General features: G+C 63.6%; 50 protein-coding genes (2 of these 50 running past the window's edge). 21 read left to right on the top strand and 29 right to left on the bottom strand.

From position 1 onward, the window contains the following. The 5 genes from GGD61_RS31590 to GGD61_RS31570 all read right to left on the bottom strand — a co-directional run. Positions 1-579: the 5' portion of a class I SAM-dependent methyltransferase gene (locus GGD61_RS31590; RefSeq protein WP_183231834.1), read on the bottom strand. 234 nt of this gene lie to the left of the window's left edge; 579 of the gene's 813 nt are visible here — the first part of the coding sequence; it begins with the start codon at positions 577-579; its stop codon lies beyond the left edge, outside the window. An 82-nt stretch (positions 580-661) separates the two neighbouring features. Continuing rightward, positions 662-1,201 (bottom strand): VOC family protein, encoded by a 540-nt coding sequence (locus tag GGD61_RS31585; protein ID WP_092253863.1) that lies wholly within the window; start codon positions 1,199-1,201, stop codon positions 662-664. A gap of 25 nt (positions 1,202-1,226) precedes the next feature. After that, a complete protein-coding gene (locus tag GGD61_RS31580; protein ID WP_092253861.1) occupies positions 1,227-2,195 on the bottom strand; it encodes a tripartite tricarboxylate transporter substrate binding protein in 969 nt (322 codons plus the stop codon). Between the two features lie 11 nt (positions 2,196-2,206). Beyond that, on the bottom strand, positions 2,207-3,100 hold the full coding sequence (locus GGD61_RS31575; RefSeq protein WP_092253859.1) for an MBL fold metallo-hydrolase: 894 nt from the start codon (positions 3,098-3,100) through the stop codon (positions 2,207-2,209). Between the two features lie 3 nt (positions 3,101-3,103). Beyond that, a complete protein-coding gene (locus tag GGD61_RS31570) occupies positions 3,104-4,306 on the bottom strand; it encodes an ABC transporter substrate-binding protein (protein WP_092253857.1) in 1,203 nt (400 codons plus the stop codon). A 168-nt stretch (positions 4,307-4,474) separates the two neighbouring features. Between GGD61_RS31570 and GGD61_RS31565 the strand changes: the two genes are divergently transcribed. The 3 genes from GGD61_RS31565 to GGD61_RS31555 are packed head-to-tail and all read left to right on the top strand — an operon-like array spanning position 4,475 to position 6,558. Next, entirely contained in the window at positions 4,475-5,173 is a 699-nt protein-coding gene (locus GGD61_RS31565) for a TetR/AcrR family transcriptional regulator (RefSeq protein WP_092253855.1), read from the top strand. Further along, positions 5,151-5,711: a carboxymuconolactone decarboxylase family protein gene (locus tag GGD61_RS31560; RefSeq protein WP_177236988.1), complete on the top strand. Its 561-nt coding sequence runs from the start codon at positions 5,151-5,153 to the stop codon at positions 5,709-5,711. Before GGD61_RS31565 ends, GGD61_RS31560 begins: the two co-directional genes overlap by 23 nt. Before the next feature lies 1 nt (position 5,712). After that, positions 5,713-6,558: an SDR family NAD(P)-dependent oxidoreductase gene (locus GGD61_RS31555; RefSeq protein ID WP_177236987.1), complete on the top strand. Its 846-nt coding sequence runs from the start codon at positions 5,713-5,715 to the stop codon at positions 6,556-6,558. Positions 6,559-6,606: 48 nt separating this feature from the next. Here GGD61_RS31555 and GGD61_RS31550 read toward each other — a convergent pair whose 3' ends face one another. From GGD61_RS31550 to GGD61_RS31535, 4 genes are read right to left on the bottom strand one after another with little or no spacing between them, the layout of a single operon-like run. After that, positions 6,607-7,143: a DoxX family protein gene (locus tag GGD61_RS31550; RefSeq protein ID WP_092253849.1), complete on the bottom strand. Its 537-nt coding sequence runs from the start codon at positions 7,141-7,143 to the stop codon at positions 6,607-6,609. Beyond that, positions 7,140-7,922: a DNA-binding domain-containing protein gene (locus GGD61_RS31545; protein WP_092253847.1), complete on the bottom strand. Its 783-nt coding sequence runs from the start codon at positions 7,920-7,922 to the stop codon at positions 7,140-7,142. Before GGD61_RS31545 ends, GGD61_RS31550 begins: the two co-directional genes overlap by 4 nt. Further along, positions 7,912-8,829 carry a DUF692 domain-containing protein gene (locus tag GGD61_RS31540; protein WP_092253845.1) on the bottom strand — a complete coding sequence of 306 codons (918 nt, stop codon included), beginning with the start codon at positions 8,827-8,829 and terminating at the stop codon, positions 7,912-7,914. The genes GGD61_RS31545 and GGD61_RS31540 overlap by 11 nt, the downstream gene beginning before the upstream one ends. A 43-nt stretch (positions 8,830-8,872) precedes the next feature. Further along, entirely contained in the window at positions 8,873-9,178 is a 306-nt protein-coding gene (locus tag GGD61_RS31535; protein ID WP_092253843.1) for a DUF2282 domain-containing protein, read from the bottom strand. 308 nt (positions 9,179-9,486) lie between these two features. Here GGD61_RS31535 and GGD61_RS31530 point away from each other — a divergent pair, with 308 nt between their 5' ends. From GGD61_RS31530 to GGD61_RS31515, 4 genes are all read left to right on the top strand, one after another. Continuing rightward, a complete protein-coding gene (locus GGD61_RS31530; protein WP_092253841.1) occupies positions 9,487-11,583 on the top strand; it encodes an adenylate/guanylate cyclase domain-containing protein in 2,097 nt (698 codons plus the stop codon). A 244-nt stretch (positions 11,584-11,827) separates the two neighbouring features. Continuing rightward, on the top strand, positions 11,828-12,397 hold the full coding sequence (locus tag GGD61_RS31525; protein ID WP_092253839.1) for a DUF2087 domain-containing protein: 570 nt from the start codon (positions 11,828-11,830) through the stop codon (positions 12,395-12,397). Positions 12,398-12,470: 73 nt separating this feature from the next. Next, positions 12,471-13,055: a HutD family protein gene (locus tag GGD61_RS31520; protein WP_092253837.1), complete on the top strand. Its 585-nt coding sequence runs from the start codon at positions 12,471-12,473 to the stop codon at positions 13,053-13,055. Positions 13,056-13,168: 113 nt separating this feature from the next. After that, positions 13,169-14,356 carry an adenylate/guanylate cyclase domain-containing protein gene (locus GGD61_RS31515; protein ID WP_092253835.1) on the top strand — a complete coding sequence of 396 codons (1,188 nt, stop codon included), beginning with the start codon at positions 13,169-13,171 and terminating at the stop codon, positions 14,354-14,356. Positions 14,357-14,848: 492 nt separating this feature from the next. Here the strand turns inward: GGD61_RS31515 and GGD61_RS31510 are convergent, their stop codons facing one another. After that, positions 14,849-15,028, bottom strand: coding sequence for a hypothetical protein (locus GGD61_RS31510; protein WP_183231833.1), 180 nt, complete (start codon positions 15,026-15,028; stop codon positions 14,849-14,851). 239 nt (positions 15,029-15,267) lie between these two features. On the opposite strand from GGD61_RS31510, the gene GGD61_RS31505 reads away from it, so the two are divergent. Further along, the gene (locus tag GGD61_RS31505) at positions 15,268-16,062 is read left to right on the top strand and encodes an adenylate/guanylate cyclase domain-containing protein (RefSeq protein WP_018316988.1); all 795 of its coding nucleotides are present in this window, start codon (positions 15,268-15,270) and stop codon (positions 16,060-16,062) included. Between the two features lie 12 nt (positions 16,063-16,074). On the opposite strand, the gene GGD61_RS31500 is transcribed toward GGD61_RS31505, so the two are convergent. Next, a complete protein-coding gene (locus GGD61_RS31500) occupies positions 16,075-16,350 on the bottom strand; it encodes a hypothetical protein (RefSeq protein ID WP_092253831.1) in 276 nt (91 codons plus the stop codon). 437 nt (positions 16,351-16,787) lie between these two features. Here GGD61_RS31500 and GGD61_RS31495 point away from each other — a divergent pair, with 437 nt between their 5' ends. Then, entirely contained in the window at positions 16,788-17,000 is a 213-nt protein-coding gene (locus GGD61_RS31495) for a hypothetical protein (protein WP_018316991.1), read from the top strand. A gap of 135 nt (positions 17,001-17,135) precedes the next feature. Here the strand turns inward: GGD61_RS31495 and GGD61_RS31490 are convergent, their stop codons facing one another. The 3 genes from GGD61_RS31490 to GGD61_RS31480 form a co-directional block, all read right to left on the bottom strand. After that, positions 17,136-17,504: a rhodanese-like domain-containing protein gene (locus tag GGD61_RS31490; protein WP_091956283.1), complete on the bottom strand. Its 369-nt coding sequence runs from the start codon at positions 17,502-17,504 to the stop codon at positions 17,136-17,138. 95 nt (positions 17,505-17,599) lie between these two features. Beyond that, positions 17,600-18,451, bottom strand: a complete 852-nt coding sequence (locus GGD61_RS31485) for an alpha/beta fold hydrolase (RefSeq protein WP_092253829.1) — start codon at positions 18,449-18,451, stop codon at positions 17,600-17,602. A gap of 32 nt (positions 18,452-18,483) precedes the next feature. Beyond that, the gene (locus GGD61_RS31480) at positions 18,484-19,059 is read right to left on the bottom strand and encodes a TetR/AcrR family transcriptional regulator (protein WP_092254012.1); all 576 of its coding nucleotides are present in this window, start codon (positions 19,057-19,059) and stop codon (positions 18,484-18,486) included. Between the two features lie 192 nt (positions 19,060-19,251). Between GGD61_RS31480 and GGD61_RS31475 the strand changes: the two genes are divergently transcribed. Continuing rightward, positions 19,252-20,358 (top strand): efflux RND transporter periplasmic adaptor subunit, encoded by a 1,107-nt coding sequence (locus tag GGD61_RS31475; protein WP_092253827.1) that lies wholly within the window; start codon positions 19,252-19,254, stop codon positions 20,356-20,358. Then, positions 20,355-23,465: an efflux RND transporter permease subunit gene (locus GGD61_RS31470; protein ID WP_092253824.1), complete on the top strand. Its 3,111-nt coding sequence runs from the start codon at positions 20,355-20,357 to the stop codon at positions 23,463-23,465. Before GGD61_RS31475 ends, GGD61_RS31470 begins: the two co-directional genes overlap by 4 nt. A 221-nt stretch (positions 23,466-23,686) precedes the next feature. Here the strand turns inward: GGD61_RS31470 and GGD61_RS31465 are convergent, their stop codons facing one another. Continuing rightward, positions 23,687-24,625, bottom strand: coding sequence for a LysR family transcriptional regulator (locus GGD61_RS31465; protein ID WP_092253822.1), 939 nt, complete (start codon positions 24,623-24,625; stop codon positions 23,687-23,689). A gap of 212 nt (positions 24,626-24,837) precedes the next feature. Between GGD61_RS31465 and GGD61_RS31460 the strand changes: the two genes are divergently transcribed. The 6 genes from GGD61_RS31460 to GGD61_RS31435 all read left to right on the top strand — a co-directional run bounded on the left by GGD61_RS31460 (position 24,838) and on the right by GGD61_RS31435 (position 30,908). Continuing rightward, positions 24,838-25,917 (top strand): ABC transporter ATP-binding protein, encoded by a 1,080-nt coding sequence (locus GGD61_RS31460; RefSeq protein WP_183231832.1) that lies wholly within the window; start codon positions 24,838-24,840, stop codon positions 25,915-25,917. A 33-nt stretch (positions 25,918-25,950) separates the two neighbouring features. Beyond that, positions 25,951-26,667 carry an HAD family hydrolase gene (locus tag GGD61_RS31455; RefSeq protein ID WP_018316998.1) on the top strand — a complete coding sequence of 239 codons (717 nt, stop codon included), beginning with the start codon at positions 25,951-25,953 and terminating at the stop codon, positions 26,665-26,667. Between the two features lie 16 nt (positions 26,668-26,683). Then, positions 26,684-27,991: an FAD-binding oxidoreductase gene (locus GGD61_RS31450; RefSeq protein WP_177236986.1), complete on the top strand. Its 1,308-nt coding sequence runs from the start codon at positions 26,684-26,686 to the stop codon at positions 27,989-27,991. 22 nt (positions 27,992-28,013) lie between these two features. Further along, positions 28,014-29,060 (top strand): ABC transporter substrate-binding protein, encoded by a 1,047-nt coding sequence (locus tag GGD61_RS31445; protein ID WP_177236985.1) that lies wholly within the window; start codon positions 28,014-28,016, stop codon positions 29,058-29,060. 253 nt (positions 29,061-29,313) lie between these two features. Beyond that, positions 29,314-30,126 (top strand): ABC transporter permease, encoded by an 813-nt coding sequence (locus GGD61_RS31440; RefSeq protein ID WP_092253815.1) that lies wholly within the window; start codon positions 29,314-29,316, stop codon positions 30,124-30,126. Next, complete coding sequence (locus tag GGD61_RS31435; RefSeq protein WP_183231831.1) at positions 30,123-30,908, top strand: ABC transporter permease; 786 nt, start codon at positions 30,123-30,125, stop codon at positions 30,906-30,908. Before GGD61_RS31440 ends, GGD61_RS31435 begins: the two co-directional genes overlap by 4 nt. 630 nt (positions 30,909-31,538) lie before the next feature. Here GGD61_RS31435 and GGD61_RS31430 read toward each other — a convergent pair. Then, on the bottom strand, positions 31,539-31,709 hold the full coding sequence (locus tag GGD61_RS31430) for a hypothetical protein (RefSeq protein WP_183231830.1): 171 nt from the start codon (positions 31,707-31,709) through the stop codon (positions 31,539-31,541). 117 nt (positions 31,710-31,826) lie between these two features. Here GGD61_RS31430 and GGD61_RS41695 point away from each other — a divergent pair, with 117 nt between their 5' ends. Next, positions 31,827-32,093, top strand: coding sequence for a helix-turn-helix domain-containing protein (locus GGD61_RS41695; RefSeq protein WP_210311251.1), 267 nt, complete (start codon positions 31,827-31,829; stop codon positions 32,091-32,093). A gap of 54 nt (positions 32,094-32,147) precedes the next feature. Here GGD61_RS41695 and GGD61_RS41495 read toward each other — a convergent pair whose 3' ends face one another. The 3 genes from GGD61_RS41495 to GGD61_RS31410 are packed head-to-tail and all read right to left on the bottom strand — an operon-like array spanning position 32,148 to position 38,334. Beyond that, positions 32,148-35,315 (bottom strand): helicase-related protein, encoded by a 3,168-nt coding sequence (locus tag GGD61_RS41495; protein ID WP_183231829.1) that lies wholly within the window; start codon positions 35,313-35,315, stop codon positions 32,148-32,150. Next, the gene (locus tag GGD61_RS31415) at positions 35,312-37,165 is read right to left on the bottom strand and encodes a phospholipase D family protein (RefSeq protein ID WP_183231828.1); all 1,854 of its coding nucleotides are present in this window, start codon (positions 37,163-37,165) and stop codon (positions 35,312-35,314) included. Before GGD61_RS31415 ends, GGD61_RS41495 begins: the two co-directional genes overlap by 4 nt. Beyond that, positions 37,162-38,334: a DUF6361 family protein gene (locus tag GGD61_RS31410; protein ID WP_246786091.1), complete on the bottom strand. Its 1,173-nt coding sequence runs from the start codon at positions 38,332-38,334 to the stop codon at positions 37,162-37,164. The genes GGD61_RS31415 and GGD61_RS31410 overlap by 4 nt, the downstream gene beginning before the upstream one ends. A gap of 279 nt (positions 38,335-38,613) precedes the next feature. On the opposite strand from GGD61_RS31410, the gene GGD61_RS31400 reads away from it, so the two are divergent. Next, positions 38,614-39,468, top strand: a complete 855-nt coding sequence (locus tag GGD61_RS31400) for a type IV toxin-antitoxin system AbiEi family antitoxin (protein WP_246786090.1) — start codon at positions 38,614-38,616, stop codon at positions 39,466-39,468. Further along, positions 39,465-40,337, top strand: coding sequence for a nucleotidyl transferase AbiEii/AbiGii toxin family protein (locus GGD61_RS31395; RefSeq protein ID WP_183231826.1), 873 nt, complete (start codon positions 39,465-39,467; stop codon positions 40,335-40,337). Before GGD61_RS31400 ends, GGD61_RS31395 begins: the two co-directional genes overlap by 4 nt. Positions 40,338-40,346: 9 nt before the next feature. Here the strand turns inward: GGD61_RS31395 and GGD61_RS31390 are convergent, their stop codons facing one another. The 10 genes from GGD61_RS31390 to GGD61_RS31345 all read right to left on the bottom strand — a co-directional run bounded on the left by GGD61_RS31390 (position 40,347) and on the right by GGD61_RS31345 (position 53,806). Beyond that, positions 40,347-41,168, bottom strand: coding sequence for a hypothetical protein (locus tag GGD61_RS31390; RefSeq protein ID WP_183231825.1), 822 nt, complete (start codon positions 41,166-41,168; stop codon positions 40,347-40,349). A gap of 71 nt (positions 41,169-41,239) precedes the next feature. Then, positions 41,240-42,598 (bottom strand): thiamine biosynthesis protein ThiF, encoded by a 1,359-nt coding sequence (locus GGD61_RS31385; RefSeq protein ID WP_183231824.1) that lies wholly within the window; start codon positions 42,596-42,598, stop codon positions 41,240-41,242. A gap of 4 nt (positions 42,599-42,602) precedes the next feature. Next, complete coding sequence (locus tag GGD61_RS31380) at positions 42,603-43,037, bottom strand: Mov34/MPN/PAD-1 family protein (RefSeq protein ID WP_183231823.1); 435 nt, start codon at positions 43,035-43,037, stop codon at positions 42,603-42,605. Between the two features lie 40 nt (positions 43,038-43,077). Next, a complete protein-coding gene (locus tag GGD61_RS31375; RefSeq protein WP_183231822.1) occupies positions 43,078-43,563 on the bottom strand; it encodes a hypothetical protein in 486 nt (161 codons plus the stop codon). A gap of 5 nt (positions 43,564-43,568) precedes the next feature. Beyond that, on the bottom strand, positions 43,569-44,066 hold the full coding sequence (locus GGD61_RS31370; protein ID WP_183231821.1) for a hypothetical protein: 498 nt from the start codon (positions 44,064-44,066) through the stop codon (positions 43,569-43,571). Between the two features lie 79 nt (positions 44,067-44,145). After that, a complete protein-coding gene (locus tag GGD61_RS31365; protein WP_183231820.1) occupies positions 44,146-47,505 on the bottom strand; it encodes a UvrD-helicase domain-containing protein in 3,360 nt (1,119 codons plus the stop codon). A gap of 3 nt (positions 47,506-47,508) precedes the next feature. Continuing rightward, entirely contained in the window at positions 47,509-48,123 is a 615-nt protein-coding gene (locus tag GGD61_RS31360) for a hypothetical protein (RefSeq protein ID WP_183231819.1), read from the bottom strand. After that, positions 48,116-48,697 (bottom strand): RNA polymerase sigma factor, encoded by a 582-nt coding sequence (locus GGD61_RS31355; protein ID WP_183231818.1) that lies wholly within the window; start codon positions 48,695-48,697, stop codon positions 48,116-48,118. Before GGD61_RS31355 ends, GGD61_RS31360 begins: the two co-directional genes overlap by 8 nt. Positions 48,698-48,981: 284 nt before the next feature. Further along, positions 48,982-52,536, bottom strand: a complete 3,555-nt coding sequence (locus GGD61_RS31350) for a YhaN family protein (protein ID WP_183231817.1) — start codon at positions 52,534-52,536, stop codon at positions 48,982-48,984. Positions 52,537-52,540: 4 nt separating this feature from the next. Beyond that, a complete protein-coding gene (locus GGD61_RS31345; RefSeq protein ID WP_183231816.1) occupies positions 52,541-53,806 on the bottom strand; it encodes a DNA repair exonuclease in 1,266 nt (421 codons plus the stop codon). A 322-nt stretch (positions 53,807-54,128) separates the two neighbouring features. Here GGD61_RS31345 and GGD61_RS31340 point away from each other — a divergent pair, with 322 nt between their 5' ends. Beyond that, positions 54,129-57,450: the 5' portion of a helicase-related protein gene (locus tag GGD61_RS31340; RefSeq protein WP_183231815.1), read on the top strand. 215 nt of this gene lie beyond the right edge of the window; the window shows 3,322 of its 3,537 coding nt (coding positions 1-3,322); it begins with the start codon at positions 54,129-54,131; the stop codon falls past the right edge of the window.

Here is a 57,450-nt window from a genome sequence, read left to right as displayed (position 1 = left end):
GGCACGTTCGAGGTCGGCTCTGATGACGTCTCTGTCGTGATAGCCGTGGGGCGTGCGGACCATGAAGCGCGGCGGGTCGTCGGGAAACAGCTTTCCGAGCGCGACCGTCGCTTCATCCGTCAGCACATTGTCCTCGATCCGATCCCAGACGTTGAACACGAACGTGCCGTCCGGCTTCAGGACGCGCTTCACCTCCGCGTAAGCTTTGGTGCGGTCCGGAAAGAACATCGCGCCGAACTGGCAGCAGACCACGTCGAACTCGGCATCACCGAAGGGCAGGGCCATGCCGTCCGCCTGGCGCCAGCTGATGCGATCATCGTCCTTCTGACGCTGCGCGGCGACTGCGAGCATGGGCTCGTTGAGATCGGTGGCTACGTAACGGATGCCGCGCGGCAGCGCCGCCGCCACGGCGCGCGTCACTGCGCCGGTGCCCGCGGCGATCTCGAGCAGCACGGAAGGAGAGCGGGCGGCGATCCGTCTTGCGATGTCCTCCGCATAGACGGAGAAGATCATCGGGACGAGATACTCGTCGTAGATTTTCGGAATCGAGCCGGCGAAAACCTTGTCAGTGTCGGACATGCTTGCCTCGCTGAAGGGTCGGACACCTGGCTTATGTACCATGGTTTGTCCGCCAACGCGCCTGCCCAGCCGGCGAAAGCTCCTACGATTTCCCGCCACCGACCTCGCGGATCGGCCGGGTGCCGTCCCAGCTTATCGCGGCCTGCCGGACCTTCTCGAAGAACGGCCCCTTGGTGCCGCTGATGTCCGAAATCTCGATCACCGTGCCCGGATGGGCCTGGGTGTCGAAATAGGCAAAGCGCCCCTTCTCGCCGCCGATCTGGCCCTCATGGCCGATCCTGTAGCCGAGCCCGATCGCCTTGTCGTAGAGCGCCTGATAGTCGTGGCTCCAGTACGACATGTGCTGGAGGCCTTCGTGCCCGGCGTCGAGGAATTCCTTGTAGAGCGAGGGCGCGTCGTTGCGCTGCTGGATCAGCTCGATCTGGAGGTCGCCGGAATTTGCCAGCGCGATGCTCATCTCCACGGCGGAGTCCTCGCCGCGATGGCGAAACCAGTCGGTCTTGACCCGGTCCATGTAGTACCAGGGGCCGACCCCCATCACCTCGATCCAATGCTTCATCGCAGCGTGGATGTCCCGCACCACATATCCGTTCTGGCGCACCGCGCCGAAGATGCGGCTCATGCCCGCGCTCCTGTCCTTTGCCTATTCACTTGACCTCAATGCCTGCGTCCTTGGCAACCTGCTTCCAGGCCGCGATGTCGCGCGCGTTGAGATCGCGCTGCTCGTCGCCGGGGACGAAATGCGGGGTGATGCCGAGTGCCAGCAGCTTCTGCTTCACCACCTCGTCACCGAGCGCGTCCTTCAGGGCCGCCGAAAGCTTCTGTGCGATCGGCGGAGCGACGCCCGCCGGCGCATACATCGCCCAGGACAGACTGCGATCGAACGGCACCCCCTGCTCCCCGTAGCTGGCGACATCCGGCAGGCTCGGCGAACGCTCGCCGCAGGCGGCCAGCGCCTTGATCGAACCGTCCTTCACCAGCGGCGTTGCCGTCGCCACGTCGAGCGTTGCAAGGGAGATGTGGCCGCCGAGCAAATCGCCGGCGAGTTTTGCGATGCCGTTGAACGGCACGTGGTCCATCTTGATGCCGGCCTGCTGCATCAGGATCTCCGCGCAGAATTGGCCGGTCGAGCCGACGCCCCAGCTGCCGTACTGGATCGGCTCGCCCTTCTTGGCCAGCGCCACTAGGCCCTTGATGTCGTTGGCGGCAAAATTCCTGGTGGCGACCAGCATGATCGAGGAGGTGCCGACGCGGCCGATGGTCGTGAAATCCTCGATCGGATCGTAGGGCAGTTTTGGATAGATCGCGGGAGCCAGCACATGCGTGGTCATGCCGCCGACGGTGATGGTGTAGCCGTCATTCGCAGATGTCGCGACCATCTGCGTGCCGAGCGTGCCGGCCGCACCGGTGTGGTTCTCGATGTAGATGCTCTGTCCGAGCGTCTTGCCCATCCTGTCCGCAAGCAGCCGGCCGACCACGTCACCGCCGCCGCCGGCCGCGTAGGGCAGCAACATCCGGATCTTGCGGGTCGGGTAGGCGGCGGGATCTTCGGCTCGTGCCGGCAGGGCCGCCGACAGCAATGCTAGAAACGAAAGCGTGACCGTGCGCAGCTTCATGATGTTTCCCCCTAATCTTCGAAACGAAATCTGTAGGCATCGCCGTGCCTGACCACGCGTCCCGCGGTCGGCGCCGGAAAATGGCCGGTGAGCAGATAGCTCGGCGTATCCGCAAGCTCTTCCAGCAGCGCCATGCGCGTTGCGACCGCCGCAGCCGGATCGACGTCGGCGGCATTCGATAGCCACGGCGCCGCGCACTGGATCGGATGATGGATGACGTCGCCGGACATCACCGCGTGATCGTGGTCGCCGTTGAGGTGGATCTGCATGTTGCCGGCGGTGTGCCCAGGTGCCGGCGCAAAGCGCAAGGTCGCGTCGTGATCGCTAAATAGGTGATGATCGGTCTCGACGAATTCGGCAAGGCCGGCCGCCACTACCGGCAGCACGGAATCCTCAAACGAGCCGTGGTTCACTGGGCTCCTCGGCGCCGCATTGTGCGCGGCTTCGAAGTGGCGATATTCGGCGCGGCCCATCAGATAGCGCGCATTGGGGAAGGTCGGCACCCAGCGGCCGTCGATCAGCCGCGTGTTCCAGCCGACGTGATCGACATGCAGGTGCGTGCACATCACGAAGTCGACCTGTTCGGGTGCAACGCCCAGCGCCTGCAGGTTATCGAGATAAGGCTGGTCGAGGTTGTTCCACGCCGGCACGCGGGGTCGATGCTTGTGGTTGCCGCAGCAGGTGTCGACGATCGCGGTCCAGCGCGGTGTTCGGACCAGATAGGAGTGATGGCTGAGGATGAACCGGCCGGTCTCCGGCTCGATGTAGCGATGATCGAGCCAGCTCCGGTTTTCCGCGATCACCGCGTCGGTGACGTTGGCGAACAGCCAATCTTTCTCGAAAGCGAGCGCGGGGATCTCGCTGACGAGATCGACCCGCATGCCGCCGATCTTGACCTGCCGCATCGATCAGTTCTTCAGGAGATCGCCGAACGGCACCCAGCGCGTGCCGTCGAAACGAATCAGCTGGAGGCTCGTCATCGGCGTAAAGCGCTCGGGCGAGTTGTTCACCGCGGTGCCGTTGATCAGCATCGGCAGCTTCACGTCCTTCATGGTCGTCGCCTGCTTCATCACGTTGGCTCGGGTGAGATCGTTGCCGGAGGCCTTCAGCACCGTCACCAACGTCTGCGCGATGGTGTAGCCGTAGACGTTGAGCCAGTCGCTTTTGTTGGCGTCCGGCATGTACTTGTCCATGAACGCCAGCCATTCCTTGTAGCCGGGGTCATCCTTGTTGGCGGGGTCGGTTGCGTCCTTCAGATATTGGCTGGAGATGACGCCGGTGGAATTGTCCTTGCCGGCCGGCTCCAGCACGCCGCTGATCGAGGCCGAGACATTGGAGATGATGGTCGTGGGCTTCCAGCCGATCTCGCCGATCTTGCGGATCGCCTGCGCCGCGAATTTCGGCGTCGCCGCGACCAGCACCACGTCGGCGCCGGCGGTCTTCAGTTGCAGGATTTGCGTATCGACGGTCGGCGCCGAGGTCTCATAGGCCGCGCGCGCGACGATCGCCTCGCCGCTGCCGAGGCCTTCCTCCAGCGCCTTCAGGTAATCCTTGCCGAGATCGTCATTCTGGTAGAGCACGCCGATCTTCGCATTGGCGTGGCTTGCCTTGATGAACTTCGCGTAGGCGATCGCCTCGTCGCGATAGGTCGGCTGCCAGCCGACGGTCCACGGAAAATTCTTGGGATCGTCCCACTTCGCCGCGCCCGAGCCCAAAAAGAGCTGCGGCACCTTGCGGTCGTTGAGATATTTGTGCACGGCGCCGTTGGTCGGCGTGCCGACGCCGCCGAAGATCAGCAGCACCTCTTCGCTCTCGACCAAGCGGCGGGTCTGCTCCACCGTCTTCGGCGGGCTATAAGCATCGTCGGCGATGATCATCTGGATGCGCCGCCCGTTGACGCCGCCATCGTCGTTCACCTTGCGGAAATAGGCTTCAGCCGATTTCGCGATCTGCGCGAAGGCCGACACCGGGCCGCTCAGCGGCGCGGTGGTGCCGATCTTGATCGTCTTGTCGTCGGCGCCGGGATCGTATTTGCTTTGGGCAGAGGCGGCGCTGCTTGCGAGCAGCGGCAACAGGATGCAGGCCGCACGAAGGCGGGCAAAGCGCGCCATGACGTCGTCTCCCCAAAATTGCTCTCCGCCTCTCGAGGAGCGGAGTTGAAACGCGAGAACAGCGCCCGCAAGCGGGCTTGCGGGCCGCGACCATTGCCGCCAGACTGACGAAACGAACGATCGTTCGTACGGTTGACTAGCGAACGATCGTTCGTTAGTCAAGCCGACATGGCTGTCCACACCTCCAGCGCGGCGGAAGCGGCTGCGCCCACGACCCGTGAACGCATCCTCACCGAAGCGCTCGACCTGTTCGCCCAGAGCGGCTATGGCGGCGCCTCGATGCGCGAACTCGCGCGCCGCGTCGGCATCCGCGAGAGCAGCCTCTACAATCATTTCCCCGGCAAGGCCGCGATCCTGGAGGCGATCGTCAGCGAGCATGGTCCGGCAAGCTCGGCGAGCCGGCTGGAGGAGCCGCGCTACAAGCAGCTCGCGCGCCAGCCCGCCGCGTTCTGCCGACAGTTTGCGCTCGACCTCGTCGAGCAATGGTCCGATCCGCGCGAGCACCAGTTTCAGAAGGTGATCACGGCTGAGCGTAACCGCGTGCCCGGTATCCGCGCCAAATTCGCCGATCATTTCTACGCGCGCGAGCAGAGCATGATGACGGACTATTTTCGCGGCTTTGCGCTCGCCGGCCTGCTCAAGACGCCGGACCCGCGCGAGACCGCGCGACTGTTCGCGGCTGGCCTGATCTACATCCGCCTCGAGCACTACGTGATGGGCGCAACGCCTTCGCCGCGGCCCAAGGTGATCGAAGCGATCGACCGCTATCTCGCCTTCTTCCTGTCGCTGATCGCGGCAGGCGCTGATACCGACAACAAGAAACGGAAACCCAAGGGAGAGAACCGTGGCAAGGCTGCCCCTGATTGATCCGGAGACGACGAGCGGCGACATCCGCGCCTCGTTCGACCGCATGCCGGTCAAGCTCAACATCTTCCGCATGATGGCCCATGCCGAGGCCAACATGATCCCGGCGATGCGGCTCGGCAATTCGATCCTGCACAAGCAGAAGCTCTCGGCCGTCAACCGCGAACTCCTGATCCTCCAGGCCGCTCAGCTCGAGGGCGGCGCCTATGAATGGCGCCAGCACGTGCCGATCGCGCTCGGGGTCGGCTGCACGCAAGCGCAGGTCGATGCCGTCGAGCGTGCAGATTATGACGCCGCCACGCTGAGCGAGGCCGAGCGTGCGCTGCTCAAGTTTGGCCGCGAGGTGGTCGAGAACGTCCGCGTGCCCGAGGCAACCTTCGCGGCTGCCCGCAAACATTTCAGCGACCAGGAGATCGTGGAGTCCATCGTCGCGCTCGGTTTCTACATGATGATGGCGCGCCTGACCGAGGCGACCGAAACCGATCTCGATCCCGCGGCCGGGATGACGGTCTATGACGGCGGCAAGAAGCAGGGCGGCTGAGATGACGGAGACCGAGAGCAAGCCGGAGCGCTATGTCCGGCCGCCGAGTGCGGAGTCGCTTGGCGAAGCGCCGGGCAGGGGACGGTTGAAAGGACGCCGCATCCTGATCGTCGGAGGCGGCCAGCGCGTATTCGATGCCTCAACCGACCCGATCGGCAACGGCCGCGCCATGAGCATTTTGTGCGCACGCGAGGGCGCGAGGGTCGCGGTGGCCGACCTCAACCATGCCTCCGCGCAGCAGACCGTCAAGCACATCACCGATGAAGGCGGCGAGGGCTTTGCCATCGTGGCCGACGTGACGTCCGAGGCTGACGTCCAGCGCATGATCGAGGAAGCCCATCGCGCCATGGGCGGCCTTGATGGCATGGTTCTGAACATCGGCACCTTCGGCAAAACCGGCCTCGATAACGTCAGCCCCGAGGGGTGGAACAGGATCTACGACGTCAATGTCCGCGGTCCCATGCTGTGCTGCCGCGCCGCGCTGCCGCGATTCGACAATGGCGGCTCGGTCGTCTTCATCTCCTCGATCGCCGCCTTGAAGGCTGGATCGCAGATGGCGGTGTACGATTCCTCCAAGGCCGCGCTCGGCGGCCTGATGCGCAACATCGCCCATCTGGGATCGCGCCGCGGCATCCGCGCCAACCTCGTCTATCCCGGTCTGGTCGATACCCCAAACGGTCGCGAAGCCGGCGCCGGCCGCCCCAACCGCGGCAAGGGCCGCGTCCCGTTCGGCCGCCAGGCCACGGCCTGGGAGATCGCCTATGCGGTGCTGTTCTTCCTGTCGGACGAGAGTGTCTACGTCACCGCGCAGACGCTCGCAGTGGATAGCGGTCTCAGTGGGATGTGAGGTCTGTAGCCCCGATGGAGCAAAGCGTAATCCGGGACCGCCGCCTCATCATGCGAGCTGCCCCGGATTGCGCTGCGCTCCATCCGGGCTACGGATACGACAAAGCAAATGATCGAGCGAAATGTTCCCCGGCCCGTGAGCCATGATGCCGAGCGCCATCGCCGCCCAGGTGAGGTGGATCGGCCAGCCATCGGGCACCGTGAGCTCGACGATGACAGTCATGAACAGCAGCCCGAGCGCGGCCAGCCGGGTGCCCAGCCCGAGCACCAGCAGGATCGGAAGCAGGATCTCGCCGCAGCCCGACAGGAATGCCATCACGGTCGGTGCCGGGAAGTGATAGGGCCCGCCCGGCAGATGCAGCATGAATTCGTCGCTGAACAGCGTCACGGCGCTGTCGTTCAGCTTGAGGAAGCCGCCCCATTTGAGCATGCCTGAACGCCAGAACGGCACCGCCAGCGCGAGGCGCAGCACGAGCTGAACGAGCGACGGCGCGGCAAGCGTCTGGATCAGGCGATTGGCCCTGTCGACGAGCAACCAGGGCGAGGGCAGTCCGCTTTCGGTGGTCATGTGCTGGTCCGTGATCATGATGGGTCTCCGCAAGCGAGCGAGATGAAGGCGCCGGCCTCGATCAGCCCGGCGATGTTCGCGGCGATGTCGAATTCGGGCGCAGCGTCCAGCGCCGCCGCCGCGGCCTCGCCGAGCGATAGCCCCGAGATCAGGTTACTCGCGAAGACCGCGCCGCCGGGCGGAAGGCGGCGCACCGTGACGTCGAATGCCGGTCGCGTGATCAGGGCGTCCTCCGGCGTCGAGGCATCGATGCGCAGAAGCGGTGCACCGTCGCGGTTGGCAGCAAAGATCGTGACGGCTGCGTATTGCGAGCGCAGGCATCGGGCAGCCGGGTGAGCAACGAACACCAGCTCTGCCAATCGGCCAGGCGTCACCGCCGACAGCCGGTCCGCCGGCAGCGGGGCGGCATCGCGCGCATGGTAGCAGTCGAGCCAGGCCCGCTCGATGCGCGCGACGTCGGCGAGAAAGGGCATATCTTGCGCATGCTCATAGGCTGCGATGAATTCCGGAAAGTCGCGGCCATACTCGAACAGCCGCGGCGAGGTCGGCGGATTGCTGCGAACATGGAAGCGTGCCATGGCGCGGAAGAACTCGGCGCCGGTGATGCGCTGCACCGCCGGATAAATCGCGGCCAGCGCGTCGATCAGGCTGACGGTGACGTTGTTGCGGTAGACATCGTAGCGCCGGCCGGCGGCCTTGCCGTTCGGGCCGGTCACGATCGCAGGCGTCCTGCGTGCCGGATCCAGCAGCGCCGGTGCGAACGCGGCGGCGTAGGACAGACCGGATTCAGGCAGCATGACGCTCTCCTGCCATTGCTGTGGATTGATGACGGTCGAGGATCGCCTGTGCGGCAAGGGCTTCCGCTTGCAGCACCGGCCAGTCCGGAATTTTGCTGTCCCATTCGACCAGCGTCGGCACCGCGCCGCGGCGCCTGATGACGATTTCATAGAGCTTCCAGACGGCGTCCGCGACCGGGCCGTCGTGACTGTCGATCAACAGCAGATCGCCTTCGTCGTCGGCCTGCTCGGCATGGCCCGCAAGGTGAATCTCCTGGACCTGCGACAGCGGGAAGTCCGCGAGGTAGTCGAGCGCCGAATAGCCCTGATTGGTGGCGGAGACGAACACGTTGTTGACGTCGAGCAGCAGCGCGCAGCCGGTGCGCTCGGCAATGGCGCGGATGAACTCGGTCTCGCGCATCGAGGATTCGCGGAAGGCGACATAGGTCGACGGGTTTTCCAGCAGCAGCGGACGGCGGATCGCCTCCTGCACCTGGTCGATGTGGTCGCAGACGCTAGCCAGCGTCGCTTCGGTATAGGGCAGCGGCAATAGATCGTTGAAGAAGCTGGTCTCATGGGTCGACCAGGCGAGGTGCTCGGAGACCAGCGCCGGCTGATAGCGCGCGACGAGGCTGCGGAAGCGCGCCAGATGCGCCTTGTCGAGCGGCCGAGGGCCGCCGATCGACATACAGACGCCATGCAGCGACAGAGGATGGTCGCGGCGGATCGCCTCCAGCGCGCGATGCGGCGGACCTCCATCGCCCATGTAGTTCTCGGCGTGAACTTCGAAGAAGCCACGCCGAGGTCCCGCCTCGAGGATATCAGGCAGATGCTCGGGCTTGAAGCTCGTCCCGGCAACGCCGCCGATGGGCGTTGCGAAGCGGAGCGGCATGGCTGCTGGTCGGGTCGGCTGGATCACCGTGCTCATCGTGCTGCTCCGTTCGTGCTTGTTGGCGACGTCGCGCCGGCGGTCAGACCGGCTTGAGCGAGCCCTTCTTGCCGCCCGGCAGCTCGATGCTGGTGCAGGTGCCGCCCTGCACGAACTTCCAGGCGTTGCCCTGGAAATCGATGGTCGAGGTGCCCTGGCAGGTGGTGCCCGGTCCTGCCGCACAATCGTTCTGGCCCTTCAGCGCAACGCCGAAGCACTTTTCCTTCTTGGCGGCGACGGCAGCTTCGCCCTCGGCCTTGGTCAGCGGGCCGGCGGCGGCGAGGGTCGCGAGCGCGGTCGAGACGGCGCCGGCGAGGACGAGCGAGGTGACGGCATGTTTGGCAGACATCGAGATTCTCCTGTTCGAGATGGCATCGCCTGGCAGGCGACGCGCGCATGGTCTCCTTCGCTGCGCGCGCAGCCCGCGTTACAGCGAGACTGCTCACGAACCCGTGAGACCGTTTGGATCGGGCGCACCGCCGGTGCGCTTGGGCCGGCATTAGCGGGCAAGCGTTCTTTGAAGGCCAATGCCTAGGGTCTATCGAGACAGTAGCCACCGGGCATTGGCGGCGCGCGTCCATTTCCTGCCAGACGTAACGGGCGAGCCCCGGCGGCGTAGAGCAATGTCAGTGGCTCGTATGGCAGGCGAAGACAGCGATGAAGGTTGATCCCGAACGACGGCTTCATGCGATCGCTGGGCTGACGGTCAGCATCCGTCTTGCGGTGTCCGCGCTGGTCCTGGCCGCGATCCTGCTGACGGCCGCGCTCTCCAGCCTGCTCTGGTGGCGAACGGCGGAGGCGACCAGCCGACAGCTCGCCGCGACCATCAACGAGCAGATCGTTGCGGCAGTGCGCAAGGAGGTCTCGGCCATCGTCGACGAGGCCCGCGCCGCGCATACCGCGATCCGCACACTGTTCCTGCAGAACGTGCTCGACACCCGCGAGGCCGACAAGCGGGAGTTCGTGTTCCTGTCGCAATTGCAGTCGCAGGCGACGATTTCCTGGGTCGCCTTCGGCTGGCCCGACGGCTCCTTCTTCGCCGCGCACAAGCTCGGCGATCGCCGCCTGGAGATGATGGAGATCTCGCTGACCGATCATCCGGGCCAGCGCCGCGTCGATGAATACGACGTGGTGCCCGGCGACATCGAATTCGCCAATCGCCGGTTCGAGCCCAGCGGATTCCATGTCGCCGATCAGGCCTGGTTCAAGGCGGGGCTGACCGCGGACGATCCGCAATGGTTCAGGGTGATGGACCACGCGACCGGCGAGCGGCCGTCGATCGCGTTCGCGGGGCCGATCGACGTCTATCAGGAGCGGCAGGGTGTATTGGCCGTCATCATCGAATACACGAGACTTGCGCGCTTCCTGTCGCAGCTCGAGGTCGGGCGCACGGGGACCGCCTTCATCGTCGATGGCAGCGGCGAGCTCGTCGCGGCGCCGGACAAGGAGGCCGACGAGCTCCATCCGGCGCGCGGCGACACGACGCTGCTGCCGCTGGCGCGCGCTGCGCTCGACAAGGCGGGCGAGGACGGCCGCAAGGAGGCCTGGCGAAGCCGGCTCACCTCCGGCGGCGCCGCCTACGAGGTCGCGCTGACGCCGCTGCCGTTTCCGGGCTGGTCGCTCGCCACCGTGATCCCGGAGGCCGAATTTCTCGGCCCGGTCGAGACGACGCTGCGGCGCCTGATCGTCGGCCTCGCCATCGGCGCCGTACTCGCCGCGCTGGCCTCGGCGATGCTGGCGCGTTCCGTCATCGCCGCGCCGCTGTCGCGCGTCGTCGGCGAGCTTCGCCACGTCGAGGCTTTCGCGCTGGAGCAGGTGCGCCGCCACCCGTCACGACTCAAGGAGATCGCGAGTCTGTCGGGTGCGATCGCCGAGATGGCGTCCGGCCTCTCCGCGTTCCGCAAATTCATCCCGGCCGATCTGGTCCGCGGCCTGCTGCGCCAGGGCGTCGAAGCGCGGCCCGGCGGCAGCGTCCATGAGCTCAGCGTGATGTTCATCGACATTGCCGGCTTCACCGGGCTGTCCGAGCGGTTGGGCGATCGCGTGGTGCCGCTGCTGTCGCGCTATCTCGACGTCACCTCTGAGATCATCGTCGCCAATGGCGGCACCATCGACAAGTTCATCGGCGATGCCGTGATGGCGTTCTGGGGTGCGCCGCAGCCGCAACGCGACCACGCCGCGCGATGCTGCCGCGCGGCGCTCGCTTGTCGCAGGGGGATCGAAGCATCGGGCCTCGCCGACGATCTCGGTCAGCCGCTCCAGATCCGGATCGGCATCAATTCGGGCCGCATGCTGGTCGGCAATATCGGCTCGGAGTTGCGGCTGAACTATACCGTGATCGGCGATGCCGTGAATGTCGCCAGCCGGCTCGAAGGCGCCAACAAATCCTATGGCACGCAGATCCTGATCGGCGAGGCGACCGAACGCCTGGCGCGCGGCGCCGTCATCACGCGGGAGGTCGACAGCATCGCGGTCTACGGACGGGAGGAGGGACTTTCCGTACACGAACTGGTCGGGATCGCGGACGAAGACGCCATCGACGGAGAGGCGATCGGCTGGATCGGGGATTACGAGCGCGGCCTTGCCTGCTATCGCGCGCGGCGGTTTGCCGATGCGCTCGCCGATTTCGAGGCCGTGCTGAAACGGCGCGGCCACGATCGTCCGGCCGAGCTGATGCGCGACCGCTGCAAGCAGCTCGCATCGGCCGCGCCCGACCCCGCCTGGCGGGCCGTGGCGACACTGGCGTCGAAATAGCGGCGTCCGAGTCCGGGACATCTGGCGTTCTAATCGCGTTTGTCCGCGCATCTCGCATCAGGCTCTTGAGCCCGCCGGGCGTCTATAGTAGGAACTGCGTGGGTCTGCAGTTCACCCAGGCGTCACCGTCCCGCGAGGGAAGCTAAACCTGCAAGGCTCAATCGCACCGACACCAACCTCGTGCCGCGTCGTAAGCCGGTGACCTCCGACAATCCTACCCGGATCGGCGCATCGAGGATTGGTCATGACCAGAACTCCCATTGCCTTTGTCGCGGGCGACATCTCGGCGCTCGCGAAATCCGTGCGTGCCCAGCTGCTGCAGCGGACGTCGCCGCCCGGTCACGTCGAGCTGCTCAACATTCTTGCGCGTGCGACGGGACACAGGAACTATCAGCATTTCCGCGCGCGTGCGGTCGGCACTGCCGTGGATGACCGCGGCACGCCCGCACCACAAGTCGATGCGGTCGATCTGAAGCGCGTGCAACGCGCGGCGCGCCATTTCGACGACCACGGCAGGCTGTTGCGCTGGCCGGCCCGCCACAGCCTGCAGCAGCTGAGTCTCTGGGTGCTGTGGGCCGGCTTTCCGCCGCGGAGCAGTCTGGCCGAGGCGGAAGTGAAGACGCTGCTGAACCGTCAGCACGCTTTCGCCGATGATGCCTTGCTTCGCCGCGCGCTGTGCGATCACGGCATGGTCTCACGAACGGCCGACGGGCGCGCGTATCGCCGGATCGAGCGTCGGCCGCCGACGGAGGCGGCAGCGCTTTTGCGTCATCTCAAGGCCAGCGCACCCGGGCGAGCGGAAGCCGCAACATGACCGCAATTTCGAACGCATTGCCGCCCGCCGGGCGAACGCGCTTCCCTGCATCGCCATCGCATCGAGGACCGCCATGAAGGCAACACTGCTCAGATCTGAAGACTACACCCGCTCGCCCTGGAAGAACGGCGGCGGCATCTTCACCGATATCGCGGATGAACATCGCGCTGACGCAGCGGTGAAGGATTGGAGCAGCATGCTCTGGCGTTTTGCGAGCACGCCGATCGTGGCGCCCGGTCCCTTCTCCCATATGCCGGGCATCGACCGCTTGCAGATGGTGGTCGGTGGGCGCGGGCTGGTGCTCAAGGCTCCGGGCCAGGAATTCGACGAGCGTGAACCTTTTACGACCGTGCGCTTCACCGGCGAGCTCGAGATCGTGACGGAGCTTCACGCCGGGCCGGTCGAGGTCGTCAACCTGATGGCGCGGCGCGGCGTCGCGGAGATCGAGCTTGAAGCGCTCAGGGAAGCCGGCGATCGACCGTTGCATGCCGGCACGCATCTGGTTTACGCACCGCACGGCGATTGCCGCATCCGCCTCGATGGTGAGGATTTTGCCATCCCCGGCAACGGCACGCTCAGGATCGAAATGACCGAGACATCGAGGCTCGCGCTCGTTTCGGGTCTGGTGGTGCTGGGGTCGATCCGGATCGTCGGCTAAGGGGCGATAGCCCCGACGGGCCGATGCGTACAATCCATGCAACTGGCTAGGTTGACGCGGCGGAGCCGGGGCACGATATCTGCCCTGATGCAGACCGCCGTGAAGGGCAGGACATGACCGCGCAAGACAACCACGCCACGCAGGCCGACGGTGTCGTCGACTGGCTGACCAACGGCACGCGCGACGAACGCTTCATCGACAATATCTTCGCCGACATGTGCATCCGTCTGCAGCAGGCGGGCATTCCGCTGAAGCGGTCGACGCTGCATGTCCTGATCCACCATCCGCAATGGCTTGGCGCCCGGTTCATGTGGTCCGACGGCATGCGCGAGGCGGAGATCGCGCGGGTGGATTATGACGTCCGCGAGCGGTCCGAATTCATTGGCAGTCCCGCCAACGAAATGCAGGACGGCGCCAGCGAGGTGCGCGAGAATCTCGAGCGCGATCCCTCGCTCGGCCGCAAGCACGCCCTCTACGACGAGATGCGCGAAAAGGGCCTGACCGACTATGTGGCCTGGCCGCTCTACCACACGCTCGGCAAGCGGCATCTCATCACCTTCGCGACCGACCGTCCCGGCGGCTTCGAGGATTCGCATATTGCCGCGCTCAAGAAGCTGCTGCCGGTGCTGGCGCTGGTCAGCGAGATCCGCATCAAGAACCGGTTGGCGCGCACGCTGCTGGAGACCTATGTCGGCTCCCATGCCGGCCAGTTGATCCTCGCCGGCGCCACCAGGCGCGGCAGCGGCACGACCGTGCGCGCCGCGATCATGATCTGCGACCTCAGGGATTTCACCAAGATCTCCGACAATTGGCCGCGCGACGACGTCATCGATCTGCTCAACGATTATTTCGACGCGATGTCCGAGCCGATCGCGCGGCACGGCGGCGAGATCCTGAAATTCATCGGCGACGGCCTGCTCGCCATCTTCCCGCTTCATGAGCCCGATGCCTGCGCGAACCTGCTCCACGCCGTGACCGAAGCCCGTCAGGCGATGACGGCGCTGAACGAGCGGAACAACGCGACCAGCCGCGCGCCGCTGAACTACGGCATCGGCGTCCATGTCGGCGATGTCATGTACGGCAATATCGGCTCAACCAGCCGGCTCGACTTCACCGTGATTGGCCCCGCCGTCAACATGGCCTCCCGCCTCGAAGCCCTCACCAAGCAGCTCGGTCGAACGGTGCTGCTGTCACGCGACTTTGCGGAGCTGGTGGAGGAGAAGTTCGAGCTCGAGCACGTCGGCAAGCACGAGGTCCGCGGCTTCAGCGATCCGATCGAGCTGTTCGCGTATCACGGGTAGGGCGACTGCCTCACCCAGGACGAATTGCCAGCGGCGCATCTATTTGCGGTTCGCTCCGGAGGAGCCCGAGTTCGGCATCGCCTGCTGGCCGCCCTGGGTTTGCCTTGGGTCGTTGTCCCCCGGCCGCGTCGTTGTCGATTTGGCCGGTGCGCTGGCGCCGCCGCTATTGTTGTCCGATGAGGTGTTGAGGCCCGAAGCTCCTGCTCCGGTCGTGCCGCCCGTCCCGGTCGAATTGATGCTCGACCCGGTCCTGGAGGTACCCGCGCCGCCTTGCCCGTACGCGGAGGGAGGCGATGCGAGAGCCGCAACGAGCCCTGCGAGAACAAGCACTTTCATGTCCGCTCCTCTTGCTTCGGTCAAGCAGCCCCGGCTCTCGGTCCAGGGGCGGAGGTCGAGCCGAGGCCGCCATTCGCCGGAATTGTCGGACCCCGGTGCAGGCCAATGCTCAGGACCGCGCGGTCGTTCCAATCTGGGACGGCACGCCCATCACGCCTACGCGGACCAACGATCCTGCTCTTCCTGGTGCGCGTGCTCGTTCAGACGTTCGGCGATCTGGTCCGCAATCTTGTCCGACTCCGCCGAGGCGACGGGCTCGCCCTTGCGTGTCCTGAGTTTGTCCTTGTCGGCCTCGATCGGGAAGTCGTCAGGCTTCAGTCCATCATCCGTGCCCATGGCGCGCCTCACTGCATCTCATGTCGGAAGAACACGTCTGGAGGCTGATCGTTGCTTGAACAAGAGAAACTTCCGACCGACGAATGGACGGGCGGCTCGCGTTTGGGCGTTGTAAGCACGATCCCGGTGTCAGGCGCCGCCGGCAGCCCTGGCAAGCCCCTATTGCCGATGCAGGATTGTACGAATAGGCTTCCGCCCCGAAGACGCCCAAACGGTCTTTCAATTTCGGCCGCACGTTCATGCCCAAATTCCTTCGCATCGGAGTCCTGCAGTCCAACGTATCCGGCTACACGTCGAAGGCGTGGTGCGTTCGGCGCGTCGGCTCGGCGGTGTTCCTGAAGTGGGGTGCCGTGGAGGTGCAGGGCGCCGGCGATGGACGAAGGGTCTACTGGACGCGACTGCCGCAGGAGAAGACAGTTCGCTGCGGCACGACGCAGCGCGCCCAGGACTACGCCAAAGCGGCTATCGCCCGGCGCCGCAGCCACCGCTACGAACCGCTGGCCGGGCCGATCGCGCTCCGGCCCCGATCCGGCGAGCGGAGCGCGGAGCTCAAGCAGGCACTCGCCACCATCCTGATCGTCGATATCGTCCGCTCCACCGAAAAGGCGGCAAAGCTAGGCGATGCCCGGTGGACCAAGGTCATGGGCCACTATTACGCGGCCGTGCGCAAGGAGCTGAAGAGTACGCGTGGCAAGGAAGTGGTGACGACCGGCGACGGCGTGCTGGCGACATTCAAGGCGCCGGCTTCCGGCGTCCGTTGCGCGACTGCGATCCAAAAGGCCGTGCGCACGCTGGGGCTCGACATCAGGGTCGGGCTGCATGCGGGCGAGTACAGTGTGAGCGGAGGCGAGATGGTCGGTCTCGCGTTTCACATCGGCACGCGCGTCGCCGCCAAAGCGCGCGCCGGCGAAGTCCTGGTCTCGAGCGCAGTCAAGGACCTGATGGCGCAGTCGGAGATCAGGTTCCGCGATCACGGCGTGCATCAGCTCAAGGGCGTGCCGGAGCGGTGGCGGCTGTTTCGGGTGGAGGATTGAGGGGATTGCGGTCTATCCGTTCGAATCGGTCCGGTCGCATCTCGGGCATCGCCCGTCCGCGGCGGCGGCGAGTTGGTGGCCGATCTCTTCCCTGAGAGCGTCCGCCTCGAAGGCCGTGCCGTCGCTCCTGAGGATTCGCTTGGCGCGTTCGTAGGCATGGCTCTCGGCGGCGTCGTCGCCGACGCGGACGATCACCTCATCGTGGAAAGGGCAGATCGTGGTCGCACGAGTGGTTTCGAGCGCGTAGCGAACCGCTGCGGTCAGATCGTCGATGTTGGCGGATATCATGGCTGCTCTCCTGATCGTGGCGGTCCCGATGGTGGCCCGTGTCCGGCGGAGGTCGTACCGTACGGCCGTGTTGGTCGGGTCAGGCGACAAGGACGACGTCAATCAGCGTCGGCTTCCTTGAAGCGCCGAGGCCGATTGCGTGTTCTGTTCAGGGCTGCGCCATCTCAACCCGCGGTTCTTGCCCTGGTTCCATCGAAGCCGCTCGTCCGGAGCCGGCTCCTGGTCGCGGTCGGTCGGTGCCCGTCTTGCGAAGCGGTGCCCGGAGTGCCTAGGAGTCCGGGCTCCGCTTCGTTCGGCACCGGAGCAGGAGCGCCCGATGTCATGCAGAGCATAGGCGTGGGCAGACCGTTCGCCTTGACCCATCTCAAACACTGGGAAGGCCCCTAAGGAATCATCCGCAATTTCGCCGGCCGCGGTTCGGGGCACATCAATAAGGGATGCAGCGCCAGATCCTCTTCAGGTGCCCGCGCACCGGCATGAACGTCCAGCATCGGATCGATGACGCGCGGCCCGAGAGCTTCGAGCCGGCGGACAGCTATGTATCCGTGAGGTGCCCGGCCTGCATGTCGCTGCACTTCGTCAACAGCACCACCGGCAAGCTGCTGGGTGAGCGAAGCGCGCAGCCTGTCTCCATGCCGCGTTCCGCCTGATCGGTCCCCGTCGATCGTGCTGCGACGTGGCGGGCGGGCAACCGTCAATGGATCGCGGCGTACGTGGGCGGGCGCCGAGCGCCGGTGATGACGTTCGGCGGCAATCAAGTCCGGCAAATGGCCGGTCCGCGTGTTCTATTTCTCCACCGCCCCCGACCAATCCTTGAAGCCGCCGACGTTATAGACCTTCTCGTAGCCCATATCCTTCAGCACCTTGCCCGCCAGCGCCGACCGGCCGCCGGACGCGCAGTAGAGAATGACGGACTTGCTCTTGTCGAACGCCTTGTCGTGATAGGGCGACTCCGGGTCCGCGCGAAACTCCAGCATCCCGCGCGAGACGTGCACGGCCCCCGCGATCTTGCCGCTGGCCGCAACCTCCGGCGCATCGCGAACATCGACGACCAGCGTGTTCCCGTTCTTGATCATGTCAGTGGCCTGTTCCGACGTGATCTTGGGCACCGCCGCATTGGCGGCTTCGAGCATTTGCTTGACGCTGGTTGGCATGGGTTGTCTCCGTTGGTGGCCTCGCGGGGAGGATAGCACATTGGCCGCGCTTCGCCTCCTTCTGTTGGAGGAGCGTGCTCTGCTTGATCATGCGCTCATTCTGCGCCCAATATCGCCCGGGCCAGCTCCGACGGGTTCTCGACAGCCGAGAAGTGGCCTGTATTCCTCAGCGTCACCATCTGCGCGTTGGGAATGAGAGACCGTGTGCGCTCGCGCTCGCCGGGCCGGGACCAATCGCTATCGCCATAGATGAGCGTCACCGGCGCCGAGATCTGCCAATAATAGTCGCGGGCCTGGCTCCAGGATCGCCATCCGGCCAACACCTTGCGTGCGGCCCGCTTGTATCCCGCGCGATGGGCCACCTTGTCGAACTCGGCGAGCAGATCGGCCGGCAGCTTGCGCGGGTCGTGATATCCGCCGCCCATGATCTTGCCGAGAACGATCTTGTTTTCGAGTGACGCGTTGATCGCGCCGAGCACCGGCACTTGCAGGCTTCCGATGATGAAGTTCGCGAGCCAGTTGCCACGTCGAAGTCCGTCGCCATAGCGGGTCTCGTAATCGTAAGGATTGATTGCAAAGACCCGCTTCACCCTCTGCGGAAGTGACGCCGCCACCGTGAGAGCCAATGCGCCCCCGATCGACTCGCCGACGAGCGTTACATCCGAGAGGTCTAGCTCCTCGATGAAGCGTATGACTGCCTGCCTGAAATAGGGCTCGTTGAAGCTTGCGTCCGGATCGATCGGTGAGTGTCCGTGGCCGGGCAGATCGATGGCGTATACCGTGTGCGATCGTGCGAGCAGAGGCGCAAGGCTGCGGAAATACTCGAGCTGCGTCCGGATCGTATGGATGAGGAGTAGCGGAGGCCCGCTGCCAGTCTTGTGAAAACGCACACTGAGCCTCTCCGATAATTTGAGCAAGCTCGGCCCGGCTTCGCTCACGTCAAGCATCCGGTCTCTCCATGTTTCGAGGGGGCAGTCGTTCAAGCGGCGGCGGCTTCACGGACCAGCGCGGCTGCGGCATCGAGAAGGGCCCGTGCGAGGTCTGTGTCGTTGACCGCGCGCGCCAGCGTCACGGCGCCGACCATCGTCGCGAGAATGGCCATGGCCTTGTCTCTCGACCCCTTGCCTTCCTTGGCGATGAAGCGGCCGAGCACGTCGAGATGGGCCTTGATGCCCGCTTCGAACTCGGCCTTGACGTCGGGGCCCTGCCGGGCGGCATCCGAGCCGAGGGCCACGATCGGACAGCCTTCCATTCTCTCTTCGCGATGATCTGCGCTGAGATAGAATCCGATCACTGCGCTGAGCGGATCGTCAGGATTGCGTGCGGCCGCGTCCGACCATCGGGTGGAAGCGCTCTCCAACGCTCGCTTGGAGGCCTCGACCGCCAAGTCCTCCTTGGACGCGAACTGCTTGTAGAAGGCGCCCTGGGTGAGCCCGGCCCCCTCCATCAGATCCTTGAGCCCAATGCCGTCAAAGCCGCGCTCCCTGAAGAGGCGACTTGCCACATTGATCACGGTTTGGCGGTTCTCCGCGGCTTGAACGCGACTGACGCGCATCATGCTCCTCCATTTGGATTTCAGTCGAAATCTATGCCCAATATAGATTTCGAACGACATCTATCAAGTTGCCCTCGGACGCGCCCCTGGCTTCCTGAGATCACGTTTCCGTCAGGACGCAAATTTAGATTGTGATCGAGCTCTAAGTCAATATAGAGTTCGAACGAAATCTAAATCCCAGAGGAGACCGTCATGAAAAGGGGTGTTGCCGTGTTGGCCGGTATTATGATCCCGGCGGGGGTGGCCACGTTCGTCAGTCTTGGCATTTTCGCCCCCAACGCCTCTGCCGTGAGCGACCCGAGACAGGAGCCGCCGATGGTCAGCCTGGCGACGGCCACGCGGGTGAGCGGATCCGACCGCGGGTTCACGGGCACCATCGGCGCGCGGGTGGAGAGCAATCTCGGCTTTCGCGTCGCCGGCAAGATCGTCGAGCGGCTGGTGAATGTCGGTGAGCAGGTCAAGGCCGGGCAGCCGCTGATGCGGATCGACGAGACCGACCTCCGCCTTGCGCTCGCGGCAAAGCGCAACGCTGTCGCCGCAGCGCGCGCAGTCGTCGTGCAGACGGATGCGGATGAGCGTCGATACGCCAACCTGGTCAACGACGGATGGACGTCCAAGCAGCGCTACGAGCAGGCGAAGGCCGCCTCGGACACAGCCAAGGCGCAACTCGCCGCGGCCGAAGCCGAGGCAGGGGTCGCGGAAAATCAGGCGACCTATTCCATCCTGGTGGCAGACGCGGACGGCACGGTCACGCAAACGCTTGGCGAGCCCGGCCAGGTGGTCTCGGCCGGCCAGACGGTCGTTCGGCTTGCGCAGTCCGGGCCTCGCGAAGCCGTGGTGGCGCTTCCCGAAACGATCCGGCCGGCCATCGGCTCGCTCGCCGAGGCCAGCCTGTATGGCAGCGATGGACGCCGTTACGCGGCGCATCTGCGCCAATTGTCGAACTCTGCTGACGCGCAGACCCGGACTTACGAGGCCCGCTACGTGCTCGGCGGCGAGGCGGCAGCAGCACCGCTCGGCGCGACAGTCACCATTCGGCTCGCAAGCCAGGACAGTCAGTCGGAAGTCCAGGTGCCGCTGGGCGCTGTGCTCGATGATGGCAGGACCACCGGCGTCTGGGTGTTCGACAGCGCCAACTCGACTGTACACTTTCGCCCCATCAAGCTTCTGCGCGTGACCAGCGAAGCGGCAATCATCTCTGGATCGAGCTCCAGTGACCCCATTGTGTCCCTCGGCGCTCACCTCCTGCACGAGGGCGCCCGCGTCAGGACCGTCACTGACGGCGGGAGCAAATCATGAGCTTCAATCTTTCCGCGGTCGCCGTTCGCGAGCGCGCCGTGAGCCTGTTCTTCATCATGCTGCTGGCGGCCGCAGGCGCCTACGCCTTCTTCATGCTCGGACGGGCCGAGGACCCGTCCTTCACCATCAAGACGCTCACGGTCACCACGGTATGGCCCGGTGCGACGGCACGCGAGATGCAGGACCAGGTCGCCGAACCCCTGGAGAAGCGGATTCAGGAGCTGACCTGGTACGACCGGGTCGAGACGACCACGCGACCGGGTTATGCCTACATGACGGTGACGCTGAAGGACAGCACGCCGCCATCGAGCGTGCAGGAAGAGTTTTATCAGGCGCGCAAGAAGCTCGGGGATGAAGCGCGCAAGCTGCCGGCCGGCGTGCTCGGCCCCTTCGTCAACGACGAATATTCGGACGTGAGCTTCGCACTCTATGCCCTCAAGGCGAAGGGCATGCCGATGCGTGAGCTCGCCAGGAAGGCGGAGGTGATCCGCCAGGACCTGCTGCACGTGCCCGGCGTCAAGAAGATCAATATCTTCGGCGAACGTCCCGAGCAGATCTTCGTGGAGTTTTCCTATCCCAAGCTGGCAACGCTCGGCGTGTCGGCACAGGATATCGTTGCCGCCCTGCAGCGGCAGAATACGGTGACTCCGGCAGGTTCGATCGACACAAGCGGGCCGCAGGTCTTCATCCGGGTCGACGGCGGCTATGACAGCGTGCAGGCGATCGCCGACACGCCGATCGTTGCGGCGGGACGAACCTTGAAGCTGTCCGACATCGCCGAGGTCCGCCGCGGCTACGAGGATCCGCCCACCTACATCATCCGGCACCAGGGTGAGCCCACGATCATGCTCGCGGCAGTGATGCAGGAGGGCTGGAACGGCCTGGCGCTCGGCAAGGCATTGGAAGAGAGGTCCGCTGCCATGGCGCGGACACTGCCGCTCGGGATGACGCTCGACAAGGTGACCGACCAGGCCGTGAACATCACCTCCGCGGTCGACGAGTTCATGATCAAATTCGCAATGGCGCTCGCAGTGGTGCTGCTGGTCAGCCTGCTCAGCCTCGGCTGGCGCGTGGGAATCGTCGTGGCTGCAGCGGTCCCTCTGACGCTGGCCGTCGTGTTCCTCATCATGCTGGAAACGGGCCGGTTCTTCGACCGCATCACGCTCGGTGCTCTCATCCTCGCGCTTGGCCTGCTCGTGGACGACGCCATCATCGCCATCGAGGTGATGGTGGTGAAAATGGAAGAGGGCATGGACCGCCTCAGTGCGGCGGCCTACGCATGGAGCCACACCGCGGCGCCGATGCTCTCGGGCACACTGGTGACGATCGCGGGATTCCTGCCGGTGGGTTTCGCGCGCTCGACGGCCGGCGAATATGCCGGCAACATCTTCTGGGTCGTCGGGTTCGCTCTCATCGTCTCCTGGATCGTTGCGGTGATCTTCACGCCTTATCTTGGCGTCAAGATGCTGCCTGCGATCAAGCCCGTCGAAGGCGGCCACCACGCGATCTACGACACGCCGAACTACCGGCGTTTGCGGCGGCTCATCACCTTCGCCGTGCGCCACAAGTTCCTGACCTGCAGCCTCGTCGTGATCGCTTTCGCGCTGTCCGGCCTCGGCATGGGCGCGGTCAAGCAGCAGTTTTTCCCGACGTCGGATCGCCCCGAGGTTCTCGTGGAGGTTCGCCTGCCGGAAGGCACCAGCATCGAGACGACGACCGCCGCGGTCGAGAAGCTCGAAGGCTGGTTGCATGATCAGCCCGAAGCGAAGATCGTCACCAGCTATGTCGGTCAGGGCGCGCCCCGCTTCTTCTTTGCGATGGCGCCGGAGCTCCCCGATCCGGCCTTTGCCAAGATCGTCGTGCTGACGCCTGACGCCGAGGCGCGCGAGGCCTTGAAGCACCGGCTCCGGGAGGCCGTGTCACACGGTCTTGCCCGGGAAGCGCGCGTGCGCGTCACCCAGCTCGTCTTCGGACCCTACACGCCGTTCCCGGTGGAGTTTCGGGTGATGGGCCCGGATCCCGCAAAATTGTACGCGCTCTCTGAAAAGGCCGTCGAGGTCATGCGTGGCGTTCCCGACGTGCGACAAGCCAATCGCGATTGGGGCAATCGCACACCCGTGCTCCGCTTCATTCCGGATCAGGATCGGCTGAACCTCATCGGCCTCTCGCCGGCGGAAGTCGGGCGGCAGCTCCAGTTCCTCCTCACCGGCATCGCCGTCACGCAGGTCCGCGAGGACATTCGCAATGTCCCGATCGTGGCGCGCAGCGCCGGCGGCGAGCGGCTCGATCCGGCACGGCTCGCCGACTTCTCGCTGACGAGCCGGGACGGCCGTCTGATTCCGCTCGACCAGATCGGCCATTCGGAAGTCCAGCTCGAAGAGCCGATCCTGAAGCGCCGCGATCGCACCCCGGTCATCACGATTCGTTCGGACATCAATGAGGCGACCCAGCCTCCTGAGGTCTCCAAGGACATCGTGAAAGCGCTTCAGCCGCTGATCGCATCGCTTCCGGCCGGCTATCGCATCGAGACCGGCGGCTCGATCGAGGAGGCGACGAAGGCCAATGACGCGCTGGCGACCATCTTTCCCGCCATGATCGCCGCAACGCTGATCGTCATCATGCTTCAGGTCAGATCATTCTCGATGATGGCCCTCGTCATGCTGACCGCACCGCTCGGTCTCGTCGGCGTCGTGCCTGCGTTGCTGATCTTCAACCAGCCGTTCGGATTCAACGCGATCCTGGGACTGATCGGACTGGCCGGGATCCTGATGCGCAATACCCTGATCCTGACCGAACAGATCAAGGAGAACCGCGCGGCAGGCCTCGACGATTACCACGCCGTCATCGAAGCCACGGTGCAACGCACGAGGCCCGTGATCCTGACCGCACTTGCCGCCGTGCTGGCGTTCATCCCCCTCACACACTCCGTCTTCTGGGGATCGATGGCCTATACCTTGATCGGCGGCACGGCAGTCGGCACGGTGCTGATCCTGCTCTTCCTGCCCACGCTCTATGCCGCGTGGTTCCGGATCAAGCCGACTGCGGATGAGAGCCATGAGAGCGCGACGGACAAACCCGAGGTGCGAACGGCAATGGCTGCGGAGTAGGGCGATCTGATCAGCTCGCGAGGAGCCTGGCGTCTTCCGATCGCGGCAAGAGAGCTTCGATCCGAACGGTGTCTCGGACGCTCAAGCGGCGTAACGCGGCGCCCGCCTTCGCCCTCAGGGCTTCGGCGCGGCAGCCCCGCGGAACACAGTGACCGTCTCAAGTAGATCTCTACGGCACGTCTAGATCTTGCAAGTTGGGGCGTCACTAACCTGCCTTCGGTTCAGTAGCACGCAGCCATCAATCCAAGTGGTGGGTACTGCCGATCGATTGCCACTAGCTCATCCCGCATCTGTACGATGATCCAATCCCGGATCTCAGCAGCGATCGGGCGCATCGGCCGGTTGCGCGGCGGCAGGAATTCGCACACGCGGCGCGTGGTGGTCAGACGGTCGGAGGCCGGCACAAGCGCGCCGGTGAGCAGCCAGTGCGAGGCGACCGTCAACCATCCGAGCGCGATGCCCTGGCCGAGCAGGGCGGCCTGCACCACGACGGCATAATCGGTGAAGCTCAGCGCCTTGGCCGCGCCGCGGCGTCCGGTGAGGAGCGATGCGTAATCTGCGGCCCAGTCGCCCGGCGTCTCGGCGAGGCGGATGATGGTGTTGCTCTCGGTGGGATCGGTTTCCCCGAGATAGGTTGGGCTGCACATCGGCAGCATGACTTCCTTCATCACGAGCGTGCCGCCCGACGACGGCTCGTCGCGATCGCGAAAGCGCATGCCAAGGTCGACATTCTCCACCGGCCCGCGCAACGCGCCGGAGATGAGTTGGAAGCGCAGATCGACCTGCGGAAACTGCTTCTGCAGCTTGTCGATGCGCGGCATCAGCCAGTGCGTGGTGAAGGCGGAGGACACCGACAGCGTCACCGTTTCGGTGCCCTTGCGGCGGCGCTCGATCTCGACGAGGCCGGTCTCGATGCTGCGAAAGCCTTCGAGCACGCGGCGATACAGAAGCTCGCCTTCCTCGGTGAGCACCGCGCGGCCCGCCTTGCGATCGAACAGGCGGACGCCGAGATGCTCCTCGAACTGGCCGAGCATGCGGCTCACCGCGGGTTGCGTGACGTTCAATTCAGCGGCTGCGGCCGTGAAGCTGCCGTTGCGCGCCGCTGCGTCAAAGACGAAGAGGGCGTTGCTGGAGGGCAGCATCCGGCGTAGCTCAGGCATAACGTCATGTTATGAGCGCGGTGAGAATTTGGCAATTGCCGAGTTTTGCCAAGTCTGGTGTCATTGGCATCACAGCCTAAAGACAGGACTTACGGGAGAAGAGATGGTGCGGTGCACGCTTCGAGCGTGAGTGCGTCAACTCCCCTGTCTATAAAGCAGGCTTATGGCGTGCAGTGAGGCACGCCATTGCAGGGACGAGGCGAGGTCGATCGTTGGACAAACGAGCGGAAAGCGTCGAGATCAGATCCGCGAGCAAGGCCTATGGCCCGGTTCGCGCCCTCGATGACGTCTCCCTCAATGTCGGCGCCGGCGAGTTCGTCTCGCTGCTCGGTCCCTCCGGTTCCGGCAAGACCACGCTGCTCGGCATTTTGGGCGGCTTCATCATCCCGACGTCGGGCGCAATTCTCTTCGGTGGTCGCGACGTCACCTGGATGCCGCCGCACAAGCGCGATATCGGCGTGGTCTTCCAGAACTACGCGCTGTTCCCGCATATGAGCGTCGGCGAGAACGTCGCCTTTCCCTTGCGTGCACGGCGTCTGCCGAAGGTGATCTGGCCCGACAAGGTGCGCGCGGCGTTGTCGATGGTCGGCCTTGCCGGCTACGAGGAGCGCGGCATCGCGCAGCTCTCCGGCGGCCAGCGGCAGCGCGTCGCGCTCGCGCGCGCGATGATTTTCGAGCCGCGGCTGATCCTGATGGACGAGCCGCTCTCGGCGCTGGACAAGCAGCTGCGCGAGACCATGCAGATCGAGCTGCGCGCGCTGCACAAGCGCATCGGTGCCACCATCATCTACGTCACCCACGACCAGCGCGAGGCGCTGACCATGAGCGACCGCGTCGCGGTGATCAAGGACGGCCGCCTGATCCAGATCGACGAGCCCGAGCGGCTGCACGATCATCCCGCCGACTCCTTCGTCGCAAGCTTCATCGGCGAGGCCACGATGCTGCCGGTGCGCCGCGTCGACGCCTCCAGCGTCGCGCTCGGCAACGCGCTGCTGCGCAGCGCCCGCGCCATTCCCACAGGCGATGCGCTGATGCTGGCCGTGCACAGCGAAAAACTGCTGATCGACGATGGTGCGCAGGATGCCGCCTGCAACCGGCTCACGGCTACGGTCACCGACATCGTTTATCAGGGCGAGAGCCTGCGCATCTTTCTGGCGCTTGCCGACGGCGTCGCGCTCAGCCTGCGACAGCCGAGCTATCACCAGGCCTACAGCCGCATTCCGCCACTCGGCGGCAGCCTCACCGTCACCCTTCACCCCGAGGACACCATCATCGTGCCCCGGGTGGACTGAACCCTAGCCTGTCTAACCTGAGAGAAAAACGACATGTCGACCCAAGCCGCGTTCAGCAATTTCAAGGTCCTCACCTTCGACGTCGTCGGCACCTTGATCGATTTCGAAACCGGCGTGATCAACGCAGTGCGCAAGATCTCGGGCAAAACGCCGGCCGAGCTCAGCGACGATCAGATTTTCGAGCCCTACAAGCGCGGCCGCGACATGCACTACGAGCGCTCGAGCGAGGCGATGTTCCACGTCTATCGCCATCTCGCCAAGGAGCTCGGCCTGCCGTCTGACGACGCGTCGTGCGATGTCTTCCAGCTCTCGGTGCTGCGCTGGGGACCATTCGTGGACTCAGTCGAAGCACTGAAGCGGTTGCGCACGAAATTCCGGCTGGTGGCGATGACCAATGCGGACCGCGTCGCGCTCTCGTGTTACGCGCATGCGCTCGGCAATCCCTTCGACGACACCGTCTGCGCCGACGACACCGGGGTGGCAAAGCCCAATCCAGAGTTCTTCGCTTACAACAAGGGGCGTCAGTCCGCCTTCGGCTACAAGCAGTCCGACATTCTGCATGTCGCGCAGAGCCAGTACCACGACATCGGCATCGCGCGGAAGCTGGGCTACAAGGTGTGCTGGATCGAGCGCCGCCAGGGCATTGCCGGTTTTGGTGGCACGCCCGCGGTGGAGACACTAACCAAGCCGGACTTCCATTATCCGACCTTGAAGGCACTGGCCGACGCAGCGATCGGGCCGGCGGCATAAATCCGTGAGCGCGGGCATGACACGGGACTGGAGCGCGCAGCCATCGGTCAACTCGCTGTGGGAAGCCACGGCGGAGCCGGCGCGCGATTGTCCCGTGCTGTCGGGCGAGCATCAGGCCGATGTGGTGATCATCGGCGCGGGCTATACCGGGCTCTCCGCCGCGCACCATATCGCCAAGAGCGGGCTCGCACCGATCGTGCTCGAGGCCAACCGCCCCGGCTGGGGCGCGAGCGGGCGCAACGGTGGCGTGATCACCGCAAAGTTTCGCCTATCGTTCCGCGAGATCGACGCCGTGCACGGCCGCGCGATGGCAAAGCGCATGTACGAGATCGCTCATGAATCGACCGACATGGTCGAGGAGCTGGTGTCCGAATTCGGTATCACCAGCGCAAACCTGACGCGCACCGGCCAGGTCAAGGCTGCCCACAACGAGACGACGCTCAAGGCGGCGATCGACGAAGCCAACTGGATGACGCGCGAGATGGGCTCCGCCGAGGTCCGCATCCTCGACAGAAGCGGCGTGCGCGAGGAGACCGGCTCCGACATTTTCGTCGGCGGCGTGCTCAATCCCGGCTCGGGCGGGATCCATCCGCTGAACTATCTGCGCGGCCTCGCCGATGGCGTGGCGCGCCGCGGTGTTCCGATCTTCCAGGAATCTCCGGTCGTCAAGCTGCGGCGCGAGAACGGCGGCATCGTCGCCGAGACGCCGCAAGGCGCGGTGCGCGCGAAACAGGCGATCATCGCGACCAACAGCTATTCGGATTTGACCGGCGCGACCGCGCGTCTGCAGCGCACGCTGATCCCGTTCCGCAGCGCCATGGTGGCGACCGAGCAGCTGCCGCGCAATCTCGCTGGCAAGCTGATGCCGACGGGACGGACCTACACCGAGACCAAGCGCATGATGCGCTGGTTCCGCATGGTCGGCAATCGCGTGATCTTCGGCGGGCGCGGCGCATTCGGCAAGCAGGACTCCCAGGCCGCGTTCGACGCGCTGCGCAAGGCGATGGTCAGCATCTTCCCTGATCTGGCCGAGGTCCCGCTCGCATACAAATGGTCGGGCCTCGTCGCGATGACGCTGGATTCGGTGCCGCATATCGGCCGGCTCGACGACCGCACGCTGGTCTCGCTGGGCTACAACGGAGCAGGTGTGGCGATGTCGAGCCTGATGGGCCGCTATCTCGCCGCCTTCGTGCGCGGCGAGAGCCCCGACGTCGCCCTGCTCGATGTCAGTCGCATGAAGACCATTCCGTTCTATCCGCTGCGCGAGCCCGCCGTGCGCATGGTCGCCGGCTGGTACCAGTTTCTGGATGCGATCGGTCAGTGAGAAGTCTTTGGAGGAGGCGAGGATGACGATGAAGCAGAAGTTTGGACTGGGCTGCGCGCTGCTGGGCGCAATCGGATTGACCAATGCGGCCGATGCCGCCGAGCAGATCACCTTCGTCTCGCAGGGCGGCGCCTACCAGCAGGCGCAGACGGTGGCGATCCTGGATCCCTCCGCCAAGAAGCTCGGCATCACCATCAACCAGGATTCCATTCCCGACGCCTGGCCCGCGATCAAGACCCAGGTCGGCAGCGGCAAGCCGATCTGGGACGTCGTCGACACCCCGACCGGCAACTGCCTGCGCGGCGGCGAGCAGGGGCTGATGGAGAAGCTCGACTTCTCGAAGATCCCGAACGGCGCGGCGATGCCGGAGGCGTATCGCAGTCCCTATTCGGTCTCCTATGAGTTCTATTCCAGCGTGCTGGCCTACAGCCAGAAGACGTTCCCGAAGGACGCGCCGAGTAGCTGGGCCGATTTCTGGGACGTCAAGAAATTTCCGGGCCGCCGCGCGCTGCGCAACCACCCGTTCGCAACGCTCGAGGCCGCGCTGATGGCCGACGGTGTTGCGCCCGACAAGCTCTATCCGCTCGATGTCGACCGCGCCTTCAAGAAGCTGGAGGAGATTAAGCCGCACATCACGGTGTGGTGGACCTCGGGTGCGCAGTCGGCGCAGCTGCTCAACGACGGCGAGATCGACATGGAGATGGCCTGGAACGGCCGTGTCAGCGCGGTCGCCAAGGAAGGCGCCAAAGTCTCCTTCACCTACAACCAGGGCATTTTGCAGAGCACCTCGCTCTGCATCCTCAAGGGCGCGCCGAATCTCGCCACGGCGGTGAAATTTCTCAACGAGGCCGTCGATCCCGTGCACCAGGCCAACCTTCCACTCCACATCGACTACGGCCCGGGCAATCCAAAGGCTTTCGAAACAAATGTGATCAAGCCCGAGCGTGCCGCGCAATTGCCGAGCGAGCCGGCGAATGCAGCGAAGCAGGCGCTGATGTCCTACGCCTGGTGGTCCTCGCCCGCCGGCGAGGCGGCCGAGAAGCGCTGGGCGTCGTTCATGCAGAAGTGAGCGAAGTCGTGATGAGCGCAAGTGTTGCCACAGCCGATGCTGCGCTCCCTCCCCCGCTTGCGGGGGAGGGTTGGGGAGAGGGTGTCTCGGCAACGAAGATTCCCCCAGGGGACCGAACCCTCACCCGGATCGCTTTCGCGATCCGACCTCTCCCGCAAGCGGGAGAGGTGCAACAACTGACACCGACGAGGCGGCGTTGACGATATCAGAGCCAGATCGATCGCAAAGGCATCAGCGCCGCGAGCACGGCCTGATGCTGGCGCTGGTGTCGCCGGCGCTGCTGGTGATTCTGGCGCTGATCGTGCTGCCGGTCGGCTGGCTCGCCTGGCAGTCGATCTATCATGACGGCTTCACACTGGAGAATTATCGCCGCGTCTTTACCGAGGACGTCTACTGGCGCAGCTTCGCACTGACCTTCGAGATCAGCCTCGCGGTCACATTGATCGCGCTGCTGCTCGGCTATCCCGTGGCTTATCTTGCCAACGCGTTGCCGAAAGGCTGGAGTATCCTCATCCTGTCGCTGGTGGTGCTGCCGTTCTGGACCAGCGTGCTGGTGCGCGCCTATGCCTGGCTGGCGCTGCTGCAGCGCACCGGCGTGATCAACCAGTTCCTGCGCTATCTCGACGCCATCTCCGAGCCGCTCGCGCTGGTCCACAACACCTTTGGCACGGTGGTCGCGACCGTGCATATCCTGCTGCCCTTCATGGTGCTGCCGCTCTATGCCGCCATGCAGAAGATTCCGAACGACCTGATGCAGGCCGGCGCCAGCCTGGGCGCGAGCCCGTCGCTGACCTTCTTCAGGGTCTTCCTGCCGCTGTCGTTTCCGGGCGTGCTCGCCGGCTGCACCATGGTGTTCGTGCTCTGCCTCGGCTTCTACATCACGCCGGAGCTGCTCGGCGGCGGCCGCACCGTGATGGTGTCGATGCTGGTGAGCCGCAATGTCGAGCTCTACAACCAGTTCGGCGCGGCGAGCGCCGTCGCGGTGGTGCTGCTTCTCAGCGTGCTCGCAATCTTCTTTGTCGTCAGCCGCTTCATCTCGCTCGATCGTGTGCTGGGGCAGAAATGACGCGCATCTCTCCCGCACGTATTGCCCTCTACGTGATCAGCGCGCTGGTGCTGGTCTATCTGATCCTGCCCGTGCTGATCATCGCGCCGATCTCGTTTTCCAGCGCGCGCTTCCTGACTTTCCCGCCACCGTCGTTCTCTACGCGTTGGTACCAGCAGTATTTTTCGAATCCGGCCTGGATGCAGGCGACGCGGGTGACGCTGACGGTCGGGTTGCTGACCGTGGTGACCGCAACCCCATTGGGGGTAGCCGCCGCCTATGCCATCAGCCATTCAAAACTGCGGATCATGCGCGTGATCCACATTGCGCTGTTGCTGCCGCTGGTGGTGCCGATCATCATCACCGCGGTCGGCATCTTCTTTCTCTACGCCAAGGTCGGCCTGGTCGCGACCATGCCCGGCCTCGTGCTGGCGAATGTGATGCTGGGATTGCCCTATGTCGTCATCTCGGTGCTGGCGGGCCTGCAGAGCTTCGATCCCGCGCAGGAGATGGTGGCGCGGAGCCTCGGCATGAACCGCCTGCGCAGCTTCTTTGCGGTGACGCTGCCGCAGATCAAGTCCAGCGTGGTCGCCGGCGGCATCTTCGCCTTCATCTCGGCGATGGACGAGACCATCGTCGCGCTGTTCATCTCCGGCGGGCAATATCAGCCGCTGACCAAGCGCATGTTCACCGCGCTCCGCGACGAGATCGATCCGACCATTGCCGCGATCTCGACACTGATGACGGCGGCTTCCTTCGTGCTGGTGCTGCTCGCAACTGGGCGACGCCGTAGGAATGCCTGACGTATCGCGAATATGGCACCAGAGCTAACGCATGGCGAAATGCCCGAGGCCAACGACTTCAGCAGCCTGTTGCTGGAGTAGGAATTACACCATCCGCAAATTTGCGGCTGCGGGGCATCGGTATCGAGGGACGTCCAGGTGCCGTACGTCCTGGCCGGTTTGCCGAGTCCAAAAGGATTGGACATCGCCAATCTGCACGTTCCGCTTGCAGGTTCGCAACCATCGAGTGGCCGTTCCGCCCACGAAAGTGCAACCTGCCGCCAGAGCTCCTCTTGCGAAAATTCCGCCGAATCTACGATCGCGAGGAAACCATTGATCCCGCTGGTGGGCCCGGCAGGACTCGAACCTGCAACCAGACCGTTATGAGCGGCGGGACAACGATTGGCTTCGTTGATTTTGCTAACTTTCTGTTTGAATCCGATCACGTTTGTTGCGCTCCGGCTGGGTCGTTTCTGGTGCGAAACTGGTGCGGTAGCGCCTGCTCGTGCAGATGAGCCGGGCCTGACATCCGTAAGCTCTCCATCGCAGGACTCTCCTCGCGATGATCATCAAACGGATCGAATTTACCCTCTCAAGGCTGAAACAGGGGTTCGATTCCCCTAGGGAGCGCCAGCAAACTCAGGCACTTAGCTAGTCACCAGCCGCGTTCGTTGAATAATGGTTGAATAAGACGCTGGTGAACAGCGGCGAACGCTTGCGGAATTTGCTCCCGATATTGGCAGACCAGCCTCGGCGCGATGCCTCACGGTGGCTGGCGCATTCGCAAAAAAATTCTCCGTCGCCCTTGGTGTCCAGAAACATTCAAACCGCCGCTGACGTGCGCTGTCGTACGCCAGCGCCCTCGGATGTTCGCATTGACCTTGCTCGTCGCACACTCAACTCTCGTCCTGTCGAGCTTTGTGCGGATAGGAGGGCCACGTGAGAGACAATCGACGAGAGAAAACTGGCGGACAACAGTCACAAGTCAGTCTATCCCCTCCGAAAGCCGCAGAACTGAGCGTTTTGCCATTCGCTCAGCGGCTCACCTGCACTATTGACGATGCATGCGAAGTGACGGGCCTGGGACGCACGAAGCTTTACGAGTTGATAGGTGCTGGGCGTATCGTCACGACAACGATCGGACGTCGACGGTTAGTAGTGGTGCGCTCACTACTGGCGCTCCTTGAAACCAACATGTCGAACTAATCGATGAGCGATTAAGAGAGCAATAGGCAGCTCGCGATCGCCGCGCGGGGAGCATCAAAATGTCTGACCGGGCATCGCTCGATGGACGGTCGTCTCCTCGTTCGGCGGGGGCCGCGCAGAAGTATCTTCGCCACCCCTGACCTGAGGACAGGCGATCGATATCGGGCTCTGACCATTCATGCCGGAGGCATGGATTGCCTTCGTTCGGAGACCCATTGCGGATAAATCAAGAATGAGCGGCTGTAGCAGGGTACGGGTCGCCTCGCCCCCACGCGACAACAGGTCGATGAAATCCTCCTGATTGGGCTGTCCAAGGGCTAGCCGATAGATCATGCGCTGTTCTCGAAGTTGTGCGAACCGCACAATGTCCCGCCCAAAGGGACGCTCGAAGACATGGCGGCGGATTTCGGCTCCGTCGAGCACCCACCAGGGACGAAGGCCGCTGGCATCGACGAAACGCTCCGCATGTCTTTGTACGCAACGCCACGGTGAGCCGTCGGCCAGGGCGGGATCTTTCAATACTTCATCGCGCAATTCCGCGGACAGCCTTCGCCTGACCGACAAGCCCGCGTAGCGCTGGACGCGACCTTCACGTTGTTCGAGGTCGAGCGGGTTGGAAGAGAGATCCCAATGAACGACATGCGAGCACCATGTGTGAAAATCCAGCCCTTCCTGCCCAACTGACGTCGTCGCAAGGACATGCGGCCAAAAGGGTGTGTTGAAGCTTCGGCGCACTTCGTCCGGGCGGACCGGGGTGGCTTGCGCCACTCCGCCATCCACTTTGACAACCGGCTCGGTTTCGGCATCTCCAAAGGGCACGGCAACATGGCAGCGCACTGGAATCTTATGCGGCTGTCCTCCGATACCATGGAAGCTGAAGCCGCCGGCGCGAAGTCCGAGAGATGTTTGCAAGTCCTTGGCGAGCCCAGCCGCACCCTCTTGCAGATTCTGCGAGCGGAGCCAAAAGTGTTCATCCAGAATGCTTTCGAAACCGCCATCGACGACCGCACCCATGACCTGGTCGACGGCACTCTTTCCCGGCAACGATGACAGGATAACCGGATTGTCGAGATAGGCGCGAAGCCCCTGCCAACTCAGTTGCACCAGTTCGGAATAGCGTGGGGGATCGAGCATTGTCGGGTCGTGCCGCAGCAGGGCCCGGCCCAGTGCGACGCCCGGCGCTCCGATTGCATAGTCCACGAGGTCCGAAAGCTCGGCTGGAGAGAGCCGGTCGACCGGCTGCGCCTGCCGCCATTTCTGGACAGCGGTCTGCGCAGCACGATCGTCGCCGATTGCGCTGCCCCACGCTGAGGCAGACAGCTCCGCGACATCGGCGAAGCGTTCAATCGAGGCCAAGATCCGTGCAATCGATCTGTGCCTTCGCCGGGCTTTGACGGTGTCTCGTTCAACGATCCCCTTTGGCAATGCGGCGAGAATCTGCCGACGCACCTCTTTACGGACGGCGCCGAGCGTCGCCCCGGCTTTCGCGAGCGGGTCCGTGTTACGGATCAGCCATGGCGAAGGATGGAAGGCCGCCATCACGGGTCCGGGAACGGCGGCCAGCTTGAAGCGCCGGCGCCTGTAGGCCTTTTCATAGCCGCCATGTTTTCGGGGGAGGCAGTGGGCCTCGACGCCAAAGCTGAGCAGTGCGGCGACACTGGGCGGCGTTGCGCGGAAGCGGCTGAACATCAGGAGCTTGGGCTCGGCGGCTACCTTTTTCCAGTCTCCGCCGAGCGGCCACCAGGGAAGCGACGGGGCAACCCACGGCAACGACAGCAGTTCGGGCGGAGCTACGCTGCTCAGAGCGCGAAGCTTTGCGTCAGGCCACGCGGCTGGCGCATCGAGCTTGTTGCGGCGGTCGCGCGTCATCCTGATGAGCTTCGGCGCAGCCTTAATGTTGGCGCCCTTCCAGGCCGCGTAACGGGGACCGAGAGATTGGGCCGGCAGCGGAACCGACGACCAGTACGGCAGCGCTTCATGGCGAACCCGTTCGGCGAAACTGTCGGCCAAATGGCGGTACACCTGAAAGTCCTCGGGCGACGGATCGGCATGGAGGAACTGAGTTCCTGCCAGCGGATCTATTGAGGCCACGCTGTCTCGTTCGGTGCGCGACATCACGGGCGTCAGCAGCTTGCGTAGCTCGTCTCTGAGCCGGCCAGCTTCGGCCACCTCATTCCTCAGTTCCGGATGGCTCGCATCGGCATGCACCGCAATGTCACGTAGCTTGTCGCCGAAATCCGAGAAGAGCTTCCTCGCACGGTCTCGCAAATAAGGACCTCCAAGGAAATCGATCAGTTTTAGAAGTTCGGCGTGAGCGAGCGCGCCGCGTGCTTCCTCCCACCGAGTGGTCAGATGCGGATAAGGTGTTGCGCTGAGCAGCAGGATGGCCGGCGGGGTGGTCGAGCCTTCGGGATCAAGGAGCGCCTTGAGAAGCGGATCAGCGTCTTTCTCGTCCAGAAGCTGCCGGTAACGCTGAAACTCGTCGAGGATAACGAGATCGGGCGGTTGCTGGCGCAGCGTCGCCAGCGCCAGCGCACGCCGAAGGCGGCCAACGAAAGTTGTGGGCTTGAGAGCTTTGATTTTCCGCTCGGCGTCGCCGCGCAGGGCCAGATCGAGCATCGCACGTACCGGCTCCCCGAATTCCGCCGCTAGCGCGTCGCGGAACTGCTGTCGCAGATGAGGTGGCGAGGCAGCGAATTTCGTCTCCGCGTCCGCGAGGGCCCAATCCCATGACCCACGTGCGCTCAGCCGCAATATGCCGGGATCAAGATCGCGGGCGAAAGCGGGGTATGCTTGCTCGAGCAAGACCTTAAGGAATGCACGCTCTTCCTTGCGTCCTCCGGTCAGGCGTGCTCGTGCGCCCGGAAAGGACGTTGCCGGGGTCAACGCGTAAATGAGAACCGGATTGTCCGGCCGCTTTGCAACCGCAATCAGCGAAAGCCGATCCGGTGTGGCGGTTGCAGCCTTGCGCTGTATATCACCAAGAAAGCCGACAACACGACCCTTGTTCTGGTGCGAAACCGCGTGACCATTGGCGATATAGTAGATGACGAAGGAGCGGCGGCCATCATCGGACATTCGGCGAGCCAGCTCCTTCGCCACGACCGTTTTTCCGAGACCGACCTCATCGGCAACCAGAAAGCGCCGACGGCCTCCGGGGGCCGCGAAGATCGCAAACGCCGCATCGACGGCGGCTTCCTGGAATGGTTTGGGCGCGCTCACCGACGCTGTTCCTTGATCCTGGCGACGCCGAGCCCGCTCCGGAGCTTGCACCACAGATCATCAAAGCGCTCCAGCATTTCCGCGGTTTGCGGCTCCTCCTGTTTGGCTTGCTCAAGCACGGCTGGCAGATATTGAGAGACCCGCCGCTCGATCTCCAGGAACTTGTCCGGATCGCGCGCCCATGCCGCCAACATTTCTTCGAGCGTGGGCAGTGAGGAATCGAGGGCGGGATTCGTTACCGTGCCTGCTCGTTGCTGCGGCTCGTCATTCGTCCAGTCGCCTTCACCCTCGCGCCCGTCGTCGGCTAACAATCCGGCCAGCCACATGAGGAATCCTCTTGCGCCGAGGAAGCGCACGAACGCTGCGCGGTCGCGATCCTCTCCGAAAGGCGGCTCTGCTGGCGCGCGCTGAAGCCATGACAGGCCTTTGCCCCCGCGGCTGACGCGCAAGCGAACGAACTCGCTTCGCTCGGCGGGGGCGACGAGCCCCAGCTCCACCACGACTTGTTGCGCGGGCCAGACCATGAGCTCGCCGTGAAGCGCGCCCACCTCCAGCACGATGTCCAACTCATCGGAATGGGGGCCGCCAGGATGGAGACTGGAACGATGGGTGAGCCGCGCTCCCGCATCGTCGATGCTGAGCTGCGCCGCCCATCGCGCCGCGACCTGGGCACGCGCCCGTTCGAGCGCTTCCTCTTCTAGGGCCGCCGCATCCGGCGAATGTTCGATGCCGGGCGCCTCAACCAGCCGGGCCGAACCGAGAAGCGCTCTCAGCCCTTTCTCAACCGGCTCGGTCACCAGCAGTTCGGCCGTCGCCTCGGCATTGCGCCCGCTCCAGGCGCGCATAGTCGCATTCGCGCTTCCAAGCCAGAGCCGACGCTTCTGCCCCGATCGCATAAACAACAACTTCGCATGAAGTCCGCGGCCCACCTCTTCTTCCTCGTCATCGGGCACGCCGCTGTCAGGAGCCGACGCAGCGCTCTGCGGTTCAGGCGCGGGATCGCCGATTGGATAGTCGGGTGCATCCAGCGCTAGCAGATCGTCGAACACCGCCAAAGACGGACCAATCCGCTCGATCTCGCGCATTGTTGTCAGCAGCACCCGTCGCGTTGGCTTCGTCGTCTGCGGAGCCTGTCGCGCAAGGAATTTCTTGTCGACGAAGGGGCTCACCACCACAACTTCGTCCGTTCCTACCGGCGGAACAGGAATGGGCTGGCCGCCCAATCCGGACGACCAGAGAATCCGCTCGACGCGCACGCCCGCCGGAGGCCGCCAAGCCACTTTCGCAATGATGGCCGCAAGGTAGGTCGAGCGCAGGCCCTTGAGTGCGGCCCTGTCGGCCAACGCGCGCGCTAGGTCGTCAGTACCGGGGATCGGAGCGCCACCTTTCCCGCCGGAGACAAGCAAAAGTCCGATGTCACGATTCACGCATTCGGTTAGATTTCGGCTCCCAATCCAGAGCCGCCAACCGATTTCGCCATCTGCGCCGCGCGTTCGGACCAGCGCGACCTTGGGGTGCCAACTATGCGTCGCCTCATCGAAATCGACTTCGCGTACGAACTGATCCAGCACTGCAGCGATACGCGGTGTCTTGCGCATCTTCGCGAGGCGGCCGCGCTGGATGATAATGCGCACCTTCCCCCGCAGCCGCTCAACCGCGTCGGCGAAATCGGACGGGCTGCCCCGGCCCGCGTCGGTGTCCTTCCCCGCCAGGGCGAGCAAGGTCGCACCGATCGATCCCAGGTCTGCCGAATAGGATGCCAACAACGCCAGCTCGACGTTCTCATCGGGAGCCGGGCGCAAGCCTTCGAGAAACGAGAGCGCCGGCCAGCTATCGACCGTTCCGCTCATTCGGCGTCAGCCAGATCATTGAGGAGCGTGCTTACCTGCTCCCATCGATAGTGGAGAGGTCCTGCGAGACCGTGTTCGTCGCTCGACCATTCGAGGCGCCGCGCGCGACCGTTGGGCGTCTTCGCAAGCCGAGCGCGAGGCCCTTTGCGAGCTTCGGCTGCAGCATATACATCGAAGAGCGAGCCGGGACTTTCCGATTTGGACGCGATCCACTCCTTTGTGGCGGTCAGGACCGCGCGTAATTTGGATGGCACTGCGCCAATATCCGCCTCGAGCGCGTCGACGTCGAGTTTGGCTGCGATGGAACCGTATTCTTCGACAACATTGATTAAGTGGTTGCGATGTCGGCTTGAAATTTCCCGCTTGTCGTCGGCCTCGATCATATGTTCGAGAAGCGCGTCGTAGACGGCGCGGCCCACACCGGCGAGACTTGCGGCCTGTCGCGCCCGAACAAGCGGTGCTTGGTCAGGACCGGCGATTGCACGAGTCTCGTCGGCCCACATAGCCGGTGGTGCCGCAACCTCGCTCCGGACCAGTCGGGCAAGGAGAGACAGCTCAACCCCGCCATTCCGCCGCAATTGAGCGAGCCGCTCGCGAAGAAATATCGCTTCCGCGGTCGCTAGCTGAAGGGTAAAGAGGCCGCTCTGCCAACTATCCGGACGGTTGGGAAGCGGCGCGAACGGCGGGTCGAAATTGAGGAGCGGCTGTCCATCGTCATCAGTCGCAGCGCCCGCGCTCTTCAGCAATCGATGTGCTTGTGCCCGCGAAATAGTTCGTCCATCCGGACGTGGACGCAATATTCCCCAGACCGCCAGCGCATTCCAATACACTGTTGATGGCGGCTGGCTTGATGGTTTGGGAAAGACACGGCCGCCAATCACCTGGCTTTCGCCCGCATCTTTGAGACGGCCAGCGAGCTCCCGTTCGCGTTCGCGCAAAGCACGCACGGCCGCCGGGCCCGTCAGTCCCGCTAGATCCTCGAAGAGCCAGGGCACGATGACGGCATAGCGGGCGCGAGTATGCAGCACCGATGTGCCGGGAAAAAAGCGATCGGCATAACGCTGATGGATCGTCAGGAAGCCGATCTCATCGCGCACACCCATGGATTCTTCATCCATCTGCGCCTTGGCGCGGGCGAGCGCCTCTCGCGATAGATAGGTCCATCCCAAAGCGGACTCGATTGGCGAGCCGCTTCTCGTACGGGATAATCTTGTGGGTTGGCCCATGCCGCTCAGCCCCATAAAGAGGACAAGGGCGCGGCGGGCAGCTTATCGCCAAAAGGCACGAGATCAGCGCCGTCATACTGCATGACGCCGAAGGCAAATCGGTGCTTGAAGGGATCGGCAGTCATGGCGGGGATCCTAACTAGTTGAACCATATTAAAGAATGGACGTTTTTGGTCGAAATTTGCATATGTCGCTTGGCTGCCAGATGCATCATATTGAAAAATGGACATTTATAGCCTATTTTTGGATATGATGCTACAAGCCGGTTCCAGTCTCCCGAACTTCGTCACGACTCTCCAGTCAGAGGGGCGCATTACATTCACGCGCGCGGAAGCCATCGCGGCCCTCGGCATCACGGAGGCTGCCTTCCTCAAAGCCGCCGCGCGGCTCCAGAAACGCCACATGCTGTTCAACCCCCGGCACGGTTTCTACGTGGCTGTCCCGCCGCAATTCATGAGCTGGGAGGCACCACCACCGCCTTGGTACATCGACGCGCTGATGCGGCACGAGGACCGTCCCTACTATGTCGGCCTGCTCAAGGCCGCTGAGCTGCACGGCGCTACGCATCATGCCGTCATGGAATTCCAAGTCGTGACTGACAAGCAACTCCGCAAGATCCGGGCGGGGCGCTCTTGGGTTACGTTCTATTTCCGCAAAGACCTGGAAAGCGTCCGCGAGGGTATCGTCGATCGAAAGACGGATACGGGCAGCATGAAGATTTCAGGGCCCGAACTAACGGCGCTTGACCTCTTCCGTTACATGCACGTGGCAGGCGGCATCGATGCCGTGGCGACCGTCATGACGGATCTTGCGGAAAGCATTGATGGTCAAAAGCTGGCGGCATTGTCGGCGCATTTCGAGCGCGCTTGCGGCCAGCGGGTCGGCTATCTGCTTGATCATCTCGGTCATGCCGAGCGCGCCAATGCGCTTCGTAACCAGCTCTTTGAAAAAGAGGCAATGCCGTGGGTCACGCTCGAACCGGAGCGTCGAAAGGATGAGAAGGCGCAACTCACGCCTGTCGAGCGCAACGAGCGCTGGCGCGTGATTGTGCAGCGTTATCCGGAGATCGATGAATGATCCCCGCTCAGAACATCATCGCATGGTCAAAGCATGCACCGTGGGCGGAGCAGCGGCAAGTCGAGCAGGACCTCATCATCGCACGGGCGCTGGTCGAGCTCTTCAACGACCCATTCCTGCGCAAAGAGCTTCGCTTCCGTGGCGGAACGGCGCTCAACAAACTGCACTTCCCAAAGCCTCTGCGGTATTCGGAGGATATCGACCTTGTGCGGACCACGGCGGGCGCGATCGGCCCGATCCTCGATCGCGTCCGTGATACCCTTACGCCTTGGCTCGGCACTCCGCGCTTCGATCAGAGCGAAGTGGCACCCAAGTTTCGCTTCAGGACCGAGGCCGAAGACGGATCAGGCCTCATCCGCCTGAAGGTAGAGATCAACACACGCGAGCGTGAGGCTTATGACCCGGCCATCACGGCTCCCTTCAAGGTCGACAACCCGTGGTTCTCCGGCGAGACGGAGATTCCAACATTTTCCAACGAGGAACTCCTCTCGACCAAGCTGCGCGCGCTGCTTCAGCGCAACAAGGGGCGTGACCTCATTGACCTTTCGCATTCGCTCGACATCTTCCAGAAACTTAATGAGAAGCGAATTGTCGAGCTTTTCGGCAAGTACCTCGATCTGTCCGGTCAAGCGATTTCACGCGCACAGGCCGAGCAGCGCATGTTTGAAAAACTGGAGCGCCCCGACTTTCTGGCCGACGTCAAACCCTTGTTGACGGCGGAAGAGGCGACGCGGTTCACGGATGAGACGGGCAGGCAAGCCTTTGCAGCAGTCTTCCGCGACATCGTTCAGCTGATCCAGGGCGAACCTTGGGCGAATACGCCTGAGAAAATCGAGCAACACGATCTCGCCAATCTGCTCACATCGTAGGAGCAGTGATCACTGCTGGAGCAGGGCGGTGACCTTCGCGCGCAGCACGGCGCTGCGACGCAGGACCTCAGCGCCGCCTGGGACCGCAAGCGCGGCATCGCCGGACACAAGATCAAGCTGTATGTTGTAGCGGTTCCATTGCTGACCGCCGGGATGCAAGATGCCGCCTAGGATACGCGTTTCGTCGATGCGGCCGGCAGCCGCGAGGTGTTCGAGCGCGCGTAGCGCGTTGGGCCCGAAGGGCACGAGCCAAGCCTTGGGCAGCGCAGCGAGCTCGTCCGCAAGGGTCTCTTCGATCATGCTTCGCATAATGGGGCGCGTCGCTATCCGGCTGTCGCCGGCGTAGTTTCCAGACCTCTTCAGGACGGGATAGCGCAGGACGGAGGTGTAATGAGCCCGGTGCGCGGCGGCGCCGAAGAGATCAAGCGTGGACGAAAGGCCGAAGAGCAGGTGCAAGCCGAAGTGGTCCATCAACCGCGCGCCGAGCGTGCGCATGCCGCCCTTGAACGAAGCGGCGCTCTTGGCGCGCTGCGCCGCTTCATCGAGCGAGGCTCCACTGGCAAGCGCGGTGCGAAAGCTGAGTAAGGCTTCAAGGGCTTGTTGCTTGCCGGGCGTGACCCCGATGATGACGATGTCGGCCTTGTCGTTGATCCAGTCGAAGGGCGCGAAGAACGCGCTGTAATCCCCCTCCTGGACGAGGCCCAACGCCTCATCGCGCAAGACCGACGGGCCGTCGGAGGTGACAGCCTGGCGGATCTCGGCCTGGGTTGCGTGCGCGATGATCGGCTGCATCCGCTCCAATAGGACGCGGGAAGTCTGCGACAAGCTCATCTGTACTCCGAATCTCCAATGAGAGGATCGATATGCGCCAAGCCACCATGAGTATAACACCCTCGCTCGCGCTACCGCGCCGGCAGGTGGCCGAGTGCGTAGGCGGAAAACGGGAGGCGGACACATTCAACATCACAGAGATTGAGAGCCGACCCCGAGGCAATCTCGATCCCGCCGCAGCCATGGAGTCGGCGCAAGGGTTCCGAGACGGCGAGGGCGGCGGCAATCAAGCCGACGAACGGCACGCCGACTGTGCGCGACGCAAGCTGGGCCAGACCGCAAGTATCGAGCCCGGACTTTCGCAGCGCGCTGTACGCCGGCATCGCGGAGGCATCAAAGGCGCTTCCAGCATCTTCGCGACGCCAAATTTGGTCGGGCCGTCGTGACGACGGAAAGGTGTGCAGCGAGAAATTCCGAAAGCCGCTGGGACCGGCGCCTAGCCCAGCCTCCACCACGAGTTCGAATTTCGCGCTTCCGAGATCGGCGCGCGTCGGCCCGTTATCGACGCCGCAGAACGCGACCGCCGGATCGTGCGGACCACGCGATGTCCACGGTCCGAAGTGTCGCTCTTCAAGCGAAGTATTGAACCCCGCCGCCTCCAGCCAGCGCGCGACGGCGCGCGTTTTCTTGACTCCAACCAACGGCACGGACGACAGCAAGGAGGTGCTTTCGTTCGAGGCCGCGATCCGATCGTAGTCTTGGAGCGTGAGTTCGACTTTGCTGCGATCGGCATAGGGCAGGCAGGCAAGCAGCCATGCGAACGCCTGTCCGAGATTGCCAAGGCCGATCAGCCAAAGCGAAGCGGGCAGGTAGGCGAGCGCGGGCTCGCTTAGGTCCGGGGCAAGCCAATCGGCGCCTGGATTCCAGAGTGAGATCCCCGCGGCACGCCGTCCCGCCATGGCATGATCTTTCGCGTGCCAGGCAAATAGCTCGGCGGCGGCAGCAGCCGCCGCCATGGCGGCAGTGAGCGGATTCGCCGCATCGTCGGACAGGCGGCGTGGGTCATGCCGCGGCACGACACCGCCCCGCCATCCTTGCCAGGTGAGCTGCCAAGCCGTGACGTCTGCCGGTGGCGACACCGTCCCGATCTGCGCGACTGGCCAAAGCGGATTGCCAGTTGTGGCGAGCGTGCCGCCCAGTTCCACCACGGCGTCCGCGAGACTGCGCGCGCGCGCGAGCGGAACCACCAGGGGCGCATCGGGCACCCCGAGCACCTCGACGCCGCCAAGCAAGGTCCGGCGCGCGAGATTGACCAAAGTCAGAAGCGCAATCTGATGCGGGATCGAGGCTTCGACTTCCGGGCCGACGCGGATCGAAGCGCCGAAGCCGCGCAGGATACCCATCGCGTCGTCGTGCGTCGCCGCGCGGCCGCTATCCATGAAGTATTTGGCCGTGCGGTGCAGGCGCGTGTGATCGATAAGAGCGGTCATGGGATCAACTCCAAAATCCGGTGTAGACGAATTTGCGGCAGTGGCGGTGGCTGCGTTCGGCCCAGCGGTGCTCGCCCAGGTACTCGTAGATGCAAAGATCCTCGTCGCCGACCGGCGACGCGGCGAAGCCGGGCACGATGATGGCGATGTGGCCGGGCTGAGCGACCATCGGGTTGGTGCGATCGGCTTCGCTCTGGAAGGCGGTGCCCGGATGCGTATGGATGTCCGCGACGACGGAGAGCTTGCGCGCTCGGCAGATCGCCCAGAGCTTGGCGAAAGCGCCGGCGTGGAGAATGCACACACCGCTCGCGTAGGCCGCCGGATCGAGCTCGTCATAGAAGATGACATCGACGGCAGCGCGGCGGCCGCCATGATCGTGACCGATCAGGAACGCGCCGGATTCGTGCCGGCGCTGCGTGCGCCGGTGCAGCTCGGCCATGGTGCGCGCCCATAACGCTGTGGGGCAGTTCAAACGGTGCTCAGGAGCCGCGAATGCCCGAATAATCGTCTTGATTGAGGAGATCATAAAGCTGCTCCAGGTAACAGAGGATGCCCCGTTGCGGCTGCCACAGCCGGTTCGGGTGTTTGTGAATCCAGTCGCCGTGGCCCTCGATCGACATGCGGTCGCACGGCAAATAAAGGCATTGGCCGCCTTTCCAATCCGGCCTGAAGACAGACGGAACGATGGAGCGGCCCGCCGGCCAGTGCGGCGCGGGGAGAGCCCGCCGCGCGGCGACATCCCACGGCTGCGCCGTTGCCGGCGTGTGGCGGTAACCGCTGCACTCGAAGCGGAACCCGAATTCGTCGGGCGCGTGCGGGCGCTTCGCCGCAGAAACCGCGATGGTCGCGTGCGGCCACGCAGTTTCGATGTGATGCCATTTGCCCTCGATCTCGCCGCGCCGGAATTCCGGGGCGGCGAGATCCGCTGCGAGGAGCAACTGGTCGGGAGGCACGACCACGGTCATCGGCTTTAGCCCTCGATGCGCTTTTCGGGGACGAGGTCGAAGCAGACATCGCAGCTCAGGCCGCTGACCAGTTCTGCGAGCGCGGCGTCGGTCGGCGGCTGGATCGTGCTGTTGCAGAGCTGCAGCAAGTGCTCGCCCGCATCCGTGGGATTCAGCTTCAGCTTCAGCTCACGCACGGCCCACTGCTTGATGGTGCGCACGCGGGTGCCCGGCGCGAATGCGCGGTCGATGGTGCGGTGCATGTAGTGGACCGTGATCTTGATTTTCTTGCAGTGGGTCACGTGGACGCGCGAGCCGTGCTTGAGGCCCTCGACCGTGACCTTGTCGTCGTGCGGCACGGGGTTATCCGCCTCATCGACGAAAGCTTCGCGCTCCTTGTCGAAATCGATCCCGTGCGCTTTGAAGGCCTCGTGCAGGTCGCGCACCGTCGCCGGGATCGTGATCTCGGCCTCGGTGACGCCGGGCTTGCCCTCGGCCTGGATGAAAATGATCGTCTTGCTCATCGCATATTCCCTTTGGTGTGCGGCCCTTGATTGAGCCCCTAAAGAGAAAGCGACGGCAGGCAGAATTTTCAGGAAGGGTCTAGGAGACGCCTTGGACGAAATCGCAGATGAAGTAGCATTGGCAATTCGGGCAGCGCCGCGCATCCTCCGGGGCGGGCGCGAATGCGCCGCGCTCGATGTCGGCGATGGCGCCGGTGTATTCCTCCAGCAATTTGTCGTCTTTGTTAGGTGGAATCGGCACCGCTTCCCGGGTCGCGAGGTAGTAGGCCTCGATCACGACACGCCGGCCCCGATAGCGCGCCACAGCGCCACGGCGGAGCAGCGCATAAATGCGGTTGGCGGGATCCGATTTGGTCTTGCGCCCGGTACGGATGCGCTGCACGTGCACCGTCCCGTCTGCAGCGATGACGACGCGGTCGGGCGTCACCGCGATTTGCTTACCGCCGACATCGACGATCCATTCTCCCTGGTCATAGCTTCCCGTCTCCGCCGCGATCACGTCCACCATCGACGTGATCATGGTTTCGGCGGAGGCCCGGTAATACGCCTCGAAACCGTGCCCCTTCGGCCCGCGCACCGCCCACTCTTGCCCGAGCTGCACCAGCGCGGCGGGAAGGCCGGATGGCGTGCCGGCGGCGCGCTGCGTCTCAAGCCAGCCGATGGTGCGGAACACGCAGCGATGGAAGCGGACATAGGGTGAGTCGTCGCGAATGGCGCGCAACCCGTCCAACGCCTCGAACTGATAACGCTGCGGACACTGGATATAGAGCGAAAGCTCGCGCTCCTGGTAAAGCGTGCGCAGGCCGGGCGGCGCGAGGACCCGCGCCGGACACGCCGGAAGCGGAGAGTCATTGCGCCGCGCCGCCGGTGCCAGTGCGCTGATCGGGGCCAAGAATTTGGAAGCGCTCGCGGATTGGCTCGCGCTATAGCGTTCGGCGCGGCTCAAGAACAAAAAGTCCCGCGCGCGCGAGAGGGCCACGAAGAACAGGCATTCTTCTTCCGCTTCATGATCGGCGGGGCGGATGGCGAGGTGCGGCAGGCCGGGTGGCGGCGGGCAGCGTACGCCCTGCCGGTTCGCCGGCATGTACCGGGTCACTAGCGCCGGCAGGTGGACCGCTTTGAACTCAAGCCCCTTGCTGCCGTGGACGGTAAGGACTCGCACTCCGTTTAGATCGGACGCTTCTGAGGCCACGGCCCGGTACATGCGATCGTCATTCAAGGCCTCGATGCGGCGCACGCGCGCCAGCATGTGCTTGCGGGTAGAATCGCCGTCGGCCGCCATTTCACCGCAGACCTTGAGGAGCTGATAAATGGCGACAAGCTGCTGCTGCGCCTTGGAGTCGTTGGCCGCTAGGCGCGGTTTAAGATAGTCGCTGCGCTCGAAAAGCCATGTCGTCAGAAGCGTCCAGGGCGAAGTGGCCGCTCCGAAGCCGTCGAGGTGGTTGGCAAGATGTGCCAGGCCCGCACTGCCCTGCGACGTCAGGCCCGAAATCTCTGGGATCCGGCGTAGCGCGTCAAGGATGCGCAGATTGTTGGCCTCGGCCCATTTGATGACGGCAAGCGCGTCGGACTTGGACGCGCCGTATTCCGGCAACTGCGCGACGCGGACAAGACCGATTCCGCCGGGCTCGGCGTCGATCGAGATCAGAGCGAGCAGATCGCGGATTTCCTCGCGTTCGAACAGATCGCCAAGATAAAGGAGAGGCACGCCAAGCTGTTCGAGCGCGCCGGTGATGCGCGCGAGAGTGAGATGACTGCGCGCCAAGATGACCTGTTCGCTATAGGGAATGCCGTTGGCGCGCGCTTGCTCGATGTGGTCGCGGATCGCAGCCGCCTCCGCCGCGACTGAAGGCGCCACGATCTGGCGGATTGCGCCGACGCTTCCGCGCTGAGCGGTCCAGCGTCCGCCGGGGGAGGCATGCATGCTGGCGGCGAAGGTTTGAAACGCCTGCACCACCGGCGAGCCGGAGCGGTAGTTGATGCCAAGCGAACGCCGTGCCCCGGAAAACTCGGTTACGAAACGCTGCACGTTGCTGGGCGCCGCGCCGCGGAAGCGATAAATGGACTGCCGTTCATCGGCTACGACCCACACATCCGCTTGTGGCGCTGCGAGCGCCCGCAAGAGCCGCGCGCTCGCCAGATTCACATCCTGATATTCATCAACGAGGATGTGCTCGAACCGTGCCTGGCACTCGGCGCGCAAGTCGGGGTTCTGCTCGAGCGCCTGCGCCGCGAGCAGAACAAGATCCCCAAAATCGACCGCATCGGCTTTCGCCAATTCATCCTGATAAATCTCGTAGATGTCGGCGACTTCCAGGGCCTTGCCGGCTGCTTCGCGCTCGTCCTCGCTCGTCGCCGCGCTGCGCGCGGCCTCGGCGGCGGCGCGGTACGCCGCCGGGCTTATGAGTTCGTCCTTACAGCGCGAGATCGCGCGCAGAACGGGCACCAGCTCATAGGCGGGCTCGTAGAGGTTTTGAAAATGGCGCAGCGGCAAGCGGATAAGGTTGGCCTCAAGCAGCGCGAGCGAGCCCGCTTCATCCAAAATGCGCACGTTCATCGTCCGGCCGATGCGCTGATGATACTTGGTGATCAGCTCCAGCCCGAACGCGTGGAACGTGACGACCCACATTTCGATCGCGGCATCCGCGTTGCTGACGGACAGCCGATCGCGCATTTCCTCGGCGGCTTTATTGGAGAAGGTGAGGGCGAGGATCGAGGCGGGCGAGGCGCCGTTGTCCAGCAGGTGTTGGATGCGGTGGACAAGTGTTCTTGTTTTTCCTGTGCCGGGCCCAGCATCGACGAGCAGCGGCCCGCCGCTCCAGGTCGCGGCCTCAAGCTGGCCCGGATCGAGCGCGTAGCTCAGACTGGGGCCTGCCGGGACGGGGGCTTCCAGTGCCGGCAGGAGCAGGGCGCGGATCGCCTGATTTAGGACAAGCCCCGGCGGCACGCCGATATCTTTGGCGATGTCCTCGGGCTTGCGACCATGCGCGAGCAATTCTTCGCGCAGCCAGTCGGCCGGGCAGAGAAACTCGCCCGCGAAAATATCGGCTTGAACTTCCTTGCGCTCGCGCGGGGAATAACCCTCCACGCGGCCTGCGCCTGAATCGATCGGATCGCCGCCAAGGCCAGGCGCGATGGCGGTCACTTCGTTGCGGGGATCGCGGTGGAGTTTGTAGTGGCCGAGTTCATGCGCGGTCACCACGGCTTCGTTTTCCGGGCTCTGTCCGCTCGCGACGTTGATGATCTTCGACGGACGGTCGAGAAATCCATAAACGCCTTTGCTGACGACCGATCCCGGCGCGTAATGTGTGAGCTGAAGATCTTCGTCTTCCAGAGCTGCCGCGAGCAGCGCGGGTGCCTTATGGACGCCCTTGGACTTTAGGAGGGCTTGGCGGTGACACTCGCGCGCCTTGAGCCGTATATCCCGCCAAGCGTCCATGCCTTAGTCCTTCCCAAGCCAGTAGCGTTTTTCATCCTCCGACATGGAGCTGGCGTGAATGACCTCGGTATACGACCGCGTATTGATGGTGGGCGCTTCATCCGCTTTGGCGTGGCCCAGTCGCCTGGGCCCCGTCAGGAGGTCGGATACCACGCGCTCAAGCCAAGCGGTGCTCATGCCGAGGACGTCGGTAAGTGCATCCGTCAAACGCCGGCCCAACGGCAAGCGCATGCGGCCGGCATTTAGTTCGGCCAGAACCATGCGGTCGATGTTGATGCAGCGCGCAAGCCGCGGAATGTCGAAGCCGGCCGCCGACAGGGCTTGAGCCCATGTCTTTTCAGAATCGCTCTGGGCGGCGGCTTCCTGACGCGCACTATGAAGCAAATTCAGGGCATGGCTGCGCCCGCGCGCGAGCATGCTCTCGTCGGGCTCGGCGCCGTGCTCGTCGGAATCCGAAGCCCACTGCGCACGCAGGGCGGCATGCTCACGGATATCGTCGGCGTATTGCGGATACCGGCGCGTCCATTCCGACACTTGCTCGGCGGTTGGGTTGTCGCAAGCCTGGTGGAATGCGAACAGCACGTCGTCCCGATCGGGATTTCTGTTTTGTTCAATCATGGGCGGCTCCTATCTCAATCTTGAGGAGAGCTTTGGTCTCGGCGATCCAATCTCCCGCGGTTTTGGCGCTGATTCCGAGCTGCTCCGCGATCGACGTCGTGCCGATCCCGGGACCAAGGGGACATCCGTCCATGTGTAGGCGAAACGCCTCGCGCTTTCTCGGATCAGGAATCCTATTCAGCAATTGTTGGACCTCCGCCGTCTGTTCGCTGCCTTCCTCAGGCGGCTCGATGGTTTCGACGATTTCCTCGCCGTCATCGGCAACGCCGGACCGCGTCTTGAAGGGCTTGTTGCGGTAGGCGTATTTGCGCTCCGCGCGGATCGCGTCGGCAACGCGGAATTCGACGCATGTCCTAAAGGTCCTGCAGAGCGCTTGCCCGTCCTTCGAGTTCGGCGTGAGCACGGCCACGATCAACTGGTGGTGCGCACGCCAGATAATGTCCTCACCCTCATTGCGGTGGTTCTTGCCGACCAGTCGCTTGATGCGGCGCAACAGCTCGTCCGAGATGTGGGTGCTGAGGGCGGCAAGGAGCCGTTGGTCGCCGTTCGGGCCGATGTGCTGTATCGTGGCCACGATGTCCTCCGGCCGCAGGCGGCGAAGGCCGTTGGCGGCGGCAACACGCCCCCAGCCTTCCAAGTCGGATGGCGAGGGTGGTTCCTCAGACGTCTTGGCACCTGGCTTCATGTTTCAACCTCGCGATCCGAACAGGGGCGGCCCTACTTAGGAAGCGACCGCACATCCAAAATTCCGGAAGCGGGTCCGAACATTTCTTCAAATGTGGATTTGTAGCTTAGTAAGTCATTGAAAATAAAGAAAAAACCAGGGTGACAGCATAAATTACGGGAAATAACCTGGCTTCAGGCGGCCTCCGACTGCGGCGTCGGCGCGCTCGCGGCCGCCGGCAGCGTAACGCCGGCAATCGGGACACCCAAGGCTTTTCGTGCAACCTCCAGCAGATGTTCGTGGTGCGTGAAGAATAGAACTTGCGTCTTCTTCGCCAGCTCACCCAGCACGCGGAAGCCGGCTGCCGCGCGCTTGTCGTCGAAGTTGATGAACAGATCGTCCGCGATGAACGGCATGGGCTCAGCGTGGTCGAGATAGTCCTCGACCGCGGCGATGCGGAGCGCGAGATAGAGTTGGTCAGCCGTGCCGGAACTCATTCCGGCGACCGCCACCCGGCTGCCGTCGTCGCGGATGCCGGCGAGCTGCACGTTGTCGTGGTCGTCGAATTCGAGCTGGAGGGTTTTGAACGATCCGCAGGTGAGCACGGCGAACAGTTCGCCCGCGCGCTTGAGCAACGGCGCCTGCTTTTCGCGCCGGTAGCGGTCGATCGCCCATTGCAACAACACAATGGCTGAGCGCAGCCGGACGTATTGTTCGGCAATCTCTGAAATTTCGGCAAGCGCCGCTTGGCGATCCGCCGCGTCCCTCGCCGCCTTGTCGTCTCCGCCGATGGCCTCGAAAGCCTGGCGTGCGGCGTTGCGGGTTTCGCGCGCCTCCATCAGGCGGTTACGCAATTCCTGCACTTCGTCGTTGATCGTCTGCTCTTTCGCGGCGGTGGCGTCGAGATCGATGCCCGCGCACTCGGCGGTCAAGTCCGCGACCGAGAGGCCGTCTCCATCCTGCGTTAGCGCTTTGGTGAGGCGATCCAATTCCGCCGTCAGCGAACGCATCTCATCCGAGCGCCGGATCGCGATGCGAAGGTCGTCGATGGCTGACACCGAAGCCGTCCGCTGCAAACGCGCGATAATGTCGCGCGCTTCGGCGCTCGATGCGCGGCATTCCTCAATCTTCTTCTGCACGCCGCCAATGTCTGCCTCTTTGGCGGCCTTGAGATCGCGAACGCGCGCGGCCTCGGCCGCGAGCCGATCCAGTTCCAAGACGGCTTCCTCGGCATCGGTGCCGTGCAGGTGCGGCGCGATGGCTTGCGCCAAGGCGGCTACCTCGGCCTCGAATGCCGTCGTATCCCTTTCGATCTTTTCAATCCGCTCATGTCTCAGGTCATTGATGCGGACCGCCGCCTCGCGCATATCGTCGATCGCATTGATTTGGGCTTCCGCGGTCTCGGCCGCGGCCGTCAGGGGGAATTGCAGCGCCTTGAGAGCTGACGTCCAATCGGTCGTCCATGCTTTCCATTCGCCGTCTGCTTTTTCCAGATCCTTGCGCTTGCGCGTCAAGGCGCCTGCCGCCTTGTGATGCGCGGCATCAAGATCGCGCCGGGCTTTGGCGGCCGTCTCATGCGTGCGTTCTACCGTCGCGGCCGCCTCCACGACCAGAAGAAGCGGCTGGCCGGCCAGCGCAGCCGTAGAGGTGCCGAGTGCATCAAGTTCGGCCAGGACGATTCGCTTGGCCTCGGCCTCACGCTGCTGGTAATCGCCGGTATGCCGCTCGGCCGCACCGCGCTCCCCGTTGAGCTCCAGGATTTCGGAACGCGCGCGCAGCCACTCGATCATCACGTCGGGGGCCTCGGGCGCGACGTAGACTCCAGCCCAAAGTTTGGCGCAGGCAACACCGAGCGCCATGCGCTCTTCCTCCAGCGCCGTCTCCTCCAGGCCCAAGGACTCCAACAAATCGTCCTGCTCGCTGATCTGCCGCCCAATCACCGCGAGTTGCGCGGCCGCGCCGGCATGCTCGAAGCGCCGATCCGCAGCCACATCCGCAACCCGAATCGCGGTCTCGAAGTCTTCCGCGAGCGCAACCGACGGCGAAAAGTCTGTGACCTCATCTTCCGGAACCACGGCGCCCTCAAGATGGCGCCGCCGGATAATCGACCAGCCCGCATCACGCCGACTGCGCAAGCGTTCAAGTTGATCGGCCGCGACGACCTGTTCGTCGGTGATAAGGCGCTCATGGGCTTTGCGATGCCGGGCGCGTTCTTGCTGCGCATGGCGGATGCGTTCGCGGCAGGTCTGCTGCCGTTGTTCGAGGCCGCGGCAAGCGTCGCGGTGGGCCTCAACGGCAGCCAGCGGCGGAACGGGCATCGACTCAAGATCGGCAGTCTCCGCCACGGCCGGGCGCAAGGTTGTCAGCGCGCGTTCAATCGCGGCCCGCGCCTCCTGCTCGTCGCGCTTGGAATTGGCGATCTGGCCAGTCAGGTCGCCGAGTTCGCGGATGGCTTTGACGGCCGTTGCGAGCTTGGAAACATCTGTCAGCGCGCCGAACGCCTCGATATCGGCCCCGATCTCGGCGAGTTCCTCTTGCGCTTCGGCGACGGCCGCTTTTGCATTCTGAACCGCGCCGAACAGCGCGCCTCGTCGATTGAGCAAGCCGCGAAGCGCGGCCGCCTTGGCCTTAGCGGGAATCCGCGCGATCACCTGATCGACGTTACCGTTCCATTCGAGCTCGGCGGCCAGTCGAAGGAGCGCGGCCTCGGCCGCCGCCAGTTCGGCGCGTCGCTTGGGAAGATCGGCTTTGCCAGCCCGGACCTGGCTCCGGCGATCACGAAGTTGTGCGATGTCTTCGGCGCGCGCGAGCAAGCTGTCGTCAAAGTTGAGCGCTGCCCGTTCAGCCTCAAGTGCCGCGATCTGCTCGCTCAACGCGGCGATGCGCGCAGTGGCCGCGGCTTCATCAGCCGCCGCCCTCTCCAGAATATTGGCGGCATCGGCATCGAACGCGATCACGGTCCCGAGCGTCTCAATGGTGCGTTGCGTCTCCGCGCGCTTTCGCACGTCGCGGCAAACGCGGCGGATGCGGTTGAGCCTGCGCAGCTCCGCCGATTTGATCTCGATTTCCTGCTCGATGGCGGTGTGAGCATCGTTCGAAGTCTCGAAGGCGCTCTTGAGCAACTGCCACTTGCTCGTGGTCACGACATTCTCGCGCAAGCCGGCTTCGGCGGCCTTCAGGCGTTCTTCTGCCTGGAAATACTTGCGGTGCGCCGCGCGGCGAGAGGCCCAAAGCGCATCGGCTTCAGCCTCCATGGCCTTAAGCGTCTCACGCAGCCCCGTGATGCCAGCGCTTGCCGAGAACAGCATTTGCCCGACATCATCTTGGGCCTGCAAGATGTCCTTGCCGCCCTGCTGCAGGCGTGGGTGATCCAGGCTGAACATCCGCGTGTAGAAGCGACGATCCGCGCCCGCGAGAAATGGGGCGAGTATCGCCTCGCCCGACGGGACGGGCATGTCGTCATCGCCCAGCAGTGTGTCCTTGTTGCCTTTGCGGCGGCGCACTCTGAGTGTCTCGGCTCCCTTCTCCAAGAGCGCTCCCACACGCATGGCGTTGTATTCGTGCAGGAAGTTGCGCGGTGAATTGGCCGGGATGCCGAAGAGCAAATCTTCGACACCACCCATGGTCGTGGACTTGCCGGCTTCATTCTCGCCTAGCAGCATCTGGAAGTCCGGCTTCCCAGCGGGAAGGTCGATCATGGCGTTCGTGAAATGCCCGTACTTGAGAAGATCAAGCTGTCGGATGCGCATCGGATTACACCTTCTCTGCTGCCAGGCGTGCGTTGAGATACGCGCCGGCATGCGTGATGACGCCCGCGATGTCGGCATCGATGGCGGCCTTCAATGCCGCGTCGCTCGACTCCGCTCGGATATCGTGGGGTAACTTGCGGACGAGATCGCCAAGCTCCGACGCGAGCCGCGCCTGAAGCTCGGCATCGCCCCCCGCGCCCTGGATCATCCGCTGCAAATCGCCCAGAGCATCCTTGCGGGAGGCTAAGGCGTCAGGGCTTGCGGTCGCGATTACGAGGCGCTCGATCCAGGCCGTCTCTTCGCCCAAGCCCAAAGCGGCGGCCCGCGCCTCCGCAAGGAGACGATCCGCCGATGCGAGCAACTCGCCGTGCAGCTTTGTCTGCCCGGTCAACTCAATCCTGCAGGCCAGAAGGCGGCCTTGCGCGTCGCGCGCAACGGCGTCCTCGATCGCCGCGCGCACGCAATCGATGGCGTCGGCCGATGTGTTGCAAGAGCCCACCGGAACCGGCAAATGAATCCAGCGCACGCAATCTACGTGGAGCGGCGAGATCGCCTCGACCTGGCCGTCCTCGATTGCAACAAGCGATGCGCCTTTCGGGCCGTTTTCTCGGATGTGCCGGCCTTGAAGATTGCCGCAGAAGACGACATGCGGCCGCTCGTTTAGAACAGCGGCCTGATGTACATGCGCGAGCGCCCAATAGTTGTAGCCCTTGTTGATCAGATCTTCGATGGCGCAGGGCGCATAGTTTGCGTGCCCCTGCATCCCGCCCAAGCCGGTGTGCAGAACGCCAATATTGAAACAGCCGGGGATCGGCGCAGGATAAGCCGTGACCAAATTGTCCGTCACGTCCCGCTGCCGGAAGCTTTGCCCGTGAAGGGCGACGCCGAGATGCTGCAGCCAGAACGTCTCGGGCTTGCGGGCCGAAAACACGCTCACATTGGCCGGCAAGCTCAGACGGCGCGTGATCTGGCTTTCCGCGTCGTGATTGCCATAGAGCAGGAAGACCGGAATGCCGGCCTGGGCCAGTCGGCCCATCTGCTTTACGAAGAAAAGGCCGGTCTGATAGTCGCGCCAATCGCCGTCATACAGGTCACCGGCGATAACGATGAAATCGACCCGCTCCTCGATTGCCTGGCTGACGAGATTGTCGAGCGCAAAACGCGTTGCTGTGCGGATCCGTTCGGCCGCCGCGCCTTGCTGTCCGGAAAGTCCCTTCAATGGGCTGTCGAGATGGATGTCGCCAGTGTGGATGAAGCGAAACGACTGCAAAACAACGTCCCCCAATCTAAGCGCGTGGTCACTGGCGGCGGCCGCTCTGCCGGCGCGCCCCTAGTGACCTGAGCGAAAGCACCCAGCGTTTTCCGGAAGCGCGTGCCAAAAATTTTTGCTAACCAATCGATATTGAACATAAAGAGAACGGACTAGACGAGTAGTCACCCTTATCCCCAATATCTGGATAGTCAGGGCATAATCTGTGGGGTTCTCCGCCCGAGAAGGCTTCCGCCGTATTTTAACAAGTGACTAATTGTGGCTCTTGCGTCCAAATTTAGCAAGTGCTAGTTTTTCCGTCCTGTCGCGCAGGAGAGGGACATTGGCACTTCCTTTTGATTATCGGGAAAGAATCCGAGGTCTCCGCCGAACTCTGCGGCTCAAGCAGCCTGAGTTCGCTGCTTTAGTCGGGGTATCCCCCATCACCGTCAGCCGCTGGGAAAACGGCCAAAACGATCCGACAGATCTGGCGTGGACTCGGATCGAAAGTCTCGCGAGCCGGGCTGCCGTGCCCGCGGGAACGCTTGGTGAAAATTCATTGAACAGCCCCCAAATCGACTTTGGAGCTGATCCTGAGGCCGTTGCCGCGGTTGCTGAGTCTGTTCGTTTGCTTAGTGGACATCTTGCCAGCCCGACTTTCGCTACCGAAATCTCGCTAATCGATCCGCTGCCCCATCAAAGGGTCGCCGTTTACGACCGAATTTTGAAGTCTTGGCCTATCCGTTTCCTGCTGGCCGACGACGCGGGCGCAGGTAAGACCATCATGACTGGACTTACCATCCGCGAGCTTCTCTCGCGTAGGCTGATCCAGCGGGTGCTTATTGTTCCTCCAGCCGGACTGGTGGGAAACTGGCAGCGCGAATTGCGTGCTCTCTTTCGCATCCAAGCACGTATCATCCGAGGTAACGAGGCGGCAAAGGGCAATCCATTCTTAGAGCCCGACGCGAATTTTGCGATTGTCAGCCTCGACACGCTTCGATCGAAGGGCACCTTTGCGCGCCTTCGCGAAGCAGGTTTAGCCGGCCATGGTTACGACATTGTCGTCTTCGACGAAGCTCACAAGCTCTCAGCCGATCGTGATCCGATCGATATGACCGTTCGCAAGACAGCGCGCTACAGGTTGGCAGAATCCCTTGCCGGTATTGTTTCGGATGATCCCGAGTTCGACTTGGGTTGGGCGCCTCAATCTATGCTGCTGCTGACCGCTACGCCGCACATGGGTAAGCCATATCCGTACTTTGCACTATGGCGTCTGCTGGAACCGGATGCACTAAGCACGCCAGAGGCGTTGGCCGATTTTCCGAGGGAGCGTCGGGTACGCCATTTCATTCGACGTACCAAAGAAGAGATGGTGAAGCTCGATGGAACGCCGCTGTATCCACAACGCCTTTGCGACACTCTTGGTTTCGATTTAACCCAAGGGTCGGGCAGCGAACAAGAACTGTACGACGAGACGAGCAAGTATATTCGCGATATTTACAACAAAGCATCCACGCTGAATCGATCGGCCGCTCGGCTTGCGATGGCGGTCTTCCAGCGGCGTCTTGCGTCCTCGACATTCGCACTGAAGAGATCGTTCGAACGGCGCGCGGAAAAGCTCTCTGCAGCTATCAGATTGATCGAGGAAAATGGTCTTGAAGCAGTAAGGAAGGCGCAACGAGACCTTCAAAAGAAGGCCGAGAATAACGAACTCGATCTCTTTGCCAATGCCACGGCAGATGACGATGCCGGAGATGGTGGCGAGGCAGTTGAAGCTGGAGAATCTGAGACGCTTGGCGCGCTGGTCACCGAGAACCTTGCAGACCTGATCCATGAGCGGGATCGCGTCCTCAGTCTGCGGCAGATGGCACAGGGTCTGCTGGACGCTGGACGAGAGTCCAAATTCGCGAAGCTGCTTGAGACCATGAAAGACCCGCGTTTTACGAACGAAAAAATGCTCGTCTTTACCGAGCACCGGGACACTGCGAACTATCTTACCGAACAACTAGAGCGTCTCGGCTTCGCCGGGCAAGTGGCTCAGCTGCACGGAGCTATGGACTACGTAGAACGAGATAGACAGGTCGAATTTTTCCGAAAACCCATCGACAGTGGCGGTGCTAAATATCTCATCGGCACGGACGCAGCGGGCGAGGGCGTGAATCTTCAGTTCTGTTGGCTGATGATAAATTATGACGTTCCATGGAATCCTGCCCGACTTGAGCAGCGGATGGGGCGCATCCATCGTTACGGTCAGAAGAAAGATGCTGTCTACATCGCCAACCTTGTGGCGTGGAAAACTCGCGAAGGCAAGGTCATGAAGACCCTGCTCGACAAGTTGGAGACAATTCGCAAGGAACTCGGTTCGGACAAGGTGTTCGACGTCATCGGACGGCTCTTCGAGAACGTCTCCCTGAAATCCTATTTTGACGCGGCCATTCGAGGCGAAGCAGTCGCCGACGGAATCGAGGGCGTGCTGACGATCGAACAGCTACGCGCACTCGAAGCTAAGGAGCGCGCGCTGTATGGCAACGGCGGTGACGTGAAGGCCCAATTGCCTGCCATGCGCGAGGATTTAGAGCGCGAACGTTATCTCCGCTTAATGCCGGGCTATGTGCAACGGCTCGTCGAAAGGTCGGCGCCTTTGCTTGGGCTTGGAATCGATGGGGATGTGTCATCCGGCTTTCGCTTTAAGGTGCGGCAGCACGGCGCTATGGACGCTATTGCGCCTGAGATCGAAACATATCCCTACGAAGCACGTCAGAAACTAATGGTCCATCGTCCAGGTTTTGGCGAGGAAGCGATCTGGCTACACCCGGGCGAGCCTGTCTTCGACGCGATCTCCGGTGAACTGCAAGAGCGCTTCGGTTCCGATGCGCTTCGTGGCGCCGCATTTGTAGACCCGCACGCTAAGGAAGCGTCGTTGTTCCATCTCGCGACATGCACCGTTCTCCACCGAAGTCTCACTGGGGAGGATGTGCTGGAACACCGTCTGGTTGGTCTTCGTCAAGATTCGGACGGATCGATCCGAGAGTGCCCCGTCGAGTGGCTGCTGCTTCTTCGGGGCGTGAAGGACGTCAAGCCGGGAGCATATCCTGTCGGACGTGAGTGCCTTAGGCTGTTGCGCGAGGCCGGCGAGTGGCTGTCCGACGTGTTCGGTGCGGGTTTGGTTGCTTCGCATCGATCGATTGTTGAGAACGATCTTCCGCAACGCCTCGATCTCGTGAAGGCAGGTTTCAACCGCCAGGAAGCGGAGTTGACACGCGCACGCAATCGTCTCCGTCAAGCTACTCAGGAGGGTAAAAGGCAAGCGTCGATTCAGTTGGAACTTGTCAAAAACCGGCACTCAGCGCTTTCCAAAGTCCGAGAGAACCGGCTTGCAGCGATCAAGGCCGAACCAGATCAGATCATGCTCGGGCCCGTACGCTTCGTCGCGCACGCCTTGATCGTACCATCGGTCGACGCCGAAGACGAAAAACGATTTGACGCCCAGGTCGAGGCCGTCGCTGTGAAGTTATCGATTTCGCATGAAGAAAATGCTCGGGGCATGGTCCGCGATGTCTCGACAGCGGCGCGCGCTCGGGCCGCTGGTCTATCGGACTTTCCTGGCTTCGATCTCCTGTCTGAACGCCCAGGCTCTGCACCTCGATGTATTGAGGTGAAGGGTA

It is taken from the genome of Bradyrhizobium sp. SBR1B (assembly GCF_014198205.1).
In the GTDB taxonomy this organism is placed as follows: Bacteria; Pseudomonadota; Alphaproteobacteria; order Rhizobiales; family Xanthobacteraceae; genus Bradyrhizobium.
The sequence above is the reverse complement of the archived record's forward strand: the minus strand, read 5'-3'. Positions and strand labels throughout refer to the sequence as shown.

Bases quoted from the DNA above. Each gene is read 5' to 3' on its own strand.
- GGD61_RS31585 (WP_092253863.1), bottom strand. From the start codon at position 1,201: ATGAGCCGCATCTTCGGCGCGGTGCGCCAGAACGGATATGTGGTGCGG.
- GGD61_RS31580 (WP_092253861.1), bottom strand. From the start codon at position 2,195: ATGAAGCTGCGCACGGTCACGCTTTCGTTTCTAGCATTGCTGTCGGCG.
- GGD61_RS31575 (WP_092253859.1), bottom strand. From the start codon at position 3,100: ATGCGGCAGGTCAAGATCGGCGGCATGCGGGTCGATCTCGTCAGCGAG.
- GGD61_RS31570 (WP_092253857.1), bottom strand. From the start codon at position 4,306: ATGGCGCGCTTTGCCCGCCTTCGTGCGGCCTGCATCCTGTTGCCGCTG.
- GGD61_RS31565 (WP_092253855.1), top strand. From the start codon at position 4,475: ATGGCTGTCCACACCTCCAGCGCGGCGGAAGCGGCTGCGCCCACGACC.
- GGD61_RS31555 (WP_177236987.1), top strand. From the start codon at position 5,713: ATGACGGAGACCGAGAGCAAGCCGGAGCGCTATGTCCGGCCGCCGAGT.
- GGD61_RS31550 (WP_092253849.1), bottom strand. From the start codon at position 7,143: ATGATCACGGACCAGCACATGACCACCGAAAGCGGACTGCCCTCGCCC.
- GGD61_RS31545 (WP_092253847.1), bottom strand. From the start codon at position 7,922: ATGCTGCCTGAATCCGGTCTGTCCTACGCCGCCGCGTTCGCACCGGCG.
- GGD61_RS31540 (WP_092253845.1), bottom strand. From the start codon at position 8,829: ATGAGCACGGTGATCCAGCCGACCCGACCAGCAGCCATGCCGCTCCGC.
- GGD61_RS31535 (WP_092253843.1), bottom strand. From the start codon at position 9,178: ATGTCTGCCAAACATGCCGTCACCTCGCTCGTCCTCGCCGGCGCCGTC.
- GGD61_RS31530 (WP_092253841.1), top strand. From the start codon at position 9,487: ATGAAGGTTGATCCCGAACGACGGCTTCATGCGATCGCTGGGCTGACG.
- GGD61_RS31525 (WP_092253839.1), top strand. From the start codon at position 11,828: ATGACCAGAACTCCCATTGCCTTTGTCGCGGGCGACATCTCGGCGCTC.
- GGD61_RS31520 (WP_092253837.1), top strand. From the start codon at position 12,471: ATGAAGGCAACACTGCTCAGATCTGAAGACTACACCCGCTCGCCCTGG.
- GGD61_RS31515 (WP_092253835.1), top strand. From the start codon at position 13,169: ATGACCGCGCAAGACAACCACGCCACGCAGGCCGACGGTGTCGTCGAC.
- GGD61_RS31510 (WP_183231833.1), bottom strand. From the start codon at position 15,028: ATGGGCACGGATGATGGACTGAAGCCTGACGACTTCCCGATCGAGGCC.
- GGD61_RS31505 (WP_018316988.1), top strand. From the start codon at position 15,268: ATGCCCAAATTCCTTCGCATCGGAGTCCTGCAGTCCAACGTATCCGGC.
- GGD61_RS31500 (WP_092253831.1), bottom strand. From the start codon at position 16,350: ATGATATCCGCCAACATCGACGATCTGACCGCAGCGGTTCGCTACGCG.
- GGD61_RS31495 (WP_018316991.1), top strand. From the start codon at position 16,788: ATGCAGCGCCAGATCCTCTTCAGGTGCCCGCGCACCGGCATGAACGTC.
- GGD61_RS31490 (WP_091956283.1), bottom strand. From the start codon at position 17,504: ATGCCAACCAGCGTCAAGCAAATGCTCGAAGCCGCCAATGCGGCGGTG.
- GGD61_RS31485 (WP_092253829.1), bottom strand. From the start codon at position 18,451: ATGCTTGACGTGAGCGAAGCCGGGCCGAGCTTGCTCAAATTATCGGAG.
- GGD61_RS31480 (WP_092254012.1), bottom strand. From the start codon at position 19,059: ATGCGCGTCAGTCGCGTTCAAGCCGCGGAGAACCGCCAAACCGTGATC.
- GGD61_RS31475 (WP_092253827.1), top strand. From the start codon at position 19,252: ATGAAAAGGGGTGTTGCCGTGTTGGCCGGTATTATGATCCCGGCGGGG.
- GGD61_RS31470 (WP_092253824.1), top strand. From the start codon at position 20,355: ATGAGCTTCAATCTTTCCGCGGTCGCCGTTCGCGAGCGCGCCGTGAGC.
- GGD61_RS31465 (WP_092253822.1), bottom strand. From the start codon at position 24,625: ATGCCTGAGCTACGCCGGATGCTGCCCTCCAGCAACGCCCTCTTCGTC.
- GGD61_RS31455 (WP_018316998.1), top strand. From the start codon at position 25,951: ATGTCGACCCAAGCCGCGTTCAGCAATTTCAAGGTCCTCACCTTCGAC.
- GGD61_RS31450 (WP_177236986.1), top strand. From the start codon at position 26,684: ATGACACGGGACTGGAGCGCGCAGCCATCGGTCAACTCGCTGTGGGAA.
- GGD61_RS31445 (WP_177236985.1), top strand. From the start codon at position 28,014: ATGACGATGAAGCAGAAGTTTGGACTGGGCTGCGCGCTGCTGGGCGCA.
- GGD61_RS31440 (WP_092253815.1), top strand. From the start codon at position 29,314: ATGCTGGCGCTGGTGTCGCCGGCGCTGCTGGTGATTCTGGCGCTGATC.
- GGD61_RS31435 (WP_183231831.1), top strand. From the start codon at position 30,123: ATGACGCGCATCTCTCCCGCACGTATTGCCCTCTACGTGATCAGCGCG.
- GGD61_RS31430 (WP_183231830.1), bottom strand. From the start codon at position 31,709: ATGTTTCTGGACACCAAGGGCGACGGAGAATTTTTTTGCGAATGCGCC.
- GGD61_RS31415 (WP_183231828.1), bottom strand. From the start codon at position 37,165: ATGAGCGGAACGGTCGATAGCTGGCCGGCGCTCTCGTTTCTCGAAGGC.
- GGD61_RS31400 (WP_246786090.1), top strand. From the start codon at position 38,614: ATGGACATTTATAGCCTATTTTTGGATATGATGCTACAAGCCGGTTCC.
- GGD61_RS31395 (WP_183231826.1), top strand. From the start codon at position 39,465: ATGATCCCCGCTCAGAACATCATCGCATGGTCAAAGCATGCACCGTGG.
- GGD61_RS31390 (WP_183231825.1), bottom strand. From the start codon at position 41,168: ATGAGCTTGTCGCAGACTTCCCGCGTCCTATTGGAGCGGATGCAGCCG.
- GGD61_RS31385 (WP_183231824.1), bottom strand. From the start codon at position 42,598: ATGACCGCTCTTATCGATCACACGCGCCTGCACCGCACGGCCAAATAC.
- GGD61_RS31380 (WP_183231823.1), bottom strand. From the start codon at position 43,037: ATGGCCGAGCTGCACCGGCGCACGCAGCGCCGGCACGAATCCGGCGCG.
- GGD61_RS31375 (WP_183231822.1), bottom strand. From the start codon at position 43,563: ATGACCGTGGTCGTGCCTCCCGACCAGTTGCTCCTCGCAGCGGATCTC.
- GGD61_RS31370 (WP_183231821.1), bottom strand. From the start codon at position 44,066: ATGAGCAAGACGATCATTTTCATCCAGGCCGAGGGCAAGCCCGGCGTC.
- GGD61_RS31365 (WP_183231820.1), bottom strand. From the start codon at position 47,505: ATGGACGCTTGGCGGGATATACGGCTCAAGGCGCGCGAGTGTCACCGC.
- GGD61_RS31360 (WP_183231819.1), bottom strand. From the start codon at position 48,123: ATGATTGAACAAAACAGAAATCCCGATCGGGACGACGTGCTGTTCGCA.
- GGD61_RS31350 (WP_183231817.1), bottom strand. From the start codon at position 52,536: ATGCGCATCCGACAGCTTGATCTTCTCAAGTACGGGCATTTCACGAAC.